Annotated in this window: 38 protein-coding genes and 8 tRNA genes (1 of these 46 only partly in view); 33 read left to right on the plus strand and 13 right to left on the minus strand. The window is 46.0% G+C overall.

Features of this window, described 5'->3' with window-relative positions:
* Positions 1 to 671: the 3' portion of a GTP diphosphokinase gene (relA, locus tag L5M18_RS00770; protein ID WP_028761378.1), read on the plus strand. 1,537 nt of this gene lie to the left of the window's left edge; 671 of the gene's 2,208 nt are visible here — the last part of the coding sequence; its start codon lies off the left edge, out of view; it ends in the stop codon at positions 669 to 671.
* A gap of 434 nt (positions 672 to 1,105) precedes the next feature.
* Here relA and L5M18_RS00775 read toward each other — a convergent pair whose 3' ends face one another.
* Positions 1,106 to 1,978 (minus strand): LysR family transcriptional regulator, encoded by an 873-nt coding sequence (locus L5M18_RS00775; RefSeq protein ID WP_198572906.1) that lies wholly within the window; start codon positions 1,976 to 1,978, stop codon positions 1,106 to 1,108.
* Positions 1,979 to 2,077: 99 nt separating this feature from the next.
* Here L5M18_RS00775 and L5M18_RS00780 point away from each other — a divergent pair, with 99 nt between their 5' ends.
* The 3 genes from L5M18_RS00780 (at position 2,078) to L5M18_RS00790 (ending at position 5,538) form a co-directional block, all read left to right on the plus strand.
* The gene (locus L5M18_RS00780; RefSeq protein WP_198572905.1) at positions 2,078 to 2,689 is read left to right on the plus strand and encodes a LysE family translocator; all 612 of its coding nucleotides are present in this window, start codon (positions 2,078 to 2,080) and stop codon (positions 2,687 to 2,689) included.
* Between the two features lie 739 nt (positions 2,690 to 3,428).
* Positions 3,429 to 4,403, plus strand: a complete 975-nt coding sequence (locus L5M18_RS00785; RefSeq protein WP_173243483.1) for a DUF1852 domain-containing protein — start codon at positions 3,429 to 3,431, stop codon at positions 4,401 to 4,403.
* A 55-nt stretch (positions 4,404 to 4,458) separates the two neighbouring features.
* Positions 4,459 to 5,538 carry a methionine synthase gene (locus L5M18_RS00790; RefSeq protein WP_263195711.1) on the plus strand — a complete coding sequence of 360 codons (1,080 nt, stop codon included), beginning with the start codon at positions 4,459 to 4,461 and terminating at the stop codon, positions 5,536 to 5,538.
* Positions 5,539 to 5,710: 172 nt separating this feature from the next.
* Here the strand turns inward: L5M18_RS00790 and L5M18_RS00795 are convergent, their stop codons facing one another.
* On the minus strand, positions 5,711 to 7,417 hold the full coding sequence (locus L5M18_RS00795; RefSeq protein ID WP_263195712.1) for an amidase: 1,707 nt from the start codon (positions 7,415 to 7,417) through the stop codon (positions 5,711 to 5,713).
* 73 nt (positions 7,418 to 7,490) lie between these two features.
* On the minus strand, positions 7,491 to 8,603 hold the full coding sequence (gene aguA, locus L5M18_RS00800; RefSeq protein WP_263195713.1) for an agmatine deiminase: 1,113 nt from the start codon (positions 8,601 to 8,603) through the stop codon (positions 7,491 to 7,493).
* Positions 8,604 to 9,111: 508 nt separating this feature from the next.
* On the opposite strand from aguA, the gene mazG reads away from it, so the two are divergent.
* The 11 genes from mazG (at position 9,112) to rpoS (ending at position 19,631) form a co-directional block, all read left to right on the plus strand.
* Positions 9,112 to 10,053 (plus strand): nucleoside triphosphate pyrophosphohydrolase, encoded by a 942-nt coding sequence (mazG, locus tag L5M18_RS00805; RefSeq protein ID WP_263195714.1) that lies wholly within the window; start codon positions 9,112 to 9,114, stop codon positions 10,051 to 10,053.
* A gap of 116 nt (positions 10,054 to 10,169) precedes the next feature.
* On the plus strand, positions 10,170 to 11,807 hold the full coding sequence (locus L5M18_RS00810) for a CTP synthase (RefSeq protein WP_012587102.1): 1,638 nt from the start codon (positions 10,170 to 10,172) through the stop codon (positions 11,805 to 11,807).
* A 230-nt stretch (positions 11,808 to 12,037) separates the two neighbouring features.
* Positions 12,038 to 13,333: a phosphopyruvate hydratase gene (eno, locus tag L5M18_RS00815; protein WP_105251763.1), complete on the plus strand. Its 1,296-nt coding sequence runs from the start codon at positions 12,038 to 12,040 to the stop codon at positions 13,331 to 13,333.
* Positions 13,334 to 13,432: 99 nt separating this feature from the next.
* Positions 13,433 to 13,732, plus strand: coding sequence for a cell division protein FtsB (gene ftsB / locus L5M18_RS00820; RefSeq protein ID WP_105253074.1), 300 nt, complete (start codon positions 13,433 to 13,435; stop codon positions 13,730 to 13,732).
* Positions 13,733 to 13,744: 12 nt separating this feature from the next.
* The gene (gene ispD, locus L5M18_RS00825) at positions 13,745 to 14,536 is read left to right on the plus strand and encodes a 2-C-methyl-D-erythritol 4-phosphate cytidylyltransferase (protein ID WP_212601489.1); all 792 of its coding nucleotides are present in this window, start codon (positions 13,745 to 13,747) and stop codon (positions 14,534 to 14,536) included.
* Positions 14,537 to 14,573: 37 nt separating this feature from the next.
* On the plus strand, positions 14,574 to 15,059 hold the full coding sequence (gene ispF / locus L5M18_RS00830) for a 2-C-methyl-D-erythritol 2,4-cyclodiphosphate synthase (protein ID WP_006082613.1): 486 nt from the start codon (positions 14,574 to 14,576) through the stop codon (positions 15,057 to 15,059).
* 20 nt (positions 15,060 to 15,079) lie between these two features.
* Complete coding sequence (truD, locus tag L5M18_RS00835; protein ID WP_263195715.1) at positions 15,080 to 16,195, plus strand: tRNA pseudouridine(13) synthase TruD; 1,116 nt, start codon at positions 15,080 to 15,082, stop codon at positions 16,193 to 16,195.
* Positions 16,192 to 16,941 (plus strand): 5'/3'-nucleotidase SurE, encoded by a 750-nt coding sequence (gene surE / locus L5M18_RS00840; protein WP_263195716.1) that lies wholly within the window; start codon positions 16,192 to 16,194, stop codon positions 16,939 to 16,941. Before truD ends, surE begins: the two co-directional genes overlap by 4 nt.
* Complete coding sequence (locus L5M18_RS00845; protein ID WP_028761363.1) at positions 16,938 to 17,573, plus strand: protein-L-isoaspartate(D-aspartate) O-methyltransferase; 636 nt, start codon at positions 16,938 to 16,940, stop codon at positions 17,571 to 17,573. The genes surE and L5M18_RS00845 overlap by 4 nt, the downstream gene beginning before the upstream one ends.
* Before the next feature lie 100 nt (positions 17,574 to 17,673).
* Positions 17,674 to 18,570, plus strand: a complete 897-nt coding sequence (locus L5M18_RS00850) for a peptidoglycan DD-metalloendopeptidase family protein (RefSeq protein ID WP_263195717.1) — start codon at positions 17,674 to 17,676, stop codon at positions 18,568 to 18,570.
* 80 nt (positions 18,571 to 18,650) lie between these two features.
* Positions 18,651 to 19,631, plus strand: a complete 981-nt coding sequence (gene rpoS / locus L5M18_RS00855) for an RNA polymerase sigma factor RpoS (RefSeq protein WP_028761361.1) — start codon at positions 18,651 to 18,653, stop codon at positions 19,629 to 19,631.
* Between the two features lie 132 nt (positions 19,632 to 19,763).
* On the opposite strand, the gene mutS is transcribed toward rpoS, so the two are convergent.
* Entirely contained in the window at positions 19,764 to 22,334 is a 2,571-nt protein-coding gene (gene mutS / locus L5M18_RS00860; RefSeq protein ID WP_263195718.1) for a DNA mismatch repair protein MutS, read from the minus strand.
* A 402-nt stretch (positions 22,335 to 22,736) separates the two neighbouring features.
* Between mutS and recA the strand changes: the two genes are divergently transcribed.
* The 13 genes from recA to L5M18_RS00925 all read left to right on the plus strand — a co-directional run bounded on the left by recA (position 22,737) and on the right by L5M18_RS00925 (position 30,065).
* Positions 22,737 to 23,804 (plus strand): recombinase RecA, encoded by a 1,068-nt coding sequence (recA, locus tag L5M18_RS00865; protein WP_105251812.1) that lies wholly within the window; start codon positions 22,737 to 22,739, stop codon positions 23,802 to 23,804.
* 17 nt (positions 23,805 to 23,821) lie between these two features.
* A complete protein-coding gene (locus L5M18_RS00870) occupies positions 23,822 to 24,292 on the plus strand; it encodes a regulatory protein RecX (protein WP_411569262.1) in 471 nt (156 codons plus the stop codon).
* A 319-nt stretch (positions 24,293 to 24,611) separates the two neighbouring features.
* Entirely contained in the window at positions 24,612 to 27,236 is a 2,625-nt protein-coding gene (gene alaS / locus L5M18_RS00875) for an alanine--tRNA ligase (RefSeq protein WP_263195720.1), read from the plus strand.
* 9 nt (positions 27,237 to 27,245) lie between these two features.
* Entirely contained in the window at positions 27,246 to 28,502 is a 1,257-nt protein-coding gene (locus tag L5M18_RS00880) for an aspartate kinase (protein WP_006082603.1), read from the plus strand.
* A 118-nt stretch (positions 28,503 to 28,620) separates the two neighbouring features.
* Entirely contained in the window at positions 28,621 to 28,818 is a 198-nt protein-coding gene (gene csrA / locus L5M18_RS00885) for a carbon storage regulator CsrA (RefSeq protein ID WP_006082602.1), read from the plus strand.
* Positions 28,819 to 29,023: 205 nt separating this feature from the next.
* Positions 29,024 to 29,115: transfer RNA gene (locus L5M18_RS00890), tRNA-Ser, on the plus strand.
* A 22-nt stretch (positions 29,116 to 29,137) separates the two neighbouring features.
* Positions 29,138 to 29,214: transfer RNA gene (locus L5M18_RS00895), tRNA-Arg, on the plus strand.
* A 44-nt stretch (positions 29,215 to 29,258) separates the two neighbouring features.
* Positions 29,259 to 29,335, plus strand: a tRNA-Arg gene (locus L5M18_RS00900).
* 86 nt (positions 29,336 to 29,421) lie between these two features.
* A tRNA-Arg gene (locus L5M18_RS00905) sits at positions 29,422 to 29,498 on the plus strand.
* A 49-nt stretch (positions 29,499 to 29,547) separates the two neighbouring features.
* Positions 29,548 to 29,624, plus strand: a tRNA-Arg gene (locus L5M18_RS00910).
* Positions 29,625 to 29,673: 49 nt separating this feature from the next.
* Positions 29,674 to 29,750, plus strand: a tRNA-Arg gene (locus L5M18_RS00915).
* 45 nt (positions 29,751 to 29,795) lie between these two features.
* Positions 29,796 to 29,887: transfer RNA gene (locus L5M18_RS00920), tRNA-Ser, on the plus strand.
* A gap of 101 nt (positions 29,888 to 29,988) precedes the next feature.
* Positions 29,989 to 30,065: transfer RNA gene (locus L5M18_RS00925), tRNA-Arg, on the plus strand.
* A 591-nt stretch (positions 30,066 to 30,656) separates the two neighbouring features.
* Here the strand turns inward: L5M18_RS00925 and L5M18_RS00930 are convergent.
* The 3 genes from L5M18_RS00930 to pepA form a co-directional block, all read right to left on the minus strand.
* Complete coding sequence (locus L5M18_RS00930) at positions 30,657 to 33,533, minus strand: valine--tRNA ligase (protein ID WP_263195721.1); 2,877 nt, start codon at positions 33,531 to 33,533, stop codon at positions 30,657 to 30,659.
* Between the two features lie 20 nt (positions 33,534 to 33,553).
* Positions 33,554 to 34,057, minus strand: coding sequence for a DNA polymerase III subunit chi (locus tag L5M18_RS00935; RefSeq protein WP_105251817.1), 504 nt, complete (start codon positions 34,055 to 34,057; stop codon positions 33,554 to 33,556).
* 343 nt (positions 34,058 to 34,400) lie between these two features.
* Complete coding sequence (pepA, locus tag L5M18_RS00940; RefSeq protein WP_006082597.1) at positions 34,401 to 35,909, minus strand: leucyl aminopeptidase; 1,509 nt, start codon at positions 35,907 to 35,909, stop codon at positions 34,401 to 34,403.
* A gap of 243 nt (positions 35,910 to 36,152) precedes the next feature.
* On the opposite strand from pepA, the gene lptF reads away from it, so the two are divergent.
* Positions 36,153 to 37,265, plus strand: a complete 1,113-nt coding sequence (gene lptF, locus L5M18_RS00945) for an LPS export ABC transporter permease LptF (protein ID WP_113939369.1) — start codon at positions 36,153 to 36,155, stop codon at positions 37,263 to 37,265.
* Positions 37,262 to 38,320, plus strand: a complete 1,059-nt coding sequence (lptG, locus tag L5M18_RS00950; RefSeq protein ID WP_105251819.1) for an LPS export ABC transporter permease LptG — start codon at positions 37,262 to 37,264, stop codon at positions 38,318 to 38,320. Before lptF ends, lptG begins: the two co-directional genes overlap by 4 nt.
* A gap of 120 nt (positions 38,321 to 38,440) precedes the next feature.
* On the opposite strand, the gene L5M18_RS00955 is transcribed toward lptG, so the two are convergent.
* From L5M18_RS00955 to L5M18_RS00975, 5 genes are all read right to left on the minus strand, one after another.
* Positions 38,441 to 38,950: an RDD family protein gene (locus tag L5M18_RS00955; protein ID WP_263195722.1), complete on the minus strand. Its 510-nt coding sequence runs from the start codon at positions 38,948 to 38,950 to the stop codon at positions 38,441 to 38,443.
* Between the two features lie 59 nt (positions 38,951 to 39,009).
* Positions 39,010 to 39,267 (minus strand): DUF2960 domain-containing protein, encoded by a 258-nt coding sequence (locus tag L5M18_RS00960; protein ID WP_113939371.1) that lies wholly within the window; start codon positions 39,265 to 39,267, stop codon positions 39,010 to 39,012.
* 31 nt (positions 39,268 to 39,298) lie between these two features.
* Entirely contained in the window at positions 39,299 to 39,649 is a 351-nt protein-coding gene (locus tag L5M18_RS00965; RefSeq protein WP_006082592.1) for a DMT family protein, read from the minus strand.
* Complete coding sequence (locus tag L5M18_RS00970; protein ID WP_113939489.1) at positions 39,646 to 40,143, minus strand: GNAT family N-acetyltransferase; 498 nt, start codon at positions 40,141 to 40,143, stop codon at positions 39,646 to 39,648. Before L5M18_RS00970 ends, L5M18_RS00965 begins: the two co-directional genes overlap by 4 nt.
* A 444-nt stretch (positions 40,144 to 40,587) precedes the next feature.
* Complete coding sequence (locus L5M18_RS00975; RefSeq protein WP_263195723.1) at positions 40,588 to 42,093, minus strand: carboxypeptidase M32; 1,506 nt, start codon at positions 42,091 to 42,093, stop codon at positions 40,588 to 40,590.
* Positions 42,094 to 42,531: 438 nt separating this feature from the next.
* On the opposite strand from L5M18_RS00975, the gene L5M18_RS00980 reads away from it, so the two are divergent.
* Positions 42,532 to 43,167, plus strand: a complete 636-nt coding sequence (locus L5M18_RS00980; protein WP_131523602.1) for a YqiJ family protein — start codon at positions 42,532 to 42,534, stop codon at positions 43,165 to 43,167.
* A 36-nt stretch (positions 43,168 to 43,203) separates the two neighbouring features.
* On the plus strand, positions 43,204 to 44,982 hold the full coding sequence (locus L5M18_RS00985) for a flotillin family protein (protein ID WP_263195724.1): 1,779 nt from the start codon (positions 43,204 to 43,206) through the stop codon (positions 44,980 to 44,982).
* 157 nt (positions 44,983 to 45,139) lie between these two features.
* Here L5M18_RS00985 and L5M18_RS00990 read toward each other — a convergent pair whose 3' ends face one another.
* On the minus strand, positions 45,140 to 47,509 hold the full coding sequence (locus L5M18_RS00990) for an OmcA/MtrC family decaheme c-type cytochrome (RefSeq protein WP_263195725.1): 2,370 nt from the start codon (positions 47,507 to 47,509) through the stop codon (positions 45,140 to 45,142).
* A gap of 329 nt (positions 47,510 to 47,838) precedes the next feature.
* Between L5M18_RS00990 and L5M18_RS00995 the strand changes: the two genes are divergently transcribed.
* Positions 47,839 to 47,983: transposase family protein (locus L5M18_RS00995; RefSeq protein WP_263195732.1), on the plus strand; the 145-nt coding region annotated here is incomplete at its 3' end.

Below are 47,983 nucleotides of genomic sequence, written 5' to 3' on the forward strand. Positions count from 1 at the left end.
AATTGGCGCGGGTGAGCCTTAAAATTAAAGACGCGGCCATCGCGGTCGAGCGCTTTAATATGGCAAGCATGGATGACTTACTGGCGGCGATTGGCGGCGGTGATGTGCGTCTGCATCAAGTGGTTAACCATATTCAAAGCCGTCTGCGACTCGACGAAGTGTCAGAAGAAGATGCGGTCGAAGAATTAGTTAAGAAAGGCCAACACAAACCGACCTCAAGTGGCCGTGGTCAGGTTGAAGTCAACGGTGTGGGTAACTTGCTTAACCATATCGCCCGTTGTTGCCAGCCCGTTCCCGGTGATGAAATCTTAGGTTTTATCACGAAAGGCCGTGGCATTTCTGTGCATCGCGCTGATTGTGAACAAGTTAAAGAGTTAATGCGGGTTCACCCAGAGCGCGGTGTCGATGTGGTCTGGGGCGAAAATTACTCCGGCGGTTATCGAATGCGTTTACGGGTATTAGCCCACGATCGCAGTGGTTTATTGCGCGACTTAACCTCAGTGCTGGCTGCTGAAAAATCCAATGTACTGGCCATGAGTTCGTCATCGGACACTAAAAATCAGACAGCCGCGATTGAGTTGGAACTGGAGCTTTATAACCTCGATGGTTTATCGCGAGTGTTATCTAAACTGACCCAAGTCGATAGTGTGATCGAGGCAAGACGACTTTAAGACTAGCAACGCCTTTCGAAGCGAGCGATATCTAGAAGTCATCTAGAAGCAAGAGATAAAGGATTGGGGCGGTAGGGAGTGTTCATCGTTCTGAGCCATGGTTTGCGATGGCATTTGCTCCCCGACGCGTAGTCACTCCGTCCTTGGATGCTCGACCGCCACGTCCATGGGGCGGACGGTCGTCTCGCAAATCACCATGGCTCACCTTTCAAGTATTAGTGTAACCCGTAGGTTCAAAAACTAAGTCATAAGTATTCTGTTAAATTGTTCAACCTGATTAGACTTGAGCGAAGTCATTCGATTGAACATAAGAAACTTTTGGATATTTTCGTGTTACTACGAGATGGAGAGCCCTCTCTTTCAGATAACTTTTTCTACTCCAAACCACGCGAGTCGCCTACAAATAGCAGATCAAATTCACTAACCCACTACAATTACGAACTAAGAGTTTCAGGCTGGCATAAGGACATTGTCTTTTCTAACCAGTTTAAAAACTCCAATTCATTGCTTCCCAGTCTTTCTGTGTGGCTGAGCAGTACATAACGATGTCCAGATTGAGTAAATCCAAATGGAGCCACCAGTCTCCCGTTTTTCAAGTCATCGATTATCAGAGGATATGACCCTATAGCAGCCCCTAAACCGTCAACTGCCGCCTGTAAGCAGAAATAAAAATGCTCAAAGGATTTAGACTTATTGATATTAAAGGCATGTGTTGAACGTGATGACCAATCTGACCATGCAGAAGGTCTCGTTTCACTATGAAGCAAAACGATATCATCTAAGTTGTGCTGAGCTTTGTTCCAATATTCAGGCGAAAAAACAGGGCCAACCCACTCATTGACTAAGTTGTGTGTCGTATATTCTGGGCTAATATCGAAGTCATCACGCCGGATGGCTAAAGATAATCCTGTTTCACATAAATCCACAGGCCCTCCTGCTGTTGATAGTCGAACATCAATACCCGTAAGCTGGAAAAAACTGGCCAGCCGAGGCATCAGCCAGCGCATAGTTAATGTGGGCTCACAGGAAACTTCAAGATGCTTATTGCTTTCCCTCGTTAGCTTCTTAACTCCATTATCTAGAGCATTAAACGCAATATCAGTGTACAGCTTGAGTAGCTCACCTTCTTGCGTGAGACACATTCCTCTACCTTGTTTGTAAAACAGTAACTTCGACAAATGGCTCTCTAGCAATTTAATTTGCTTACTCACTGCTCCGTGAGTGATATGAAGTCTTTCTGCTGCCTTACTGTAACTCGATGACTCTGCCGTAATATGAAATACATAGAATGCTTTTAAATGTCTCATCTGTGACTTTTTCTCACATTTAGGATGCCTTTTTTTCGATTATAACTTACCAATAAATCTATACAATTATTTTAAAATCATGAACAGTTAGGATAGAAAATGGAGTTAATAAGTTTTGCAGTATTTGGGCTTTTAATCGTAGTAAGCCCTGGTGCTGACTTTGTTTTAGTATTTAAAAACAGTGCAATTTTTGGCAGAAAAGCGGGCATATTAACGGCTCTTGGGATAGGGATTGGTGTTTGTGTGCATATTACCTATTCAGTGATAGGGATTAGTCACTTAGTTTCTCAGAATGCGGTTTTATTTAGCATAGTGAAGTACATTGGTGCGGCGTATTTAATTTATCTCGGTGTAACAGGGTTAGTCAGTTCTAAGTTGAAATTAGACTATGAAAACTCAACAGACCAACCCACACATACTCGAAAGTACATATTTCAAGGTTTTTTGTGTAATGTATTGAATCCTAAAACAATGCTTTTCTTTCTAAGCGTCTTTAGCCAACTAATCTCAGCCAATAATGAAGGTATGTCTTTCGTTATTAGCTATGGCGTTTACATTGCACTTCTACATATGGCTTGGTTTTGTATAGTCGCTTACCTAGTCACATCTGTACAAGCGAGTCACATAATTCAAAAGTTTGGTCATAGAATTAATCAGGCGTGTGGTTTGGGTCTAATTGCTTTTGGTGCAACATTATCAATAAAAGCCTAAATTCCAACTCTCACATAATAAGTAAGTATTGTACTGGTACGCTAAATTTAGTCACTTAGATAGAGGTGTAATCTGTCTTTACTTCCATATTTTTGGAATGACTAAATGTAAGTCAAATTATCCTCTGCGCACTGAGTGATTAATCGGTCATAGCTCACAATGATGCAATAGCTTTTTAGCTAAACGAGCAGCGAGAGGGTTAGTTAAGATTGGCATTGTTGCACCAGTGACCTACTAAAACATGTTTTAGTAGAGCCCTCAGGGATGCTTCTTTTAAAATAAATAGGCGGCGAGTCACTGGGGCACAATGACAATAAATATCGCGCAACAGGTAATACAACGAGCTTTGGGAAAATATGTGTAATCGGCTATTACAAGCCGGCTCTAGGAGAACTAACTCGAAAACATATTGCTGTTCCTGCTTTCCTGCTTTTCCCTATCCCGAGTACTGGTTAATCAACAACGCCATGCTAGTTGATCATGAATATGGCTCATGTTGTATGTGAAATAAAACCGTTTTTGTTCATGTGCCGAACCACGTATAAATGACTCCAAGCGAAATATTAGACAAGCTTGAAGTTGCACCCTAGCTAAGCCATTAGAACTTAAGTCATTGGCACTTAAGTTAAATAGAACCTCAGACAGAACACTAATAATGTCTATCAGAGTCGGGTCTAGAAGCTAGAAGCGCAGGGCATAAACTCAGGTTTGAAATCAGACAACGGGATACTGGATCACTATGAATAAGCATTTTACATTTACGATTAACAGCATTTGTCTTGATGAAAATTATCATCCCTCAGACAAGACGCGTATCACGACCAACTTTGCTAATTTGGCCAGAGGTAGTCATCGCCAAGCGAACTTACGCAACGCGTTAAAGATGATTGACAACAGTTTTAATGCCTTAGCGCATTGGGATAACCCCAAAGGTGATCGTTATACTGTCGAACTCGAAATTATCTCCGTTAATTTGGATATTGACGGCAGCGGTCAAACCTTCCCATCGATTGAAGTTTTGAAAACCAATATTGTTGATCATAAAACCAATAAACGTATTGAAGGTATTGTCGGCAATAACTTTTCATCTTACGTACGCGATTATGACTTTAGCGTGTTACTGGCAGAACATAATAAGGGCCAAGCCAAATTTAGTATTCCAGATGATTTTGGTGGTCTACATGGCAAGCTATTTCAGTCTTTTGTTAATTCTGATGCTTATAAACAGAATTTTAATAAGCCACCGGTTATCTGTCTCAGTGTGTCGGATAATAAAACCTACCATAGAATTGAGAATCAGCATCCCGTATTAGGGGTTGAATATCAGCCAAATGAATCGTCTTTAACTGAGCAATATTTCAAAAAAATGGGCTTACAGGTGCGCTATTTTATGCCACCAAATAGTGTGGCGCCGTTAGCTTTTTATTTCGTTGGTGATTTACTGAATGATTACACTCATCTTGAGTTGATAAGCACCATCAGCACTATGGGAACTTTTCAAAAAATCTATCGCCCTGAGATTTATAATGCCAATGCTGTTGCAGGGAAATGCTATCAACCTAATTTGAAAAATCTGGATCATTCACTGACTCAAATTGTTTATGACCGAGCAGAACGTAGCCAATTGGCGAATGAGCAAGGCAAATTTGCAGCGGAGCACTTTATCAAACCCTATCAAACGTTTTTTGAACAATGGTCTGCTAATTACCTTTAGTCGCTCTGCGCTTAATCGTCACGCTCAATAATTAACCCAATACGGCATCATTATCATGACAACACGACTTAATAAAACATCGCTTAACCAGACCCTGATTAACAACAGACTGTTACCGACTTCAACTGCGGGCAGTTTGCCTAAACCTTTATGGCTTGCAGAGCCTGAAACACTTTGGTCTCCATGGAAATTGCAAGGAGAGGAATTAATTACCGGTAAACACGATGCACTGCGTTTGTCATTACAGGATCAACAGCTAGCGGGGATTGATATTGTCAGTGATGGCGAGCAAACGCGGCAACATTTTGTCACTACCTTTATTGAGCACCTCAACGGCGTTGATTTTTCAAAACGTAAAATCGTTAAAATTCGTGATCGCTATGATGCAAGCGTGCCCACGGTTGTCGGCCCAGTGAGCCGCCAAAAGTCGGTGTTTGTTGAAGATGCCAAATTTTTACGCAAGCAAACTACGCAACCGATTAAATGGGCGCTGCCTGGCCCAATGACCATGATAGATACGCTTTATGATGACCATTATAAAAGCCGCGAAAAGCTCGCGTGGGAATTTGCCATAATTCTTAATGAGGAAGCCAAAGAATTAGAGGCGGCGGGTGTTGATATTATCCAATTTGATGAGCCTGCCTTTAATGTGTTTTTTGATGAGGTAAACGAGTGGGGCATTGCGTGTTTAGAAAGAGCCATTGAAGGGCTTAAATGCGAAACGGCGGTACACATTTGTTATGGTTATGGCATCAAAGCCAATACAGATTGGAAAAAAACCTTGGGCTCAGAGTGGCGCCAATATGAAGAAGTGTTTCCTAAACTGCAAAAGTCTAATATCGATATTATCTCGCTAGAATGTCACAACTCCCATGTGCCAATGGAGCTACTTGAGCTCATTCGCGGTAAAAAAGTCATGGTCGGCGCGATTGATGTCGCCACCGACACGATTGAAACCGCTGAGGAAGTGGCTGACACCCTACGAAAAGCCCTTAAATTTGTCGATGCCGACAAGCTCTATCCTTGTACCAATTGCGGCATGACGCCTTTATCCCATCAAGTCGCTAGAGGCAAACTCAACGCCTTAAGTGCGGGCGCAGAGATCGTCAGAAAAGAGCTCTTGGCATTAAGATAAGACGGTTGCTGTCTTTTTTACAGCAGCATGTTTTATAGCAGCATGAATCCAGCTTTGTTGAAAGAATATCGACGTAAGTATTAAAAAAACGGGATTGGCATTCTGATGCCAATCCCGTTTTCATTTCTAAGCTCTTACATTGAGTGCTTAGGCTTATGCCTTGTCTTAGCGCTTATTCACCAAGCTTTGGTGTACGTGGCGGGATCATGCGCCGGTCACCTGTTGACTCAAATGCACCGGCAAATTTAAGCAGGTTATTATCGTCATAGGCGCGACCTGCGAAGGTCAAACCGACTGGCATGCCAATATCGGCCATCACGCCCATAGGTACAGTCACTGTCGGTACCCCTAAGTGACGAATTGCTAGGTTACCGTTAGTGACCCAAACTCCATTGCTCCACGCAATATCGGCTGATGCCGGATTCACATGGGCATCGGCGGGGCCGACATCTGCCACGGTTGGGAATAGCACTGCATCGAGCTTTAGCCCGTCCATCCAGTCTTCGAGATCTAGCTTACGCGTCTTCTCTAAGCCACGCAGCCCATCGGGAATGCTGTCAATTTGGTCATAGGATTTAAGACCACGCTTGGCCATGTTGACGTACTCTTCCATGCCTGCCGCTAAGTCACCTTCACGATTTGGCAAGGTGCCAAGATCATGGGGGAATATCAAATGCCCAACAACATCAGCCAGCTTGTTGAGTTTAGGGTCATTGTTAGCCCGAAGGAACTCATCGAACGCCCAACCCGAGAGTTCCCATAATTCATCATGGAGGAACTGAGGCGTGACTATGCCACGGTTAAACACGGTCGGCGCGCCGGGACGATCGCCTTCACAATTTGATACCAGCGGAAAATCCACTTCAATCACTTCGGCGCCAGCGGCTTCTAAGGCTTTACGAGCCGCTTCCCATAGTTCGATAACCGATTGGCGGGTATGAATACGTTGACCCGTTGGGCCGCCGATACCTGGGTTTTCGCTAGTGCCAGCCAATTCATCTTTATTGATGTACATGCGCGGCACGCCAAAACGCTTGCCTTTAAGCGTATCGGCGCTAGCCGCCAGCGCCAGATAAGATTCTGGGCGAACTGTCGAGGCTTTAGGGATTTGGACCCAAGGTTGCAGGCGCCAGAGATCGCCACCGGTGATAGGATCGTCGGCCACAATCACATCGAGCACTTCAAGCATATCTGCCATAGTGCGGGTGTAAGGCACGACCACGTCCATGGTCGGGGTTAACGGCCAGTTACCACGCACGGAAATCACACCGCGAGAGGGGGTATAGGCGCACAGGCCGTTATTAGATGCTGGACCACGGCCACTCGACCAAGTTTCTTCAGCAAGACCGAAAGCCGAGTAGCTTGCCGCCGTGCCCGTGCCCGCCCCATTGGAAGAGCCCGAAGCGAATGGTGCAGTAAGATACTCAGCATTGTACGGGCTTTCAGCGCGGCCATAGTGACCACGCTGCATACCGCCATTGGCCATAGGTGGCATATTGGTTTTGCCTAGGCAAATGGCACCCGCGGCGCGTAGGCGCTCAACGGCAAAGGCATCATATTGCGCCACTAAATCCTTAAAGGCTGGGCTGCCAGACGCTGCCGTCAGTCCCTTCACCAAATAGCTATCCTTGGCGGTATACGGAATACCCTCAAGTGGGCTCAGTGTTTCACCACGGGCGCGGCGCGCATCTGACGCCTCAGCTTCTTTGAGCGCATCGGGATTGTGTACCACTAACGCATTGAGCTTAGTCTTTGTCGCAGGGCCGTCATACGCCTCAACCCGCGCGAGATACGACTTAACCAACTCCACTGCGGTGGTGTGGCCAGATTCGAGCGCAGCACGCAGCTCGGCAATGGAAACTTCAGTGACTTCAAACATCTTGCGCCCTCCCGCAGAAAGCCAATTGTGGTGTAATAACAGTGACATCAATCGTCATGCTGTTCTCCTTGGGTTACTTTCCAGCAGGGATTTGCTGAGTAATGCAATGGATATTGCCGCCGCCTAATAAAATCTCACGGGCTGGCACACCCACAATCTCATGCTCAGGGAAGATTTCCTGTAGTTTTTGGGCGGCGATATTATCGGTTGCAGGGTCAAGCAGTGGGAACACGATGCGACTATTGGTGATTAAAAAGTTCACATAAGAACCCGCTAAACGCTCACCCGCCGTGCGTGGCACGCCAGTGCCTTCGGTTACACCTTTTGATTCTTCTTCGGTGCAATACAGCGGCCCCGGTTGTGGCAACAGATGGATTTTTAACTTACGGCCTTTGGCATCCACGGTATTTTGCAGCACATCGAGCGCGGCTTTTGAGCGTGGATACTGGGGATCAGTCTCATCATCAGTCCAGTGCAGAATGACTTCACCAGGACGGGCAAAACAGCACATATTGTCGATATGACCATCGGTCTCATCCATATACACGCCATCTTGCAACCAGATAAACTGCTTAACATTCAAATAGTCACGCAGTAAGTCTTCAATCTGTTCTTTTGTCAGTTCAGGGTTACGGTTGGCATTGAGTAAGCATTCTGCACTCGTCATACAGGTGCCTTCACCATCGACATGGATGGAGCCACCTTCGAGGATCAACGGCGCGCTGTAACGGGCAAAACCATGCTGCGCAAGCATCTGCTGCGCGACTTGCTCGTCCTTATCCCATGGGAAGTACAAACCACCGTTATGGCCGCCCCAAGCATTAAAACCCCAGTCAACACCACGGCATTCGCCATTGTCATTCACAACTACGGTTGGCCCAGTGTCACGAGCCCAGCAATCGTTACTGTCCATTTCAACCAAGGTGACATGGGATGGCATCACCGCTTTAGCTTCGGCTAAAAACGTCTTAGGAACACCCATATAAACCGGCGTTGCCGCACCAATGGCATCGGCCACCTTAGCAAAGGTCGCCTGAGCATAAGCACCAGCTGCACGCCAGTTATCAGGACGATAGGGCCAAATCATCCACACCGCTTGCTGCGCAGCCCATTCGCCAGGCATATAAAAACCATCTTGGGATGGCTTAGTCGTTAACTGCGTGGCATCCACTGTCACGTTTGTCATGAGTTTTGTCTCCAGTAATGCTTAAAAACGATAAGGGTGTGCGTCCTAACATCGGACGACAGAATCGAAATATACCTAACATCAATCAAATGAATAAATTGAAGGACCGCATTTATCATGTGCATAGTTTGGCCGCAATTGTCAGGTCTTCACTCGGTGAGTTTTAGCTTCATTGAAATATTGCTGCGTATCTTATCATTTAAGATGGCTTGCGCTAAATACTTGTATGCAGGACATAGATGAGAATTTGTAGGGGAGGAAGATTGTCAATTTATTGCTCACGAGATGAGTGAATTACGAAATGGAGCGAATACTCTTTAGTTAAAATAAGTCTTAGTTGAAATACGGCACTAAAATCTGATCTCAGCATCAAAATAGCGCTTTTATTTTACCTAGCTTATCATCATCGCTTTATTGTAGCCTTTTGCTAAAAAACACTGCGGAGGCGTATTTTTTGTTCTTTCTCAATATTCGCCCGTTGCAGTATTTATCTTTAAAGGATATCAGCATGACTTCCCACACTGCGCCATTAACCTCATTTTCTACTACTGAACCTTCTCTCACTGAAACTTCTACAACGGAACCTTCTACAACAGAACCTTCTACAACGGAATTTTCTATAACAGATGTTGAGCCGCTGCTTAAGATCATGGAAAAATTGCGCGATCCACAAACAGGTTGCCCGTGGGATAAAGCGCAAACCTTTCAAACCATAGTGCCTTTTACTTTAGAGGAAGCCTATGAGGTCGCCGATACCATAGAGCGTTTAGCCTGGGATGAGTTACCCGATGAACTTGGGGATTTGTTATTTCAAATCGTATTCTATTGTCAGCTTGGTAAAGAGCAGGGGTTATTTGATTTTTCGAGCGTGATTGAGAAAATCAGCGACAAGTTGACCCGCCGTCATCCTCATGTGTTTGGCGAACAAAATCCGCAAATAGGCGATAGCGCCCAAGCAATGAAAGCCAATTGGGAGGCGATTAAAGCGATTGAGCGTGAACAAAAGGCCCTGCAAGTCGCGGGTGAAACCCAAGCTGATACTGTGGTTTCTGCGTTAGACAATATTCCGCGTACCCAACCTGCGCTGTCGCGCTCAATTAAAATTCAGCAAAGGGTGGCACGAGTCGGGTTTGATTGGGCCGAGCTTGAGCCCGTGGTTGCTAAAATCCACGAAGAAATCGATGAAGTCTTGCATGAAGTGAATCAACCCGAGCAAGATCAAGCGAAAGTGCAGTCCGAAATGGGCGACTTGCTGTTTGCCGTGGTGAATTTAGCTCGACATCTTAAGGTCGATCCAGAACAAGCGTTGCGCCAAGCCAATCTTAAATTTGAACGCCGTTTTCGCGGTGTAGAACAGTTGGCGAGTGACAGCGGTAAAAGCATGGAAGAGCACACATTAATGGAGCTCGATGCCTATTGGGACCAAGTAAAAGCGACAGAGACGAGATAAACGGCAAATTATCCCGATTGGTGTTTGTCGAATCGCGCCGCCTTTGGTATACTACTGCCCCGTCCTAGTGCTTTCTTACAAGCACGTATTTTCAAACTCATTTTCTCAGGTTCAGCATGACTACAAGGTATATCTTCGTTACTGGTGGCGTTGTTTCATCACTAGGTAAAGGCATTGCAGCAGCATCATTAGCTGCAATTTTAGAGGCCCGCGGTCTCAATGTAACCATCATGAAACTGGACCCTTACATTAACGTTGATCCGGGTACCATGAGCCCAACCCAACATGGCGAAGTATTTGTTACTGAAGACGGTGCAGAAACAGATCTCGACTTGGGTCACTACGAGCGTTTCATTCGTACTAAGATGAATCGTCGTAACAACTTCACTACCGGTCGTATTTACGAAGAAGTATTACGTAAAGAACGTCGTGGCGATTATTTGGGCGCAACCATTCAGGTTATCCCACACATTACTAATGCGATTAAAGAAAAAGTATTAGCAGGTGGCGAAGGCCATGATGTGGCTATCGTCGAAATCGGTGGTACTGTGGGTGATATCGAATCCTTGCCGTTCCTAGAGTCTATCCGTCAGCTCGGTGTTGAGCTGGGTCGTGATCGTACTCTGTTCATGCATTTAACCTTAGTGCCTTTCTTAGGTGCTGCAGGCGAAGTGAAAACTAAGCCAACTCAACACTCAGTGAAAGAGCTGCGTTCTATCGGTATTGCACCAGATGTGCTGGTTTGCCGTGGTGATCGTGCGATTCCTGCGAATGAAAAAGCCAAAATTTCGCTGTTCTGTAACGTCGAAGAGCGTGCGGTTATTTCATTAAAAGATGTTGATAGTATTTATAAAATCCCAGCTTTGTTACGTTCACAAGGTTTGGATGACTTAGTGGTTAAGCGTTTCGGTTTAGAATGCCGTGAAGCGGATCTGTCTGAGTGGGAAAATGTTATTTATCAAGAAGCTAATCCAAACGGCGAAGTCGTTATTGGTATGGTGGGTAAATACATTGAACTGCCAGATGCCTATAAGTCAGTCAACGAAGCATTAAAACACGCAGGCCTTAAAAACCGCGTATCAGTGACCATCAAGTATATTGATTCACAAACCGTAGAAGCTAAAGGCGAAGAAGTCTTACAGGGCTTAGACGGTATCTTAGTACCAGGCGGTTTTGGCGAGCGTGGTGTTGAAGGTAAGATACTGGCGGCAAAATTTGCCCGTGAAAACAATTTACCGTATTTCGGTATTTGTTTAGGTATGCAAGTTGCTCTGATTGAATTTGCGCGTAATGTTGCAGGTATGGCTGATGCACATTCAACTGAATTCAATAAAGAAACACCGTTCCCAGTGGTGGGTTTGATCACTGAATGGATTGACGAAGAAGGTAATGTTGAGCAGCGCCATGAGGCGTCTGACTTAGGTGGCACTATGCGTTTAGGCGCTCAATTGTGTCATTTACTCGAGGGTTCAAAAGCGGCTCAAGCCTACAAAGGCAACAGCTGTGTAGAACGTCACCGTCACCGTTACGAAGTGAACAACAAATACAGAGAGCGTTTAGAGCAAGCTGGCATGATCTTCAGCGGTTTGTCTTCTGATCGTAAACTGGTGGAAATGATCGAATTAAAAGATCACCCATGGTTTGTTGCAGGTCAATTCCATCCTGAATTCACCTCAACTCCGCGCGATGGTCACCCATTGTTCGAAGGGTTTATTGCTGCGGCAAGTGCGCATCAAAAACGTGATCTGAAGTAAGAATATTTGAGGCCGGACCCGCGACAGTGGGGCCGGCCTTTTGCTACACTCGTCGCGACTTGAAACATAAGAATTTAATACTTCTGGGTATAAACAGCATGCGTATCCGTTGCATCTGTATGGACGCAAACCGTAAATGGAATTTTGTTATTTTCCGCGGTATGTGACTTCCATTTATTCCCATAGGTATTGGTTTTTTCTTTTATCTTTAAACTTAAATCGAGGGTGTTATGGCTAAGATTATTAACGTGATTGGTCGCGAGATTATGGATTCTCGTGGTAACCCAACTGTTGAAGCCGAAGTGCATTTAGAAGGTGGTTTTGTGGGTATGGCTGCGGCGCCTTCTGGCGCATCTACCGGTAGCCGCGAAGCGTTAGAATTACGTGATGGCGATAAGAGCCGTTATTTAGGCAAAGGCGTATTAACCGCTGTTGCTAACGTAAACGGTGTCATCCGCGCTGCATTATTAGGCAAAGATGCGACGGCACAAGCTGAGCTTGATCAAATCATGATCGACTTAGATGGCACAGAAAACAAAGACAAGTTAGGCGCAAACGCGATTCTGGCTGTGTCTTTAGCGGCTGCTAAAGCAGCTGCAGCATCTAAAGGTATTCCTTTATACGCGCATATCGCTGAATTAAACGGTACACCAGGCCAATATTCTATGCCTGTGCCTATGATGAACATCTTAAACGGTGGCGAGCACGCGGATAACAACGTTGATATCCAAGAATTCATGGTGCAACCTGTTGGCGCGAAAACCTTCCGTGAAGCACTGCGCATGGGCGCTGAAATCTTCCATACGCTGAAAAAAGTATTGCACGACAAAGGTCTAAGCACTTCTGTGGGTGACGAAGGTGGTTTTGCACCTAACTTAGCGTCAAACGCTGATGCGTTAGCCATTATCAAAGAAGCGGTTGAACTGGCTGGCTACAAGTTAGGTACTGATGTCACGTTAGCGCTGGATTGCGCTGCATCTGAATTCTACAAAGACGGCAAATACGATTTAGCGGGCGAAGGCAAAGTCTTCGACTCGAACGGTTTCTCTGATTTCTTAAAATCATTGGCTGACCAATACCCAATCGTGTCTATCGAAGATGGCTTAGACGAATCAGATTGGGATGGTTGGGCTTACCAAACTCAAATCATGGGCGACAAGATCCAATTAGTGGGCGACGATTTATTCGTTACTAACACTAAAATCTTAACCCGTGGTATTGAAAATGGTATTGCTAACTCAATCCTTATCAAGTTTAACCAAATTGGTTCATTGACAGAGACTTTAGCGGCTATTCGTATGGCGAAAGAAGCGGGTTATACTGCCGTGATTTCACATCGTAGTGGTGAGACTGAAGATTCAACCATTGCTGACTTAGCCGTGGGTACTGCTGCAGGTCAAATCAAAACCGGTTCACTGTGTCGTTCTGACCGTGTCGCTAAATACAACCAATTGCTGCGCATCGAAGAGCAATTAGGTGAAAAAGCCCCATACCGTGGTTTGAAAGAGATCAAAGGTCAGGCGTAATTTAATATTTGATGTAAAAAGGCCACCACTTGGTGGCCTTTTTTGTTGTACTATCTGCTGTATATTTTTTTAATCCAAGATACTGACGCTAATTCCTCCATGAAATTTTTTGTCATTGCACTCATAGTGCTACTCGGTGTACTGCAATTCCGTCTTTGGTCGGGAGGTAATAGTCTTCCTGAATATTTCGTTCTGCAAAAACAAATTGCCGCCCAGCAAGAAGGTAACGCCAAACTCAATGAGCGTAACCAAGTGCTAAAGGAAGAAATCATCGATCTGAAAAGTGGTACAGAAGCCATCGAAGAGCGCGCACGCAACGAACTTGGCATGGTTAAAGAGGGCGAGACCTTCTATCGCGTCGTGGGTGGTGAGCGCTCGGTATCGAGTCCATCTCAGTAATATGGAGTTAGGATGACAGAGCTAGGACATTTAGATCTTGGATTAAATGAACAATCCAATCCCGATAGTCAATCTGATCTGGTAACACAAATTGAATTGCAGCGCCAAGCTGAGCATGTCACTCAAGCTGTGGTTGCCATTGTTCCCGCCGCAGGCATAGGTAGCCGTATGGGCGCCGACAGGCCTAAGCAATATCTTGAGGTGTGCGGCCAGAGTATTCTCGCTCATACCTTAGATAAGCTCTTGTCCCATCCGCACATTTCTCAAGTGATCGTCGCCTTACATTCGAACGATACTATCTTCGATACCTTGCCACAGGCCGTGCACCCAAAATTGATTACAGTATTAGGTGGCGGTGAGCGCGCTGATTCTGTGTTGGCAGCGCTGCAAATTGCGCCCGAGCACAGTTGGGCCTTAGTGCATGATGCGGCAAGACCTTGTTTAACCGCGACAGATATCGACAAGTTACTCGCATCCAGAGTGCAATTTCCCCAAGGTGCTATTTTGGCAATGCCTGTACGCGATACCATGAAGCGCGCGAATAAACAGGGTGAAATCAGTGCCACTGTGTGTCGCGATAATTTATGGCATGCATTGACGCCGCAGTTATTTCCAGCGCAGCAATTAAAAAATTACCTCAATGCGGCTCTGGCTGCAGGTGCGGTAGTCACAGATGAGGCTTCGGCGATGGAATGGGCGGGGATATCACCCGGACTCGTTTCGGGCCGTGCTGATAATATAAAAGTAACGCATCCCGACGATTTAGGGCTAGCCGAACTGTTTTTGATGCGTGCCGTTAAATAGTCATAATCAAAGTAAAATAATACGTTAGGAATATTAAATGAAAATCCGTATCGGCCATGGTTTCGATGTGCATAAATTTGGTGCGGCGCGGCCATTGATCCTTTGTGGCGTGGAAGTACCCTATGAAACAGGCCTAGTCGCACATTCAGATGGTGATGTGGTACTGCATGCGATTTCCGATGCGATCCTCGGCGCATTGGCGCTGGGTGACATAGGTAAACATTTCCCCGACACAGATGCCGCCTATAAAGGTGCTGATAGCCGCGTATTGCTGCGTCATTGCTATGCTTTAGCGAGGGCGAAAGGCTTTGTGCTGGGTAATCTTGACGTCACTATCATAGCGCAAGCCCCTAAAATGGCGCCGCACATTGAGGCAATGCGCCAAATATTGGCCGCAGATTTAACCTCGGAACTTGACGACATTAACGTCAAAGCGACCACGACTGAACAGCTAGGATTTACCGGGCGTAAAGAAGGTATTGCGGTAGAAGCCGTGGTATTGATGACCCGTAAACACGATTAACTTAAGAGTAAAAAAGTCCCATGAGCGAATTACATTATCTGTATGGCAAGCCTTTAGGTACAGCAGATCTAAGAACCCAAAATAGCGATTTTATCGTGAAAGAGATTTTGCCTTTTAGCCCGACGGGTGAAGGTGAACATCATATGCTGCATGTACGCAAAGAAGGGCTAAATACAGTACAAGTCGCTGAAATGATTGCTAAGTTCGCTAAGGTGCATCCGAAGGAGGTCACCTACGCTGGGCAAAAAGATAAAAATGCCATCACAGAACAATGGTTCGGTGTGCGTATTCCTGGTAAAGAAACGCCTGCTTGGAAGGAGCTCAATAGCGAGCGTTTGACTATATTGTCGAGCAGCCGCCACAGCAAGAAACTTCGAATCGGTGCCTTAGTCGGTAACCGCTTTATTCTTACCCTGAGAAATGTCACCCAAGTGGAAGACATTATCAGTCGTATCGAAAAGGTCGCTCAAGTGGGCGTGCCCAATTACTTTGGTGAGCAGCGCTTTGGTCACGATGGCAAAAACTTAGTGTTTGGTCGCCAAATGATGGCGGGTAAAAAAGTGAAAGACAGAAATAAGCGCAGCATGTATTTGTCTGCCGTGCGCTCAAATCTGTTTAACACTGTAGTGTCGTACCGTTTAGCCAACCATGGCACTAAGCCTTTGGCGGGTGATTGTGTGATGTTAGCGGGCAGCAAAAGCTTCTTCGTGACGCCTGAATGGGATCTCATCGTATTGAAGCGTCTGATTGAAAAAGACATTCAACTTTCTGCACCATTGTGGGGGCGCGGCATGATGTTACCCCAAGGTGAAGCTGCTGCGGTGGAAACCTTAGCCATGAGTGAGTTAGCTGACGATTGCTATGGTTTAGAGCACGCCGGATTAGAGCAAGAACGCCGTCCGTTATTGCTTGAGACCCAAGGCCTTAAATACGAACAAACCGCCGATGGCTTAGTGCTGGAGTTTGTGTTGCCTGCGGGCAGTTTTGCAACATCGTTATTGAGAGAGTTGGTTAATTATCAAGATGTTAAAGAGCAGCAATGGCAAGCGACATTGGTGCAGGAGCCTGCGCCTGAGGTAATTAACGCTAACGTAGTGGCTAACACTGATACTGTTAAGACTGAAGCAGAGTCATGATCCGTATCCTTGTTAGCAATGACGATGGGATTAATGCTTCAGGTATCAAAGCCTTATCTGAGGCTTTGGCTGAAATAGCGACTGTGCTGACTGTGGGGCCGGATCGAAATTGCTCTGGTGCGAGCAACTCATTAACCTTGACTAATCCATTAAGAATTAATAGGTTAGATAATGGCTATATTTCCGTTCACGGTACACCGACAGATTGCGTCCATTTGGCTATCCGAGAATTATGTGATGGCGAACCTGATATGGTGGTGTCTGGCATCAATGCGGGGGCAAATATGGGTGATGACACCTTATATTCGGGGACGGTTGCCGCCGCGATGGAAGGACGCTTTTTAGGTTTTCCTGCAATAGCGATTTCGCTTAATGGCCGTAAATTCGAACATTATCAATCGGCGGCTGTTTATGCTCGGCGGATAGTTCAAGGTTTGTTGGCCCAGACTTTGGCAAAAGATCAGATCTTAAATGTGAATGTGCCTGACTTGCCACTTGATCAAATTAAAGGCATCAAAGTGACTCGCCTCGGCGCTCGTCATAAGGCCGAAGGCATAGTGCGAACGCAAGATCCTGCCGGACGTGAAATCTTCTGGCTTGGTCCACCGGGACAAGAGCAGGATGCCACAGAGGGCACTGATTTTCATGCTATCGCCAATGGCTATGTTTCAATTACGCCCTTGACGGTTGATTTAACCGCCTACGGACAACTAACGGCATTGCAAAATTGGGTAGATAAAATATGACTCGAGTTGCCTTAACATCGGCGGTGAATTTAGCTAAAAAGCTTCAAGATGCGGGGATCCGTAATCAAGCCGTGTTAAAGGCGATATCGCATACGCCGCGAGAAATGTTTCTCGATAATGCGCTAGCCCATAAAGCCTATGAAAATACGGCTTTGCCAATTGGACAAGGGCAAACCATTTCGCAGCCTTATATTGTTGCCCGTATGAGCGAACTCTTACTGCACAAGATGCCACAGCGAGTGTTAGAAGTGGGGACGGGATCGGGCTATCAGGCAGCCATTTTGGCTCAATTGGTGCCTCAGCTTTGTACTATCGAACGGATCAAAGGTCTACAAATTCAAGCAAGACAGCGTTTAAAACGATTAGATTTGCATAATGTGTCGTTTAAATATGGCGATGGTTGGTTGGGATGGGCTAATCGTAGTCCGTTCGATGCCATTATGGTGACTGCGGCGGCGGCGACTATACCAGAAGCTTTATTGTCTCAGTTGGCTGATGGAGGGGTGTTAGTCTTACCTGTGGGAGAGGATACTCAACAATTGATGCGTATTACGCGCACTGCTGACCGCTTTAGTTCTGAAACCATTGAAACGGTTAAATTTGTACCTTTAATTAATGGAGAGTTAGCTTAACCTTGTGTTGTGCTACTGTGTTAAGCGAAGTGCTTGTTTTGCACAGAAGGCGTCATTTTCTCATCATAAACAGTAATACAACCTTACCAAGGAGTTTTTATTGTTGAATGCGGGTTTACTCTTAAACCTTTGCTTTATATTTCTGCTTGTAGGCTGTAGCTTTCAGGCCAGCAGACCCGCACCCGTCGAAAATATTTCCCATAGCTACTCTAAAAATAGCAAAGGCCACATTAAATCGAATTCATATAAAGTTAAAAAAGGTGACACTCTCTACTCTATTTCTTGGGCTGCAGGGAAAGACTTTTCTGAAATAGCTAAACTTAATCAATTAGATAACCCTTATACAATTTACCCTGGACAGATTTTATATTTAACTAATGCTAAATCTAGTAACCAATCAAAATCTACGACTTTAGATGGAAATATAACGGGTAATTCAGATGCTAACTCAAGTAAAAGTGATAAAAAACAATTAGATGATAAGGTTTATCAGTCTAATGCTAAGTCAAGTGACGATCTGAAAAAAACACTTGATCAGAAAGCTAAGCCCGCGTACCTTGTAACAAGTTCCCAACAAAATGTTAACCAACTAATGGTTCCACCCACCTCAACACTGCCAGCCAGTGTGAGTCAGTGGCAGTGGCCAGTAAGAGGGAAGTTAATCGGAACTTATTCTGCCAATGAGCAGGGAAATAAAGGTATTAAGATCGCGGGAAATCGGGGAGATATCATCAAAGCTGCTGCAGATGGGCGGGTGGTATACGCAGGAAGTGCTCTTAGGGGTTACGGTAATTTAGTGATTATTAAACATAGTGACGATTACCTTAGTGCTTATGCTCATACGGACAAGATCTTAGTCAAAGAAAAGCAACATGTCCTCGCAGGGCAGACTGTTGCAAAAATGGGCAATACAGGTGCCAATCGGGTAATGTTACATTTTGAAATTCGTTACCATGGACAGTCTGTAAACCCACTTACTTATTTACCTAAACAATGATTGTTTGGGGCCTTGTTGGCAAATGGAGGATAGGAAATTGCACTAATTCAGCAGTTTAATTAGGTTTGGGAGATTTGATCATGAGCCGCATAAATAGCACTGCCGCAGAAGCACTAGTAGATTTTTCCGTAGAAACCGTAGACTTTGATCTTGAAAAAGAAGAAGTTGCCACCGATCTAGTCCAAGAGCTAGGAATAGAACAACAGGTCCAAGATGACCTGCAAAAAAATCTTGATGCCACTCAACTTTATCTAGGTGAGATTGGTTTTTCCCCACTGCTTAGCGCAGAAGAAGAAGTTTACTTTTCCCGTAAGGCCTTAAAAGGTTGTGCAAAATCCCGTAATCGCATGATCGAAAGTAATTTACGTCTCGTCGTAAAAATTGCACGTCGTTACAATAACCGCGGCTTAGCACTGCTCGATCTTATCGAAGAGGGTAATTTAGGTCTAATTCGTGCCGTAGAAAAGTTTGACCCAGAAAGAGGTTTTCGTTTTTCAACCTATGCGACTTGGTGGATCAGACAGACGATTGAACGCGCTATCATGAACCAAACTCGTACTATTCGTTTGCCTATTCATGTTGTTAAAGAACTCAACGTATACTTGCGTACTGCCCGTGAGTTAGCACAAAAACTGGATCATGAACCTACAGCGGAAGAAATTGCTGAAAAACTGCAAGTTTCTAGCTCTGATGTGAGCCGCATGCTTAAGCTGAATGAAAAAATTACCTCTGTTGATACGCCTTTGGGGGGCGATAACGAGAAAGCATTATTAGATGTATTGGCCGATGATGATAGTGTTGGCCCTGACTATAAAGTGCAAGATGAAGACATCTCTAACTCGGTGGTGAAATGGCTTAACGAGTTGAACACAAAACAAAGAGAAGTATTAGCCCGTCGTTTTGGTTTGTTAGGTTATGAACCTTCTACGCTTGAAGATGTGGGGGCTGAAATTGGTTTAACCCGTGAACGTGTTCGTCAAATCCAAGTGGAAGCATTAAAACGCTTACGTGATTTATTGGGTTCTCAAGGTTTATCTGTTGAAGCTTTATTTAGAAACTAATATCTGTCTTCTGGTGCCTTTCAGAGAAGCTATCCAGAAAATGCACTTAGTGTGAGATCACGTCATAAAGTAAAACGCCCACTATAGAGTGGGCGTTGTTATTTTTAGGCTTTTATTTAGATCACCTGATGTCTAGCTCAAGCGTTTCAGCTCATAGAGCAAATCAAGCGCCTGTTTTGGCGTTAAGTTATCGGGATTAATGCTACTTAATTTAGTCAAAGCTGGATTTTCAACCGGTTCAGGTAAAGCGAGTAAGCTTTGAATGGGCGTCCTCGTTCCTTCTGGTTGATGATCGCGACTCTCCAATTGCTGCAATTTATGTTTCGCTGCTTTAATCACTTTGTTTGGCACGCCGGCAAGCGCCGCAACTTGTAAGCCGTAGCTTTTACTGGCGGCGCCTTCTTGTACTGCATGCATAAAGGCGATGGTATCATCGTGCTCTATGGCATCAAGGTGCACATTGTAAACACCTGCCATTAAGTCAGGTAATTGAGTTAGCTCAAAATAATGGGTGGCGAATAGGGTCATAGCCCCGACTTGCTGGGCTAAATATTCCGCCGCCGACCAAGCTAGCGATAAACCATCATAGGTGGATGTTCCACGGCCGATTTCATCCATTAACACTAAACTACTTGCAGTGGCATTGTGCAGGATGTTGGCAGTTTCAGTCATTTCTACCATAAAGGTTGAGCGGCCAGAGGCCAGATCGTCTGATGCGCCAATACGGGTAAAGATGCGATCAATCGGGCCAATCAGGGCGCGATCTGCTGGCACAAAACAACCAATATGGGCCATCAGCGTAATCAAGGCGACTTGACGCATATAGGTCGATTTACCGCCCATGTTGGGTCCGGTGACAATCAACATACGTCTTTGGTTGTGCAAGGTCACTGGGTTAGCGATAAACGGCGTTTGGCTAACACGCTCCACCACTGGGTGGCGACCAGCCTCTATCTGTACGCCGATATCTTGGCTCAGCTCTGGACAAGTATAGCCTAAGGTCTCGGCACGCTCGGCAAAGTTACTCAGTACATCAAGTTCAGCCGCAGCTCTAGCAAAGGCTTGTAACTCATGCAATTTGGGCAGAATAAGATCGAACAACTGTTCCCATAACTGCTTTTCGAGTGCCAGCGCTTTACCTTGGCTCGAGAGGACTTTTTCTTCGTATTCCTTAAGTTCAGGCGTGATATAACGCTCCATATTCTTAAGGGTTTGGCGTCGTTGATAATTGAGCGGTACTTGTGAGGATTGCAGGCGGCTTACTTCGATGTAATAGCCGTGTACGCGGTTATAGCCGACTTTAAGTGTATTGATGCCAGTTCGTTCTTTTTCTCTGGCTTCAAGTTGTACTAAGTAATCACTCGCTCCTTCGCTCAGACCGCGCCATTCATCTAGTTCGCTGTTGTAGCCTTCACGGATCACCCCGCCATCGCGGATAAGCATAGGTGGATTATCGACTATCGCGCGCTCAAGTAGGGCTTGCTCAGCGGGGAACTCACCTAAGTGTTGACGCAATTGAGTCGTGTGTGGCGCGCTCAGTGTACTTAAACTCTGTTGTAATTCAGGCAATAAGCCCAGTGCTTGACGTAAACGTGCAAAGTCTCTTGGGCGAGCGGTACGCAGCGCGAGTCTTGCCATGATACGTTCGATATCGCCAAGTGCCTTTAACTGCTCATGCAAACCTTCGTGGGCTGCGGTATCGAGGAGTTCAGTCACCGCCTGTTGGCGCGCCTTAATTTGCTTAGGATCTCGCAGAGGCTGATGGATCCAGCGTTGTAACATACGGCTGCCCATAGGCGTTGCCGTGTTATCTAATACTGCGGCTAAGGTATTATCGCGGCCACCGGCAAGGTTTTGAGTGAGTTCTAGATTTCGGCGAGTTGCCGCATCGAGTACTATGCTATCGGTTTGATTGAAGCGGATAATGGCATTGATATGGGGCAGTGCCGTGCGCTGTGTGTCTTTGACATATTGCATCAAGCAACCCGCAGCTTGCAGTGATAAACGTGCATCTGCGATACCAAAACCATGTAAGTCTTTAGTGCCGAACTGGGCCAGTAGTAACTTGATACTCGTATCGTAATCAAATTCCCACTCGGGGCGACGGCGTTTGCCTTTAAAACCGTTAAGTAGACCTAGTTCGCCAAAGTCTTCACTGTAGAGAATTTCAACGGGATTAGTGCGTTGCAATTCTGCTTCTAATGACTCTCGTGTGTCGAGCTCTGCAATCACAAAACGTCCGGATGAAACATCTAATGTGGCATAACCAAAACCAACTTTACCTTGATAAACCGCGGCTAACAGATTGTCTTGGCGTTCCTGCAGCAACGCTTCGTCGGTTAAAGTGCCTGGCGTGACAATTCGTACCACTTTACGTTCTACTGGCCCTTTAGATGTCGCGGGATCGCCAATCTGTTCGCAAATCGCAACTGATTGACCAATTTGAACTAATTTTGCAAGATAGCCTTCCACAGCATGGTAAGGAAGCCCCGCCATCGGAATAGGATCGCCACCACTTTTACCGCGCGCAGTGAGTGAAATGCCTAACAGCTCAGAAGCGCGTTTAGCATCGTCATAAAACAACTCGTAGAAGTCACCCATGCGATAAAACAGCAACATATCGTGATGTTCTGCTTTCATCGTCAAGTACTGACGCATCATAGGAGTATGTTTTTCTAAATCATCGGTATCAATTACATTCATTAAATCGTTATCGTCCGTTGTGACTGCCTAAAGGCGATACAGTTTGTGTGGTTAAGGGTGATTAAGCGCTATGGAAGCGGAAGACTGCTGTACAATTTTCAGCTAAAAAGACCACGCAAAATTTGTTGCGCCAATCTTAGCAATAATTTAGCGAAAATTGAGCCCTTAACGATGGATATTGATCAAAGGGAGCTATTATCTGATTTGATATTCGCTAAAACCTTGGTCATATTAAAAATCCTATCAGCTAAAAATAATTCAGTCACAGGTCTTGATACTGTATGATTGTACAGTATACTAGTCAGCAGAATTAAGACAAAAAGCGCGGCTTTTTGAATTACCCGTTTGTAAATTGAATATCACTTTTGACAGCTTAATGCTTGTCTTGATGAGGGAACAGGAATGAAGGTCGATCCAAATAAAGAGAAAGCACTTGCTGCGGTATTGATCCAAATTGAGAAACAATTTGGTAAAGGCTCCATCATGAAGCTGGGCGAAGATCGCTCTATGGATGTTGAGACCATTTCTACCGGTTCTCTGTCTCTGGACGTTGCTTTAGGTGCTGGCGGTTTGCCAATGGGTCGTATCGTTGAGATCTATGGTCCTGAATCATCAGGTAAAACAACACTGACTTTAGAAGTGATTGCGGCAGCGCAACGTGAAGGCAAAACCTGTGCCTTTATCGATGCAGAGCATGCACTAGACCCTATTTATGCTAAAAAATTGGGCGTAGATATTGATAACCTGCTGTGTTCACAACCGGATACCGGCGAGCAAGCGCTTGAGATTTGTGATGCTTTAACTCGTTCAGGCGCTGTTGACGTTATCGTAGTCGACTCAGTGGCGGCATTAACGCCTAAAGCTGAAATCGAAGGCGAAATTGGTGATTCTCACATGGGCCTAGCGGCGCGTATGATGAGCCAAGCTATGCGTAAACTTGCGGGTAACTTAAAGCAATCTAACACCTTACTTATCTTCATCAACCAAATTCGGATGAAGATTGGTGTGATGTTCGGTAACCCAGAAACTACAACCGGTGGTAATGCGCTGAAGTTTTATGCTTCTGTTCGCCTAGACATTCGCCGCACTGGTGCCATTAAAGACGGCGATGAAGTGGTCGGTAACGAAACTCGCGTTAAAGTGGTGAAAAACAAGGTTGCAGCGCCGTTTAAGCAGGCTGAGTTCCAAATCCTTTATGGCCAAGGTATTAACCGTACTGGTGAGTTAGTAGACTTAGGCGTAGCCCATAAGTTGATTGAAAAAGCGGGCGCTTGGTACAGCTATAAAGGTGATAAAATCGGCCAAGGTCGTGCTAATGCTGGCAAATATCTGACTGAAAACCCAGCTATTGCGGCTGAAATTGACAAGACGCTACGTGAGTTGCTTTTGAGTAATCCGAGTGCCTTGGCTGCCAAAGCTGATGATAGTACTGAGGACAATATTGATTTAGAGACAGGCGAAGTATTCTGAGTCAGTCAGCCCATCAAATTGCGGTCGCGCTGTTAGCGCGCCGCGATTATTCCCGTTTACAAATCCGCGATAAATTGCTCGAAAAAGGTTTCGAACTTAACGATATCGAACCTGTACTCGATGCTTGCGAATCCTCCGGTTTTATTAATGATGCTCGTTATGCCGAACTGTTGGTGCGAAGCCACATCAGTCGAGGCCACGGTGCAATACGCATCCGCCAAGCAATCGCACAGAAAGGCTTATCTAAAGACTGTATTGAAGCCGCTTTGGTTAATTGTGATTGTGACTGGTTTGAGCTAGCAAAAGATAAAGCCACCAAAAAATACGGCATTCCCCGTGTGACAGAAGTGAAGGGCTCTAAAGCTCGGGATCTCATCGCAAAGGAAAAGGCCAAACGAGTGCGTTTTTTAATGGGCCAAGGCTTTAGCTACGATCAAATCACTTACGCACTAGATTCAGATCCCAATGATCTCGATGAAAATTATTAAATTTGGAGCTAAGACTGTAAAAGCTCATCTAAATATCATCAATGGGTATTGTCCATTTCGTACTTCACATTAGACTCACTAGCTTAAATATTGTCCGTGCCGCGATAAACTTACGCCGTCTTTATTTGTGCTTTATCCTGTCGTTTTGCTTCTAGTGACTCTGGTGTGGGCGATTCACGCTAAAATATTAAATTCCTGATGTGTATATCACCAATCAAGACTGGTCGTCCTTCCTTAGTCTGCTTATAATGCTTGGCAAATAGAAATACGGCTAGCCTAAGGCGTAGCTGGTAATGCTTACCCAATTCAGGATGATTTCATGTATCAAACTACAGCAGAGCTCAGAAGCGCTTTCCTCGAATTTTTCCGCAGCAATGGTCATCAAGTTGTGGACAGTAGTTCATTAGTGCCAGGCAACGATCCCACACTTTTATTTACCAATGCAGGCATGAACCAGTTCAAGGACGTGTTTCTTGGCATGGACAAACGCAATTATACGCGTGCGACCACTGCTCAACGTTGTGTACGCGCTGGTGGTAAACATAACGATTTGGATAACGTTGGCTACACAGCACGTCATCACACCTTTTTCGAAATGCTAGGTAACTTCAGTTTTGGAGATTATTTCAAAGAAGAAGCGATTCGTTTGGGCTGGACTTTTTTAACTGAAACGTTAAAGCTGCCGAAGGAACGTCTGTGCGTCACTATTTATCAGACAGATGATGAAGCCTTTGAAATCTGGAATAAAAAAATTGGTGTCGCTGCCGAGAACATCATACGTATCGGTGACAATAAAGGTGCTGCATTTGCGTCAGATAACTTCTGGCAAATGGGTGATACCGGTCCTTGTGGTCCATGTACTGAGATTTTTTATGATCATGGTGATCATATTTGGGGCGGACGTCCTGGCAGTCCTGAAGAAGATGGTGATCGTTTCATCGAAATCTGGAACATCGTTTTCATGCAGTACAACCGTCAAGCATCGGGTGAAATGTTACCTTTGCCTAAGCCCTCGGTTGATACAGGCATGGGGATTGAGCGTATTGCTGCGATTATGCAGGGCGTACATTCTAACTACGAAATCGATATTTTCCGTACTTTGATTGCTAAAGCCGCAGAGGTCATTGGTGTTAGTGACTTATCTGAAAAGTCGCTGCGAGTCATTGCCGATCATATCCGTTCATGTGCATTTTTAATTGCCGATGGCGTTATGCCGTCGAACGAAGGCCGTGGTTATGTGCTGCGCCGTATTATTCGCCGCGCTGTTCGCCATGGTAACAAGTTAGGTGCGACCGAAGCTTTCTTCTACAAGCTGGTTCCGTCTTTGATTGCGGTGATGGGCGATGCAGCAAAAGGGTTAGCTGAGACTCAAGCGATTGTTGAAAAGGCACTGAAAGCGGAAGAAGAGCAATTTGCCCGTACGCTTGAACGTGGTTTAGGTATTTTAGATACGGCCTTAAACGAGTTGAAAGGTGACACCTTAGACGGCGAAACCGTATTTAAGCTGTATGACACCTATGGCTTCCCAATGGATTTGACTGCTGATGTCTGCCGTGAGCGCAACATCATTGTCGATGAAGCAGGTTTTGAAGTCGCCATGGCTGAGCAACGTAGCCGCGCACAAGCTGCCGGTAACTTTGGTGCAGATTATAACGCTGCGCTGAAAATTGATGCTGAAACTGCATTTAGTGGTTACACCGAATTAGCGGGTCAAGCTAAGGTCACCGCGATTTATCAAAATGGTGAGTCAGTGACGGCGATCAAAGCGGGTGATGAAGCCGTTGTCGTGCTCGATGTAACACCTTTCTACGCTGAATCTGGCGGTCAAGTAGGCGATAAAGGCCAATTGGTTGCAAACGGTATTGAGTTTACGGTAAACGATACGCAAAAGTATGGTCAAGCAACGGGCCATCAAGGTGTTTTGGCTACAGGTAGCTTGAGCGTTGGCCAAGTTATTGAAGCGAAAGTGGACAAAAAACTGCGTCACCGTACTCAGTTAAACCATTCTGTTACGCATTTACTGCATGCCGCGCTGCGTCAGGTGCTCGGTACTCATGTTTCGCAAAAAGGTTCTTTGGTTGATCCTGAGCGTTTACGTTTTGACTTCTCCCATTTCGAAGGCGTAAAAGCTGCTGAATTAAAAGAAGTTGAAGAATTAGTTAACACTCAAATTCGTCGTAACCATGAGCTGAAAACCGCTGAAATGGGCATAGATGAAGCTAAAGAGAAAGGCGCTATGGCACTCTTTGGTGAGAAATATGATTCACAAGTGCGAGTTGTGACTATGGGCGATTTCTCTATCGAATTGTGTGGCGGCACCCATGTGGGTCGCACTGGCGATATCGGCTTATTCAAAATCACCTCTGAAGCAGGTATTGCTGCGGGTGTACGTCGCATCGAAGCCGTGACTGGTGCTGCAGCTATGGCTTATGTGGCGCAGCAACAAGCTGAACTGGAAGAAGCCGCTGCCTTATTGAAAGGTGATGCCAACTCAGTGGTGGCTAAGTTAAAAGCGCAGCTCGATAAGATGAAGCAACTCGAAAAAGAAATGGCGCAGCTGAAAGATAAGTTAGCGGCCGCAGCGAGTGCAGACTTAGTGGGCGATGCCGTTGTAGTTAATGGCGTTAACGTACTGATCAAAAAATTAGACGGCGTTGAGGCAAGTTCATTACGCGGCTTGCAAGATGAATTAAAACAGAAATTGAAATCGGCCATTATCGTGCTTGGTACAGCGCAGGAAGGGAAAGTTAACCTGATCGCGGGTGTGAGTAACGATCTGATCGGTAAAGTCAAAGCGGGTGAGCTAGTCGCTATGGTCGCTGCACAAGTGGGCGGTAAAGGCGGTGGTCGTCCTGATATGGCTCAAGCGGGCGGTAGCCAGCCAGAAAATCTGGATGCGGCATTGGCTCAAGTATTACCTTGGATTACTGAGCGTCTAGCTTAAGAGGTTGCTGTGCCCCAAAAACGAAAGCTTAGTGGTAGCAAGCTTTTTGTGAAAAAGTTCGGCGGTACTTCGGTGGGTTCTATTGAACGTATCGAAGCGGTCGCTGAGCAGATTACAAAGTCAGCTCACAATGGTGAGCAGCAAGTTTTAGTCTTATCCGCGATGGCGGGTGAGACGAATCGCCTGTTTGCACTTGCAGCACAAATTAATCCGCGCGCCTCGGCGCGCGAGTTAGACATGCTAGTATCGACGGGTGAGCAAGTGAGTATTGCTTTGATGTCGATGGCGCTACAACGTCGCGGCATAAAAGCAAAATCCCTTACGGGCGATCAAGTGCAAATTCATACAAATAGTCAATTTGGCCGCGCCAGCATTGAGCGAGTTGATACTGAATATTTGCAGTCTTTGCTTGCCGATGGTGTTGTGCCGATCGTTGCAGGGTTTCAGGGCATCGATCCTCAAGGCGAAGTGACCACCTTAGGACGCGGTGGTTCAGATACCACAGCAGTAGCCTTAGCGGCAGCGTTAGAAGCCGATGAATGCCAGATTTTTACCGATGTGGCTGGGGTATTTACCACAGATCCTAATATTGATAGCAGTGCACGTCGCCTCGATGTGATTGGGTTTGATGTGATGCTCGAAATGGCAAAGCTCGGCGCTAAAGTATTGCATCCCGATTCTGTTGAATACGCCGAGCGTTTTCGCGTACCGCTGCGAGTATTGTCGAGCTTTGAAGCTGGGCAGGGGACGTTAATCCAATTTGGCGACGAGTCGGAATTAACGATTGCCTCGTTAGTGCAAGGTATCGCGATTAATAAGGCACTGGCAACGCTGACGATTGAAGGGCTGTTTACCACCAGTGAACGCTATCAAGCGTTGTTAGGCTGCTTAACTCGATTGGAAATCGATGTGGAATTTATTTCTCCATTGAGGATCCATGAGGATGATCCTTCGGGTCGCGTCAGTTTTATGCTCGCTGAGGCTAAGGTCGATACTCTACTTAATGAGCTCGAAGGCTTAAGTGAAAGCCTCGCACTCGGGCCATTGATTATCGAACGTCAACGTGCAAAAGTATCTTTAGTTGGCAAAGGTTTACAGGCAAAAATGGGATTATTGACTAAGATGTTAGAAGTCTTGGGTAATGAAACTATTCATGCTAAGTTACTCACGACGTCAGAGAGTAAATTATCAACCGTTATCGATGAAAGGGACTTACACAAGGCGGTTCGGGCGTTACATCACGCTTTCGAGCTAAATAAGGTGTAATTAAATAACCGTTTGAGTATTGAATACTATTAATTTGTACTAAGCTGACCTTATAATAAGCCCATCTACCGGATGAGTGCCGTGTGTAAGCTGAATTAAGAAATAAAGGAGCTATCGAATGCTGATTTTGACTCGTCGTGTTGGCGAAACACTGATGATTGGTGATGAAGTCACAGTTACAGTGCTAGGGGTAAAAGGCAATCAAGTGCGTATTGGTGTGAATGCACCAAAAGAGGTTTCTGTTCATCGCGAAGAAATCTACCAACGCATTCAATCTGAAAAATCAGGTACACCATCGGAAGGTGGTAACTTTTAGTACCTTGTTTTGGCAAGCGTACTACGGCAACAGAAGAGTCAGTTTTTTAACTGGCTTTTTTATTTTTTAGACCGAAAGATTGGCGTAAATCAATACATTGGCTTGATATAACAGCAATGTGATTAAAAACAGTTCAAATGGAATCTGTTTCGGAAAAAGGGTTTGACTTATTTTCGTCAAACAGTAATATGTGCGCCAAGAAAACGGAGAGGTGGCCGAGTGGCCGAAGGCGCTCCCCTGCTAAGGGAGTATGGGCTTTAACTCCCATCGAGGGTTCGAATCCCTCCTTCTCCGCCATTTCTTAAAGATAGAAAACAGTGCGCGTGTAGCTCAGCTGGATAGAGTACCTGGCTACGAACCAGGCGGTCGGAGGTTCGACTCCTTCCACGCGCACCATTTTTTATTAGTGTTTGATGTAAAAGTAAATTCAGATACAAGTCGCGCGTGTAGCTCAGCTGGATAGAGTACCTGGCTACGAACCAGGCGGTCGGAGGTTCGACTCCTTCCACGCGCACCATCTCTGCATTAGTTAATCTTTAACTCATCAGTTTTGAATTTCATAAGAAATTTTGTAGATAATTGCTTATAGCAAAGAGTTAAAATGCGCGTGTAGCTCAGCTGGATAGAGTACCTGGCTACGAACCAGGCGGTCGGAGGTTCGACTCCTTCCACGCGCACCAATTTAGATTAATATGATTTAAATCATATTAATGTTTTACCGTTTGACATGCGCGTGTAGCTCAGCTGGATAGAGTACCTGGCTACGAACCAGGCGGTCGGAGGTTCGACTCCTTCCACGCGCACCAATTTAAATTAATATGATTTAGGTCGTATTAGTGTTTTACCGTTTAACATGCGCGTGTAGCTCAGCTGGATAGAGTACCTGGCTACGAACCAGGCGGTCGGAGGTTCGACTCCTTCCACGCGCACCAATATAGTTAACAAGATACGTCTTGTTGATTTAAAGCGTTAAACGCGGAGAGGTGGCCGAGTGGCCGAAGGCGCTCCCCTGCTAAGGGAGTATGGGCTTTAACTCCCATCGAGGGTTCGAATCCCTCCTTCTCCGCCATTCTATTCTCTTAGTCGAGGGGAATAGAATAAAGTTGCGAGATAAAAGTGCTCATCCTAGACTCAATCTTGATTGGATCTTAGAAGTACAAAAACGAGTTTGCGCGTGTAGCTCAGCTGGATAGAGTACCTGGCTACGAACCAGGCGGTCGGAGGTTCGACTCCTTCCACGCGCACCATATAGATAAGCCCTGCAAGCAACTGCAGGGCTTTTTTATTTTTAGTCTGTAGTGGTTTAACTCATTATATTTTTACCCGCTTAGGTTTAACCTTAACTTTGCATCATCATCTTTTGCTTTACCTTAGCTATCTTCGGTGTCGCTATCTTTAGCCATTTCGTTTTAAACACTTCTCTTTCTTAGGTTCAACTCACTGAAGAATCTGCTTTTGCCTGTGTTGAGAGTCTATGACGACATTGGATACCCATGTCAGTCTCTCAGTGCTGTCTCTAGAGGTATTAGCTGTTCTTTAGTCTACATGTGTGGTGTTTACTTATGTCGGCAGTGATGGGCTACGTGTGAGCTCGTGAGCGATAGACCACGGGGAGTGATGAGGATGAATGGTGAGGTGGTTTCAATGCGGTGTAGTAAGTTAAAGGGCAGTGTTTAGAATTGACTCGGGTTAAAGGCGGCATCTGGCTCAAAAGCGTAGATTAAGGCTCATAGTTGCTCAAAGATTGCAGCGATATAGATACAAGAAGGGCAGCCAAGTGGCAGCCCTTCATTCAGTTAGAACTAATCATAACAAGTGAATCAGAGTAAATGAGAAGCTTAAGCTTCTAACTTAGCAAACTCAGATTTTTGTTCATTGAGTTTGTCCATATCTCGCTTGAGATCGGCCATCTTGGCGCGCTCTTTGTCGATAACGTCGGCAGGGGCTTTTGCCACGAAGCCTTGGTTCGACAATTTGCCTTCGATGCGAGCTATCTCTTGGCCGAGCTTTTCAAGCTGTTTGTCGATACGGGCCATTTCGGCGGCGACATCGATCAAGCCTGCCATAGGGATCAGCAGCTCCATTTCGCCAATCAAACCTGTGGTCGACATAGGCGCAGTTTCGCCATCGGCTAAAATGGTCATGCTTTCTAAGCGGGCAAGCGTAGTGAAGAAGGTTTGGTTTGCTTCTACACGGGCTTTATCCTGCGCGCTAACACCACGAAGTAGGGCATTTAGCGGTTTAGATGGGGCAATGTTCAGTTCGGCACGAATGTTACGCACCGCGACGATTACTTGCTTAACCCATTCTAAATCGGCCATTGCTGCGCTATCGACTTTAGCGGCATCAAATGTTGGGAACGGTGCCAGCATAATGGTATCACCAGCGACACCGGCTAACGGTTTAACGCGCTGCCAAATGGTTTCAGTGATATACGGCATCATAGGGTGCATCAGGCGTTGCATCGCTTCGAGCACTGTCACTAAGGTGTGACGGGTGCCGCGCATTTGCGTTTCACTGCCGTTTTGCAATACCGGTTTGGTTAACTCTAAGTACCAGTCACAGAACTGGTTCCAAGTGAACTCATACAGGGTATTGGCCGCTAAGTCGAAACGGTAGGCTGTCATGTGATCGTCAAAGGTCTTAACGGTTTGATTGAACAAGCCAATAATCCAGCGATCGGCCAACGACAGCTCCATCTCGCCGCCTTTGTGCTCTGGTGAGCCTGGGCCGCAATCTTGATCTTCTGTGTTCATCAGCACGTAGCGTGAGGCGTTCCATAACTTGTTACAGAAGCTACGGTAACCGTCTAAGCGATTCATATCCCAGTTGATGTCACGACCCGTTGATGCCATTGCCGCAAGCGTAAAGCGCAGTGCATCAGTGCCGTGGGCTTCTATACCGTCAGCAAACTCTTTGCGAGTGCTCTTTTCAATCTTGGCGGCCAGTTGTGGCTGCATCATATTACCGGTACGTTTTTCAACGAGATCTTCAAGGCCGATACCGTCGATCATGTCTAATGGATCGAGTACGTTGCCCTTTGATTTTGACATCTTGTTACCCGCTTCATCGCGGATAAGACCGGTTACGTAGACGGTTTTGAACGGGACTTGTGGTTTACCGTCTTCATCTTTGATGAAGTGCATGGTCATCATGATCATACGGGCAACCCAGAAGAAGATGATGTCAAAACCTGTCACCAACACGTCGGTTGGGTGGAAGGTTTTTAAATCTTCTAAATTGTCAGGCCAACCTAAGGTCGAGAAAGTCCACAGGGCTGAGCTGAACCAAGTGTCCAGTACGTCTTCGTCTTGGCGTAATGTCATTGAGTCGGCAATATTGTGCTTAGCACGTACCTCGGCTTCGTTGCGGCCGACATAGACTTTGCCGTTTTCGTCGTACCAAGCTGGGATACGGTGACCCCACCACAATTGACGTGAAATACACCAGTCTTGAATGTCACGCATCCACGAGAAGTACATGTTCTCGTATTGCTGCGGCACAAACTTGATGCTGCCATTTTCGACGGCTTCGATAGCGGTTTTCGCCATTGGCGCAACAGCCACATACCATTGGTCGGTCAGCATTGGCTCGATAACCACACCGGAGCGATCGCCGTAAGGCACTTTCAAGGCGTGAGGCGCGATTTTTTCGAGCAGACCTAAGGTGTCAAATTCAGCGACAATAGCATCGCGCGCTTTAAAACGGTCAAGTCCGGCAAAACGTTCAGGCAGGCTGCCATCGAGCGTTTTGTTGAAAGTACCGTCAGAGTTCACCACTTCGGCGCTTGCACGAATGGCGGCATCTAAGGTCAGTACGTTGAACATTGGGAGGTTGTGACGTTTACCGACTTCATAGTCGTTAAAGTCATGGGCAGGGGTGATCTTCACACACCCTGTACCAAAGGCCATGTCGACGTAATCGTCGGCCACGATAGGAATGCGGCGGTTAACAATCGGCAATAGAATAAACTTACCGACTAGCGCTTGATAGCGTTCATCATCGGGATGCACTGCAACTGCACTATCGCCGAGCATAGTTTCTGGACGCGTGGTAGCGACTTCTAAATAGTCTTTACCATCGGCCGTCAGTTCACCGTCGGCCAGTGGATAACGCAGATGCCACATGTGGCCCTGTTTTTCTTTGCTTTCCACTTCTAAATCAGAGATAGCTGTGTGCAGCTTTGGATCCCAGTTGACCAAACGCTTACCGCGATAAATCAACTCGTCTTCGTACAGACGTACAAACACTTCTTGCACGGCCTTAGATAAGCCTTCGTCCATAGTGAAACGCTCGCGGTCCCAATCAACAGAAGCGCCCATACGACGTAGCTGCTTAGTGATAGTGCCGCCCGATTGCGCTTTCCATTCCCACACTTTATCCATAAAGGCATCGCGACCTAGGTCATGGCGATTTTTGCCTTCTTCGGCTTCAAGCTTGCGCTCAACCAACATTTGGGTGGCGATACCCGCGTGGTCGGTACCGACTTGCCATAGGGTATTTTTGCCTTTCATCCGTTGATAACGGGTCAAGGTATCCATGATGGTGTCTTGGAAGGCGTGGCCCATGTGCAAGCTGCCCGTCACGTTAGGTGGCGGGATCATGATGCAATAATTGCCTTTGGATTCATCGCCGTGTGGCTTGAAGTAACCTTGCTCTTCCCAGTTTTGGTAAAGCGTTTGCTCGATGGACTGCGGATCGTATGTTTTTTCCATGGGAACGTGTCTGTCTCAAACTAATTAAGTGGATGTGTTGCTAAGTCTTGGGTCTGTAAATTGACCCCTAAGCCGCGATACTGTCGATAACGTTCGCGAGCGACCGCTTTATGCTGATCGTCATTGGCAACAAAATCGATAATGTGGCCAAAGTTTACCGCAAATGGGGGCGCTTGGTCTGCAAGATTAATCAGAACTTGGCGACTTTTGTTGGCGCCGAGGCGATCAAAACCAATTTCTACCGGCGATCCCGTCATCGGGCCTTCACCTTTGAGGTTATGAGGTACAAAGGCACTTGGCTCAAACTGCCATAAAAGTTCATCAATTGCATGGGCTTGCTGTTTATCTTGGCAATGGATATAGACCCATTGTTGCTTCACAAAAGCCTGCTGCGCCAGTTGGCATGCCAGAAGATGCATCTCGCAAAGTGCAGGGTTCGCATTCGCGGTTGCAACAGGTGAATCAGCCTTGGCTTTGGCAGGCGATGCTACTGGCGGCATAAGATAAAACAGCACTTGAGTCATGATTTCAATGCCTTGCTTCACTTGTTTTAGTGGCGAACGAAAGCAGCAGTTTACACTAAAAGTCAGTATGGGTTAATGCTTAGGGCAAACCTTACGGTGAGGTTTTATCTATCACTGTCTGGCGGGACTTAATGGGATGCTTTCAAACCGTTGGAGATGAAGAGGGTAGAACTATAACTCTTTGAAAAATGATTCTAAAACCATTAGTTGTTCAGTTTTTTTATTTTCTTAATTTATTCAGGAAATCGATTTTCTGATTAAATTAAGAAAATAAAAAAGGCGAAGATAAAAATCTTCGCCTTTCATTTATCGAGCCTTTAACACATTAAGGCCGGATAGTCGGTTATTCGCCGAGTTCAACGCCAGCACGATTGATCAGGAACTGAGTCAATAGTGGCACTGGACGACCCGTAGAACCTTTGTTAGCACCGCTATTCCAAGCTGTGCCTGCAACGTCTAAGTGAGCCCAGTTGTACTTTTTAGCAAAGCGCGAAAGGAAACATGCTGCTGTGATAGCTCCTGCAGGACGGCCACCTAAGTTGGTCATGTCAGCAAACGGGCTGTCGAGCATATCTTGATACTCATCCCACAATGGCATGCGCCATGCGCGGTCACCACTTTGCTCACCGGCACTTAATAGCTCGTGTGCCAGAGGGTTATGCGATGAGAACAGACCCGATGCGTGTTTACCAAGGGCAATCACACACGCGCCAGTCAGGGTTGCAGTATCGATAACCAATTCAGGATCGAAACGCTCAACATAGGTTAATACGTCACATAGGACTAGACGGCCTTCCGCATCGGTATTTAACACTTCAACGGTTTGACCTGACATAGTGGTCAGAATGTCACCTGGACGGTAAGCATTACCCGATGGCATGTTTTCACAGCCAGCCAGAATACCCACAACGTTGATAGGTAACTTCATATCACAGATGGCTTTCATTGTGCCGATAACACCCGCTGCGCCACCCATGTCGTACTTCATTTCGTCCATGGCTTCGCCAGGCTTCAATGAAATACCACCCGAGTCGAAGGTTAACCCTTTACCGACTAATACGATTGGTTTTTCTGTGCTATCGACAGCGCCCTTGTATTCCATCACAGTCATGATGGATTCATTGGCACTGGCGCGACCGACTGCAAGGTATGAGTTCATGCCCAGTTTGGCCATTTGCTCTTCACCAATAGTGGTGACATGCAGAGTGTCGTGTATTTCAGCCATTTGGCGAGCTTGTGAAGCTAAATAGGCTGGATTACAGATGTTCGGTGGCATGTTGGCTACATCGCGACATAAATGCATGCCAGCAGATACTGCCATACCATGCTCGATGGCGCGCTCACCTAAGGTTAATTCACGGCGAGTCGGGACATTGAACACTAATTTACGCAATGGACGGCGAGTTTCACCTTTGCGGGTCTTCAAGGCATCAAAGCTATAAAGACTGCTATTAGTGGTTTCAACCGCTTGACGTACTTTCCAATACGTATCGCGTCCTTTCACGTGCAGTTCAGTTAAGAAGCAAACCGCTTCCATTGAACCCGTTTCGTTAAGGGTGTTGATTGTTTTAGTGATGATTTGTTTGTATTGGCGTTCGTCTAATTCTCGTTCTTTGCCACAACCCACTAATAATACACGTTCACTCAATACGTTAGGAACATGGTGCAGCAATAACATCTGGCCAGGTTTACCTTCCAGATCGCCGCGACGCAGTAGGTTACTGATATAACCTTCGCTAATTTTATCTAATTGCTCCGCGATACCCGACAGACGACGGGGTTCATAAACACCGACCACGATACAGGCTGAGCGTTGTTTTTCGGGGCTACCGCTCTTTACGCTAAACTCCATGAGCACTCCTAGATTCTTAAAGACAAATTTTTATATTTATTGGATAATGTCTGCTTGTCCCGAAAAGGGCCTAAGTTATTACTCCAAAGGTGATTTATTCTCGGCGCTTGAGTCACGCATTTCGTGACGTTAAGTTTACCTAGAACCCCTGAAGCTGGTCAGAAAACTATCAAAAGTAAACAGTTTACATGAAAGTTAGTCTGTTACCAGCAAAAAGATAAGTTTAGAGACCGGATCCTGCCTGTGATTGTATTTAAATACCTTATTCGAGAAGTTTTAAAGGCACAAATTGCGGTACTTTTAGTGCTGTTAACTATTTTTATTAGCCAGCATTTCGTGCGTATACTGGCCGATGCCTCCGACGGCGATTTTCCCGCCTCTTTAATCATGACTCTGATTGGGCTTAACTTGCCTTATCTGGTGATCTTAGTGCTGCCGTTAAGTTTGTTCTTGGGGATTTTACTGGCCCACGGCCGTATGTATTCCGAAAATGAAATGGTCATTCTCCACGGTGTTGGGGTCAGTGAGTGGTATGTCACCCGCGTAACGCTGATCCTCGCCGTGATCAATATGCTGTTTACTGGCTATTTATCCCTTTATGTTGCTCCTTGGGCAGAAGAACAGCAAAACCAAGTGCTCGAAAAAGCCCAGTCCGAAGCAGGTCTTGCCGCCTTAATCCAAGGGCGTTTTCAGGCGAGTCCCAATGGTCGCGCGGTATTATTTGTTGAGCGTATTGGTAAAGATAACGAGTTAGATAAAGTGTTTGTAGCCCAGTTACCTGATCCTGATGATGAAACTGGCGTGACCAATGTCGTGGTGGCTAAAGGTGGACGAGTACAGGAAGATAGTTCAGGTGCTCAACAATTGAACTTGAATGACGGTGTGCGTTATCAAGGCAGCCCGAAGGCGAAGGACTACCAAATGATCGAATTTGGTGGTTATAAAATGCAAATTAAAGAGCAGCAAGTTGATGAGCGTCGCCGAAAGTTATCTGCACTGCCCGTTGATGAACTCGTTAAAATTGAAGGTGCTGAAGCTGCGGCTGAATTCCACTGGCGTCTTGCTATCCCGCTCGCGATTCCAATTATGACCCTGATTGCTGTGCCGTTGGCGCGGGTGAATGTGCGCCAAGGTAAGTTTGCTAAGATGTTCCCAGCAGTACTTTTGTACCTTGGCTATTTTGGGCTAATGGTCGCGGGACGTAAGGCATTGCAAGATGGGATTATTCCATTGTATTTAGGTATGTGGTGGATCCATGTTTCTGCGCTCTTGATGGGGTTATTCTTGCTCGGTAAAGATAGGCCTATTTTCAGTCGTATATCGTCCTTGTTTGCCAATAAGAAGGTGGCAGCATGAAGATATTAGACCTTTATATCGCCAGAATATTGTTAAGCACTTCAGCGCTTTGTTTGCTGGTGTTGACTGGTTTGTCGGGCATCATCAAATGGGTTGATCAGCTGCGTTTAGTTGGCCGTGGCACCTACAGCATGATGGATGCTGGCATCTATGTTTTATTTTTAGTGCCACGGGATATTGAAATGTTTTTCCCTATGGCCGTCTTGCTAGGCGCTTTGATTGGTATGGGAATGTTGGCATCAAATTCCGAACTTGTGGTGATGCAAGCTTCTGGCATGTCACGTTTACAGATCACTATGTCGGCGATGAAAACTGCTGTGCCTTTGATGTTATTGGTGATGGTTTTAGGGGAGTGGGGCGCACCGATTGCTGAGCAAAAAGCGAATGAGTTACAAGCTGTTAAACTCTCTGGTGGGAGTTTAATTAAGTCCCACCGTGGAATTTGGGCAAAGGATGGTGATTTGTTCGTTAATATTGGTGAAGTTGAAAACATCAATAAACTCAGCAATATCACGCTTTATAAATTCAATAGCGAACTTAAGCTCACCAACGTAGTTCACGCAGACCGAGCGGTATTTTCCCAAGATCGCTGGCGTTTATTTGACGTTAAACGTACTGATTTAAGCTATGAAAAAGTCGTGCTTGAGTATCTTGAAGAAGACCAATGGCAGTCGAGTTTAACGCCAGATAAGCTCAGTGTGGTTTCGATTAAACCCGAGGCGTTATCTATACGTGGTCTGGTCGGTTATCTTGATTACCTTAAAACTAACAGTCAAGATCCCAGCCGTTATGAGCTTGCTTTATGGCGCAAGGTGATGCAACCCGTGACGGTCGCAGTGATGATGTTAGTGGCACTGTCGTTTGTATTTGGTCCGCTGCGGACTGTGACTATGGGTGCGCGCGTATTACTTGGGGTCGTAGCAGGTTTTAGCTTTTATATCAGTAATGAGATTTTTGGCCCCATGAGTATAGTGTATGAGCTACCTGCTTATGTGGGGGCTGTTGCGCCAAGCTTGTTGTTTACTGGCGTTGCCTTCTACTTTATCCGGCGATGATACGCAGCTTATTACTCCTTACTCCGGATTCCGTCAATTAAGAATAGTCCATAAAAATAGCCCATAAAAAACGACGCTTTTGCGTCGTTTTTTGTATTTCGGATTTACTTAAGAATAAACTTATGCCCCATGCCAGTTACGCATTTGATTGGCTTCTTTAGACAGCACGACCACTTCTGAGCGAGTCATCATATCCTGCAGTGCGCGCTTATCATCATTGATTAAAATCCATAAATTGCCAATACCGAGCAGTGACCAAATGATGCGAGCGTAGGCAGTGATCAGACTTAAGTTTTGGCCATTAGGATGTTGAATTTTAAGCCGCCAAGCGCGCATCCCTAAGGTTTGACCGCCCTTACTCCAGAATAATGCGTAGAAAGTGCCGACACACAAGGCAAGCCAGAGTTGATAAATTCCCTGATAAACTGGCGTGCCATTGAGTGCATCTGAGACATGCTCAAAGCCATTCATGCGAGCCAGTCCTGAAGCGGTGAGGCCGTAGAAAATCCCAAAGCCGATTGCGCCAGCAACCATATAGACGGCCACGGCTAACATCGAATCGTAAATTGCAGCGCCTAGACGGCGGAAGAATCCTGCGCGGGGGAAATTAGCATGTTCGGTATTGAGCATTACAGTGTCCTGTTATTGAAGTGCTTAAAGCTAATACAAAAAACAATTAATACACTAGCCTAGGCTTCAGGTTCTTCATCTCTGACAAAGTGGATATTGCTAAAACCAAAGCGGACAAACTCTACTTTCCTGAATTCTTTTTCAGCCTTAGCACCTTTACGAGATGTCATGGCGACTTGTTGTTCCATAGCCAAAAATTTGGTCAGATCTATGCCTTCGGCTTCGGCCACAGCTTCATATAAATCATGGTGTTTGTCGTAGCTAAAGGCGATAGTTTTAGTCTTACCTTTGAAGGTATAAGTGACTTGACGGGCCATGGGGGGGAGCTCTCCTGAAATAAGTCTGAAATTAATTAAATTCACTTCTAAAAATAAAATACACAGCACCTAAGATGCACAGTCCTGCCCACAGATAATCGAGCTTCAATGGTTCTTTCATATAGAAATAGGCAAAGGGGACAAACAAACTTAAGGTGATGACTTCTTGTAAAATTTTTAACTGGCCGACATTCATTACTGTGTAGCCGATACGGTTAGCAGGCACTTGCAGCAAGTATTCAAATAGGGCGATACCCCAGCTCACTAAGGCCGCAATAATCCAAGGTTTTGAGCCTAGCGTTTTCAAATGCCCGTACCAAGCAAAGGTCATAAAAATATTACTTAAGCAAAGCAAACCGATAGTGGTTAGGGTTGGATTCATTTTTCATCTCTATGATTAAATTTATAAATCATATACATAGCATCGTCAGTATAGCTGCCAAGACATTTATCGATTGCCTTAGGTTTAAAACCCATTTTAAGCCAATAGCTGTCGGCACCTTGTACGGCTACGAGTGATAAGGAATTGAGATTATAGCGATCAGCCAGTAGTGTTAGGCGGGTCAGCGCTTTAGCACCGGCGCCTAAACCTTGGGCTTTGGCTGAAATTGCAATATCGTGTAGGTATAAGGTATCAGCCTTGGGTAAATGGGTGATGGGCTGATATAGCGCGGGCGGCATATTGGCGGTCCATGGGTGAGCCAAGCAATAACCGACAACCGATTTATCCACTTCGAACACAAAACAGGACTGAGGTGATACCTGCCATTTACTTTGCAGTACGTGCAATGGCTCAGGATCCAATTGTGAGTAACACTCGTCTTGGATCGCTAAAATGGCATCCCAATCCTCTGGGGTGATTGCACGCAGTAACATGGCCGACATTTATCCTGTTTCAAGAGTTCTGTTGAAGGAACTCCGTGGAAAGAGTCCTGATTCAAATAAGCTCGGCATTATAACCTCAAGCAGCGTTAAAATGCAGGCTCCAGCGGCAATATAAAGCGCTTTAAAACCCGTATAAACTGAGCTTTCAGCGCTTGTATACCCAAACAACCTGAAGATACAGGATTCAGCGGGGTATTTAACGCACTTTAGGCAAGGCGGTTATTTGCTGACCTAGCGGGCTAAGTTAAAAGTAACCAACGCAGCATAAAGTGCGTTAAAACCCGCCGGGACGGAGCGCCTAGGGCACTTCACTTCCGTGTTGCATCAATTCAAAAGGTGGCCGACATTCTGTCATTGATGCGCCTTGAATTGATGCACCCAAGGCGCTCTGAAACTCGACTCTTCAGGTAGCTTGGGTATAAGCATTAGCAGCGGTTAAATGCCCAGATATCGTTGGCGCAGGTGACGCTCAAGATATTGACCATTTAGGGTTTCGCCCGTTGCTTGGCGGATCAGTTCATCGGTTGTGAGCAAAGATCCCTTAGACCAAATGTGTTCACTCAGCCATTGGAATACCGAGTTCAACTTGCCTGCATCGATCAGGGTTTCAATTGGTCCTAAGGCTTTTTCCATCGCAAAACGGCATTGGGCGGCATACATGGCGCCTAAGGTATAGCTGGGAAAATACCCTAGTTCACCAACGGCCCAATAGATATCCTGCATGCAACCGTCTTGGTAGTTGCCATCGGTATTAATCCCCAGCAGTTGTTGCATCTGCGTCGACCAAAAATCAGGTAAATCATCTACGGTTAAGCTGCCGTCGATAAAGGCTTTTTCTGCCTCAAAGCGCAGTAAAATGTGGCAAGGATAGGTGACTTCATCAGCATCTACACGGATAAGTCCGGGCGCTACGCGGGTGTAATGCTGTGCTAATTCTTGGGCGCTAAAATGACAATGAAGATGTTGCGCAATTTTAGGCTGCAATTGGCGTAAAAATGCCGGATTTGCCCCTAGTTGCATTTCGCAGAATAGACTCTGGTTCTCGTGGATACCCATAGAACGCGCCAGTCCTGCAGGTTGTCCGCGCCACGCTTGAGGTAAACCTTGCTCGTATCTGGCATGGCCTGTTTCATGAACTATGCCCATGATTGCACTACTGAAATCAGCCTCATTGTAGCGAGTCGTTATCCGCACATCGCTTGGCACGCCGCCACAAAATGGATGGCTGCTGATATCCAGCCTGCCGTGATTAAAGTCAAACCCCAGAAAATCCATTACGTCTCGGCCTAGGGCTTGCTGCGCGCTAACATCGAAGGGACCATTTAGCGTTAACTTAGGCTCGTTTGCCTGTTTAGCCAGCACTTCTTGGATGAGTGTCGGTAGCCAATTTTTCAGTCCGCCAAAGGTTTGCTCCAGCTTTGCCGAGGTCATTCCCGGTTCAAATTTATTGAGCAGGGCATCATAGGGGGAAATATTCTGGGCTTCGCCGCGGATCTGCGCTTCTTCCTTAGCAAGTGCAATTACCGCTTTGAGGTTTGGTTTAAAGCCTTGCCAGTCATTATTTTTACGTTGTTCACGCCACGCATTCTCACATTGATAGGCCATTTTAGTTTTGGCTTGCACGAGATCGCCGGGCACTAAATTTGCCTGTTGATATTGGTACTGCATTTCCCGCAGGTTAGCTTGTTGTTCCGTTGTGAGAGATTCGTCCGTCGCGCTGTGTAAGTGTTCGGCTAAGACGGTTGAGGTTTTGAGTGTGTGGATATGTCGCGCCAGTTCAGCCATTGCATCGCCGCGATCGCTATTACCGCCCATAGGCATCATGGCTGCTTGATCCCAGTCACCAAGAGCGCTGAAATGTTCAAAGTGAGAAATTTTTTGAAAATGTGCTGTCAGTTTATCGTAACTTGGTGTTGGTACTTTGCTCTTGGGTGAGTCCATGGAATTTCCCTTCTGGCGCATCAAATCCTGCGCGAATAAATAACAATAACAGGATGATAATACAATGACGTCAACAGTATACTCAAACAACCTGAAGATGCAGGATCCTGTGGACTGACCTTAACGCTATAGTAACGCACTTGAGGCAATGCCATTTATTGCTCCTGAATAAATGGCATCCACGCTATGTATGTCGATTGCGGCTATTTGCAGCGCTAGCGCGCTAAGCTAAAAGGGGCGTTGAAGTGTTAAAGTAGTTTTCGATAGGGTACTAGCAGCGAAGATGGCCATGCTATTTGGGTGCAGCAGAGTAATAGTCAAATCTGTTTTAGGGACAATTTTTAGTTTGGAAATTGTGCTTGCCTTGCTATTCTGTTGTGGTTAAGTCGATAATTACAGTGAAATAAATGGAATGCTGTATTGTTCAAGGAGATGACTATGTGGGCGTTTTTAGTTGAACAGCCTAATTTACCTTACACCATAGCTTTTGCTTGTGTACTGGCCCTTGGTGTGTTTGAAGTCTTCGCATTATTCATAGGTTTAAGCATGTTAAGTGCGTTAGACCAATGGGTGCCTGCTGATGTGGAATATGATGCTGATGTGGGCGCGGGTGGACTCACGGGCATTGCTGGTTGGCTGTGTCTAAATAGACTCCCATTACTTATTTGGTTTGTGCTTGCGCTGACCAGTTTTGCGATTGCGGGTTATATCGTCAATTTTATCAGTGTTAGTGTTGCCGGTTTTTTACTGCCGCAACTGTTCACTTTACCCATTGCTATTGTCGCTAGTGCATTTTCTTGCCGTTATTTTGGCCGAGTACTTGCTGATCATTTACCTAAAAATGAATCGAGTGCGATCTCGCTAGATGATCTTAGCGGTTATGTCGGCACTATCACCTTAGGTTGCGCAATTAAAGGCATGCCCTCTGAAGCTGTCGTTCGCGATAAACATCAACAAAAACATTACGTTTTAGTCGAGCCCGAAACTTCGGATATCGAGTTTGCCTCAGGCACTCAAGTCGTGCTGCTTAAGCGAGAAGGCCGAGTCTGGTCTGCTACGCGTTTTGATAATTAATCTTCCCAAGCTATAAATCAATTGAAAGGAAATCAAATGGATGTGTTAACAAACGTAGGTTCATCCGGTAGTTTTATTTTGCTCGTTGCGGGTATGGTGCTACTCGGCCTCATTGTGATCGGGTTAATTTTCGCTAAGTTATATAAACGTGCAACCAAAGAAATGGCCTTTGTGCGTACCGGCTTTGGTGGTGAGAAAATCATTAAAGATGGCGGCGCTATTGTGTTGCCTGTATTACATGAAACCATCTCGGTAAACATGAACACTTTGCGTATCGAAGTGGAGAAAACCCAGAAAGATGCGCTGATCACTAAGGACAGAATGCGTGTCGATGTGAAGGCCGATTTCTACTTGCGTGTCGCCCCACATTCCGATGGTATTTCAATGGCAGCGCAAACCTTAGGCACGCGTACAAACCGCGTTGAAGAGCTTAAAAAGCTGATGGAGTCTAAGTTTGTTGACGTGCTGCGTGCCGTGGCCGCCGAAATGACCATGACAGAAATGCATGAGCAGCGTGCCGATTTTGTGCAACGGGTGCAAAATAACGTCGCCAACGATCTCGAGAAAAACGGTCTCGAACTCGAATCGGTTTCATTAACGGGTTTCGATCAAACTGATTTGCAGTTTTTTAATGAAAACAACGCATTTGACGCCGAAGGTCGTGCGCGTCTGGCGAAGATTATTGAAGAGAAACGCAAAGAAACCAACGATATTCAGCAGGAAAACCGCATTAAGATCGAGCAGCGTAACCTTGAAGCTGAAAAGGAATCCCTAGAGATTGAAAAGTCGGAAGAAGAAGCGCGCTTGATCCAGCAACAGTCACTCGAATTTAAACGCGCCGATCAAAAAGCGGAGATTATTAAGCAGAAAGAAAACAAGGCCCGTGAAGAACGCGAAGCCGAGATTGCTAAAGAGCGCGCCATTGAAACCGCTGAAATCGAAAAGACCAAAGATATCGAAACCCGTGAGATTGAAAAGTATAAGTCGATTGAGCAATCGCGCATTCAACAGCAAAGGGATATCGAAGTTTCTGAGCAGGAAAAACGCATTGCGGTTGCGGCCAAATCTGAAGAAGAATCAGCAGCTCGTGCCCGTGCAGCTGAAGCCGAAAAACTGAAAGTTGAAAAAGAAGAAGCGGTAATCACAGCGCGCCAAGTGGCAGAAGCTAATCGTCGCAAAGAGATTGAAGTGATTGATGCCCGTAAGGAAGCTGAGCGTGATGCAGTCGGCGTAACAGTGCAGGCCGAAGCTGAGAAACGTGCCGCTGAAGACAGATCGAGTGCGATTCTGATTGAAGCGCGCGCCAGTGCCGATGCGAAAAAACTGCAGGCTGAAGCGGATGAAAAAGTCTATGCCGTTGAAGCTGCAGGTAAACAAGCACTTTATGAAGCAGAAAACGTCTTGAGTGATGAGCAGATCGCCCTGCAAAAATCCCTCGCCATTTTGAAGGCCTTGCCTGAAATTGTGGCCCAAGCCGTTAAGCCGTTAGAAAACATCGAAGGTATTAAGATTCTTCAAGGTTATGGTGCAGGTCATCAATTTGCTGTGGGTGGCGAAGGTGCTCACCATCAAGGTGGCATCGCAGAGCAAGTGACCAGTGCAGCGTTAAACTATCGCGCCAATGCGCCTGTTATCGATGCCATGCTCAGGGAGTTAGGGTTAGTGAATGGCGACTCTGGAACCTTGAATGATTTATTGAACGGTAATAACACCTTAACCGCCGAAGCCTTAAGTGGTGTGACCTTGTCGAACTCTAGACCTAAGGACTATAGCCAAACGCAGGTAGTAGAGAGCCAAAGTGTGCTCAAGCCTTAATCTCAACGACATTAAACTAAGTCAAATCAAGTAAAGCACTCGCCGTTGCTCTTTTGAGCCTTGTGCGGACAAAAGATTGATCAATAGGACGAATGAAATAAAACCGCTCACCATTATGGTGAGCGGTTTTTTTTGGCATTAAATCAAATCTAACGGCTTATTTGTGTACCTTATCGACCCCCGATGAGCGACCTTCGGCATGACAGGTTGCGCATGACTCCTGTCCTGATTGGTAAATTCGACCACCGCTGGCATCGCTTTGGTAAACCCCGCCAAAGCTACGTGCATGGACGACTAAACTATCGATAAGCGTGTGACATGCCGTGCAGGTTGCTAAGGTTGGTGAGTACTCGGCAATTTGCCCTATGTTGGCTGCATCGGGTGTCGCAACTAACAGGGATTGCTGTGCATTTAGCCCCTCGAGACTGAGCTGTCCTGTGCTATGACAAACACTACAGTTATTTTTTGCATTAGGGTAAGTGAGTTCGGGACGTGGGTTGTCAAAACCCACTACAGTGCGGGTTCCCGCATGCAGTGAATGCACCATTTCCCTGTAGCTCAAAGTATTGTTGATGGTGCGATAGGGCTTGATTTGGCTGGCCCCAGGAGTATGCATCACATTGGCATTGAGATAAATAATTGCATCATTACTGTGGCAACTTTGACATTGCCCATCGGTCAGTGCGGTTGCTGTTTGCGGTGCATGACAGGTGCCACAGCTGCTATTGGGTTCAAAAATTCCTTTCATTTGATGCGCCGACAAAACTCTATCTTCTAATCCTTGATCATGACATTGGCGACAGGCCTGTTCATCGACCTTAGCTTTTGCCGTAACAGCTTGACCTTCAAGGCTTAGCGAATTAATGGCACTGAGACTCACCTCTTGATTTGCGATATTACAGTTAACGGCAAAGCCGGTATTTTCATCGGCACAGAGCACTAGTTTACTGTAGAGTTTTGACTGACTCAGATCGCCAAAATCGGCAGCCGACAGGTTAGATATAGTGACGGTTAGCTGATTGGGTGCGGTAATTTTTAAGGCGACGTCGCTCGTGTTTGCTAATAAATCCCACACTTTACGCTGGCCGTTATTGATTGGCATGTTCGCGCTATTTGTTTCACCTGTGGCAATCAACCAGAAGGATTTTATCATAGGTTGACTGGCGGGCAGTTGCTCCATTTGCTGCACTTGCAATGTCACTGCAAGGGTCTTAGCTTCAACGCTTAGCTGCGAACTCAGTAACTTAACTTGGTAATCGCTCACCAGCTTAGTGGCTGTTTTCACAGCGGCATTGTGGAAAAGCCCGACACCTTCAGGATTAGTGCTATCAGGGTGGCAGCCGCTACAGCCCAGTGCCCATGGGTTGGCAAAAATTTCCCTGTTGTGGAATAAACCCGCTACAGTACCATTCCAATCTGCGGGGATTTGCGCTTTGTGACAGTCAAGACACGCGGTTTTACTGGGGATATTACTATTGCCACTTTGCGCCGTTGCGCCGGGAATATGGCATTGCTGACATTGGGTCATATCACCGGGAAAGGTCACATTGGCGTAGTCATATAGCTGCCCCTTGTAACCTACAATTTGATATTTGGCTTGGTGGATCTGGTGTGTCAATGTCGCCATATCAAGGCTATTACCCGTTTCAGGATCGCCAGAGTAAGTCGTGTGACAGACAACGCAGCCCTCAAAGGCAAAACGTTTATTGCCGTGCATCAAAAGGCGAGTATCGGTATTGGCTAAGTCTGGGTTATGGCATCGAAAACAGGCTTGTTCCGGCGCGATCACTTTACGGCCCATATCCGCCGCGACGGTCTGTCCTGTGGCGGGCACAAAATCGTACACGCTGTTGATTAACTGAGTGTCGATTGGGCTGTTTGCTAACGGTTTTAACTCTAGGTAAATCCTGTGGGTGAGCTCAGGCGAGTACTGGGTATCTATCCCCGTAAATTGTGAGTAACCCGTGAGTGGTTTACTCAAAGTGTAACGGTATTGGCCCGCGCCTAAGGAGGTTAGACAAGCCGTTTTACAGTTGCTTTCAATGCCTGCTTGCCACTGAGTCTGTGCATTTGCTTGGGCATTTGCGGCAGGTTCTACTTGATTATTGATGTAACTGGTCCATTGCAACGCAGCATCTGTCGCGCTTGCTGCGGAGTTAGTGACTTCTGTGCCAGTTGTTGCCATAGCATTCGCCGCGGCTTGGGTGATTTGATAGTGCTCCTGCGGCGGTGCTAATTTGGCAATACCGACACCTAAGGTATCTAGCTCCTTCAGGTTTTCTAGCCCTGTGACCGCAATACCATTGGCATTGCTGAGGAAGAAATCGACCTGTACATGGGTTTGCGCATCGATAACCACATTTTCTATTGTCGCTTTGAGTGTATCCGCTTGTTCAATGCTGATACTCACAATCCCTGGTGGACCTTCTTTCCCATCGTCACCATCGGAACAGGCTGTCATCAGACAGACTGCGACTGCCATTGGCGTAAAGATTTTCCATTGAGAACGGGTATTCGTTTTCATCATTTTCCATTCCTTTTTAATTAGATTCTGTCGGGACTCTAATCGGAATGTATGCGGTATAGATATTAGCTTAGTTATGAGTCGAGTTGCACTTAATTAACCAAATTTAAAAGTTATTTGTTAATTATATTAAGGTAATTTGAAGTGAGGCATTATTTAAATTTGCTAGATGTTGAATTGTTAATTCTTGAAAACGTTACTCTGATGCATGTCGTGTAACTTGATCTAATAATCAGGGCAAGATCACGAACATTTAACGCGCACTTTAACATAACTGATTGACCGCGATCTTCCGTTGTGATCAGATACTGGCTTTTACGCGGAGCCAGTTTATGAACATCGATATTTTTGCAGAGCACTTTTCAGAATTAGAAGACCCAAGGCAAGCATCTAAGGTCGTTTATCCCTTGTTTGACGTGGTGTTTTTAACGCTGTGTGCAGTTATCGCAGGCTGTGAGGGCTGGGAAGATATTGAAG

Origin of the sequence: Shewanella sp. SM20 (genome assembly GCF_025654545.1) — a bacterium.
Classification (GTDB): Bacteria; Pseudomonadota; Gammaproteobacteria; order Enterobacterales; family Shewanellaceae; genus Shewanella; species Shewanella oncorhynchi.

Bases quoted from the DNA above. Each gene is read 5' to 3' on its own strand.
- L5M18_RS00775 (WP_198572906.1), bottom strand. From the start codon at position 1,978: ATGAGACATTTAAAAGCATTCTATGTATTTCATATTACGGCAGAGTCA.
- L5M18_RS00780 (WP_198572905.1), top strand. From the start codon at position 2,078: ATGGAGTTAATAAGTTTTGCAGTATTTGGGCTTTTAATCGTAGTAAGC.
- L5M18_RS00785 (WP_173243483.1), top strand. From the start codon at position 3,429: ATGAATAAGCATTTTACATTTACGATTAACAGCATTTGTCTTGATGAA.
- L5M18_RS00790 (WP_263195711.1), top strand. From the start codon at position 4,459: ATGACAACACGACTTAATAAAACATCGCTTAACCAGACCCTGATTAAC.
- L5M18_RS00795 (WP_263195712.1), bottom strand. From the start codon at position 7,417: ATGTTTGAAGTCACTGAAGTTTCCATTGCCGAGCTGCGTGCTGCGCTC.
- aguA (WP_263195713.1), bottom strand. From the start codon at position 8,603: ATGACAAACGTGACAGTGGATGCCACGCAGTTAACGACTAAGCCATCC.
- mazG (WP_263195714.1), top strand. From the start codon at position 9,112: ATGACTTCCCACACTGCGCCATTAACCTCATTTTCTACTACTGAACCT.
- L5M18_RS00810 (WP_012587102.1), top strand. From the start codon at position 10,170: ATGACTACAAGGTATATCTTCGTTACTGGTGGCGTTGTTTCATCACTA.
- eno (WP_105251763.1), top strand. From the start codon at position 12,038: ATGGCTAAGATTATTAACGTGATTGGTCGCGAGATTATGGATTCTCGT.
- ftsB (WP_105253074.1), top strand. From the start codon at position 13,433: ATGAAATTTTTTGTCATTGCACTCATAGTGCTACTCGGTGTACTGCAA.
- ispD (WP_212601489.1), top strand. From the start codon at position 13,745: ATGACAGAGCTAGGACATTTAGATCTTGGATTAAATGAACAATCCAAT.
- ispF (WP_006082613.1), top strand. From the start codon at position 14,574: ATGAAAATCCGTATCGGCCATGGTTTCGATGTGCATAAATTTGGTGCG.
- truD (WP_263195715.1), top strand. From the start codon at position 15,080: ATGAGCGAATTACATTATCTGTATGGCAAGCCTTTAGGTACAGCAGAT.
- surE (WP_263195716.1), top strand. From the start codon at position 16,192: ATGATCCGTATCCTTGTTAGCAATGACGATGGGATTAATGCTTCAGGT.
- L5M18_RS00845 (WP_028761363.1), top strand. From the start codon at position 16,938: ATGACTCGAGTTGCCTTAACATCGGCGGTGAATTTAGCTAAAAAGCTT.
- rpoS (WP_028761361.1), top strand. From the start codon at position 18,651: ATGAGCCGCATAAATAGCACTGCCGCAGAAGCACTAGTAGATTTTTCC.
- mutS (WP_263195718.1), bottom strand. From the start codon at position 22,334: ATGAATGTAATTGATACCGATGATTTAGAAAAACATACTCCTATGATG.
- recA (WP_105251812.1), top strand. From the start codon at position 22,737: ATGAAGGTCGATCCAAATAAAGAGAAAGCACTTGCTGCGGTATTGATC.
- alaS (WP_263195720.1), top strand. From the start codon at position 24,612: ATGTATCAAACTACAGCAGAGCTCAGAAGCGCTTTCCTCGAATTTTTC.
- csrA (WP_006082602.1), top strand. From the start codon at position 28,621: ATGCTGATTTTGACTCGTCGTGTTGGCGAAACACTGATGATTGGTGAT.
- L5M18_RS00930 (WP_263195721.1), bottom strand. From the start codon at position 33,533: ATGGAAAAAACATACGATCCGCAGTCCATCGAGCAAACGCTTTACCAA.
- L5M18_RS00935 (WP_105251817.1), bottom strand. From the start codon at position 34,057: ATGACTCAAGTGCTGTTTTATCTTATGCCGCCAGTAGCATCGCCTGCC.
- pepA (WP_006082597.1), bottom strand. From the start codon at position 35,909: ATGGAGTTTAGCGTAAAGAGCGGTAGCCCCGAAAAACAACGCTCAGCC.
- lptG (WP_105251819.1), top strand. From the start codon at position 37,262: ATGAAGATATTAGACCTTTATATCGCCAGAATATTGTTAAGCACTTCA.
- L5M18_RS00955 (WP_263195722.1), bottom strand. From the start codon at position 38,950: ATGCTCAATACCGAACATGCTAATTTCCCCCGCGCAGGATTCTTCCGC.
- L5M18_RS00960 (WP_113939371.1), bottom strand. From the start codon at position 39,267: ATGGCCCGTCAAGTCACTTATACCTTCAAAGGTAAGACTAAAACTATC.
- L5M18_RS00965 (WP_006082592.1), bottom strand. From the start codon at position 39,649: ATGAATCCAACCCTAACCACTATCGGTTTGCTTTGCTTAAGTAATATT.
- L5M18_RS00970 (WP_113939489.1), bottom strand. From the start codon at position 40,143: ATGTTACTGCGTGCAATCACCCCAGAGGATTGGGATGCCATTTTAGCG.
- L5M18_RS00975 (WP_263195723.1), bottom strand. From the start codon at position 42,093: ATGGACTCACCCAAGAGCAAAGTACCAACACCAAGTTACGATAAACTG.
- L5M18_RS00980 (WP_131523602.1), top strand. From the start codon at position 42,532: ATGTGGGCGTTTTTAGTTGAACAGCCTAATTTACCTTACACCATAGCT.
- L5M18_RS00985 (WP_263195724.1), top strand. From the start codon at position 43,204: ATGGATGTGTTAACAAACGTAGGTTCATCCGGTAGTTTTATTTTGCTC.
- L5M18_RS00990 (WP_263195725.1), bottom strand. From the start codon at position 47,509: ATGATGAAAACGAATACCCGTTCTCAATGGAAAATCTTTACGCCAATG.